The organism is Aeromonas veronii (genome assembly GCF_040215105.1).
Taxonomy (GTDB): domain Bacteria; phylum Pseudomonadota; class Gammaproteobacteria; order Enterobacterales; family Aeromonadaceae; genus Aeromonas; species Aeromonas veronii_G.
This window is the reverse complement of sequence record NZ_CP157875.1, coordinates 4,477,501-4,522,500: the sequence shown is the minus strand read 5'-3', so window position 1 is coordinate 4,522,500 and position 45,000 is coordinate 4,477,501. Positions and strand designations below refer to the sequence as shown.

Sequence of the window (45,000 nt, the reverse complement as noted above, 5' to 3'; positions counted from 1 at the left end):
GTGCTAACGTCCGTCGTGAAGAGGGAAACAACCCAGACCGCCGGCTAAGGTCCCAAAGTTCTGGTTAAGTGGGAAACGATGTGGGAAGGCTCAGACAGCTAGGATGTTGGCTTAGAAGCAGCCATCATTTAAAGAAAGCGTAATAGCTCACTAGTCGAGTCGGCCTGCGCGGAAGATGTAACGGGGCTCAAACCAGGCACCGAAGCCGCGGATTCACGCTAAGCGTGAGTGGTAGGGGAGCGTTCTGTAAGTCTGCGAAGGTGTATCGAGAGGTATGCTGGAGATATCAGAAGTGCGAATGCTGACGTAAGTAACGATAAAGGGGGTGAAAAGCCTCCTCGCCGGAAGACCAAGGGTTCCTGTCCAACGTTAATCGGGGCAGGGTGAGTCGACCCCTAAGGTGAGGCCGAAAGGCGTAATCGATGGGAAGCAGGTTAATATTCCTGCACGACTTGTAATTGCGATGGGGGGACGGAGAAGGCTAGGTGGGCCAGGCGACGGTTGTCCTGGTGAAAGTGCGTAGGTGGTGTTTCTAGGCAAATCCGGAGACACAACACTGAGACACGAGACGAACGCACTACGGTGCGGAAGCCATTGATGCCCTGCTTCCAGGAAAAGCCTCTAAGCTTCAGATTACAAGTCATCGTACCCCAAACCGACACAGGTGGTCGGGTAGAGAATACCAAGGCGCTTGAGAGAACTCGGGTGAAGGAACTAGGCAAAATAGAACCGTAACTTCGGGAGAAGGTTCGCTCTTGATGGTGAAGTCCCTTGCGGATGGAGCTGTCGGGAGTCGCAGTGACCAGATGGCTGGGACTGTTTATCAAAAACACAGCACTCTGCAAACACGAAAGTGGACGTATAGGGTGTGACACCTGCCCGGTGCCGGAAGGTTAATTGATGGGGTTAGCGCAAGCGAAGCTCTTGATCGAAGCCCCGGTAAACGGCGGCCGTAACTATAACGGTCCTAAGGTAGCGAAATTCCTTGTCGGGTAAGTTCCGACCTGCACGAATGGTGTAACCATGGCCATGCTGTCTCCACCCGAGACTCAGTGAAATCGAATTCGCCGTGAAGATGCGGTGTACCCGCGGCTAGACGGAAAGACCCCGTGAACCTTTACTACAGCTTGGCACTGAACATTGAACCTACATGTGTAGGATAGGTGGGAGGCTTTGAAGCGATGACGCCAGTTGTCGTGGAGCCGTCCTTGAAATACCACCCTTGTATGTTTGATGTTCTAACGCAGGGCCCTGAATCGGGCTCGCGGACAGTGCCTGGTGGGTAGTTTGACTGGGGCGGTCTCCTCCCAAAGAGTAACGGAGGAGCACGAAGGTTGGCTAATCCTGGTCGGACATCAGGAGGTTAGTGCAATGGCATAAGCCAGCTTAACTGCGAGACGGACAGGTCGAGCAGGTACGAAAGTAGGTCATAGTGATCCGGTGGTTCTGAATGGAAGGGCCATCGCTCAACGGATAAAAGGTACTCCGGGGATAACAGGCTGATACCGCCCAAGAGTTCATATCGACGGCGGTGTTTGGCACCTCGATGTCGGCTCATCACATCCTGGGGCTGAAGTCGGTCCCAAGGGTATGGCTGTTCGCCATTTAAAGTGGTACGCGAGCTGGGTTCAGAACGTCGTGAGACAGTTCGGTCCCTATCTGCCGTGGGCGTTGGATGATTGAAGGGAGTTGCTCCTAGTACGAGAGGACCGGAGTGAACGAACCTCTGGTGTTCGGGTTGTCACGCCAGTGGCACTGCCCGGTAGCTAAGTTCGGAATCGATAACCGCTGAAAGCATCTAAGCGGGAAGCGAGCCCTGAGATGAGTCATCCCTGACCCCTTGAGGGTCCTAAAGGGCCGTTGGAGACCACAACGTTGATAGGTGGGGTGTGTAAGCGCGGCGACGTGTTGAGCTAACCCATACTAATTACCCGTGAGGCTTAACCATACAACACCCAAGAAGTGTTTCTGGCCTTGTAGCAAGTGCATGAACTACTCAAATTCAGTGATAGCGACAGAGCACAGTAGCTAAGTCGTTATTCACGTCAGCTTTCTAGATTAAGAATTTGCCTGGCGGCCATAGCGCCGTGGAACCACCTGATCCCATGCCGAACTCAGAAGTGAAACGCGGTAGCGCCGATGGTAGTGTGGCATTCGCCATGCGAGAGTAGGACACTGCCAGGCACCCAATTAAACAGTTGTGCACACATTGCGCGATTGGCTGCGAGGATGACACCTCAGATAAGCGGCAAAAGATTTAGCGAAAGCTAACCGAATGCGGAGCGGTAGTTCAGTCGGTTAGAATACCGGCCTGTCACGCCGGGGGTCGCGGGTTCGAGTCCCGTCCGCTCCGCCACTAACAAGAAGCCCAGTCTAATGACTGGGCTTTTTTTCGTTTCAGCTATCTGAATCTGCCTTGTAAGCCTAACCCTTCATTCCCCGTACCCACCCTATCCTATCCGATGATGTCGTAGGTCGCCGTTGCCGCTATAATGGCCGCCCTCAAGCAAGGTGGTGGTATGAAAGCAGAATATCTACAGCGATTCGGGGGCATTGCCCGTCTTTATGGCCAGCGCGCGCTTGGCTCTTTCAGTCAGGCAAGTGTCTGCGTGGTGGGCATAGGCGGTGTGGGCTCCTGGGCGGCGGAGGCACTGGCCCGTGCCGGTATCAACCGGATCACCCTGATCGATATGGATGACATCTGCATCACCAATACCAACCGCCAGATCCACGCCATGCAGGGGACTGTTGGTCGTCTCAAGACCGAGGTGATGGCGGAGCGTATCCGTGCCATCAACCCGGATTGCGAAGTGACCGAGGTGGATGACTTCGTGACTGCCGACAACCTGGCCGAACATATCAAGAAAGAGTTCGACTATGTGGTGGACGCCATCGACTCGGTCAAGGCCAAGGTAGCGCTGATCGCCTTCTGTAAGCGCAACAAGATACCCGTGATCGTGGCGGGTGGTGCTGGCGGGCAGATGGACCCGACCCGGATCACCGTCGCCGATCTCGCCAAGACCATTCAGGATCCGCTGGCGGCCAAGGTGCGCTCTGACTTGCGCCGTCTGCATAACTTCAGCAAGAATCCGGCCCGCAAGTTCGGGGTGGAGTGCGTCTTCTCCACCGAGCAGTTGAGCTACCCGGATGGCAATGGCGGTACTTGTCAGGCCAAGGCAGCCAGCGATGGCAACATGAAGATGGATTGTGCCTCCGGCTTTGGCGCCGTGACGCCGGTGACGGCCACTTTCGGCCTGGTGGCTGCATCCCGGGTGTTGAAGAAGATCGCCGAACGGGGCGCCCGAGCCGAGAAATCCGTCGAGTAGGTTTGCAGACAACGCAGAAATAAAGAGAGCGCCCAAGGGCGCTCTCTTTATTTCTAGTGGTGCTCTTTATTGTGGTATTTGGTATCAGCCAGCTATCAGCTATCAGCTATCAGCTATCAGCCAGTGCCACTATGCCCTGCACTATGGCTCTGAGGCCGTTGCCCCGCGACGGGCTCAGGTGTTTCTCCAGCCCCAGTTCGGCAAAGTAGCTATCCATATCGAACGTCTGAATAGTCTCAGCACTTTGGTGATTGAGCGCCGCCAGCACGATGACGATCAGCCCGCGCACGATGCGGGCATCGGAGTCACAGGCGAAGTGCCAGCAGCCATCCTCGCACTGTTCTCCTTTCAGCCAGGCCTGGCTCTCGCACCCCTTCAGGCGGTTCTCTTCGATCTGCCACTCCATGGGCAGGGCAGGTAGCAGCTTGCCGAGCTGGATGATGAGCCGGTACTGGTTCTCCCAGCCCTTGGCTGCCGCAAACTGCTGACGGATGCTATTTGCGTCGGGCTCAACGCCTATCCGGGTATAGGTTGCGAGACTGTTCATTGGATGATCTGCCTTAGAAGAAGTCACAGAGTTTGTGCAGGGCGGCCAACAGGGTATCCACGTCGTTCTGATCGTTGTAGCAGGCCAGCGATACGCGCAGGGTACCGCCGACCCCGAGGCTCTCCATCAGCGGCATGGCGCAGTGATGGCCGACCCGCAGCGCTATGCCCTGCATGTCGAGCAGAGTGGCGGCATCCTGAGGATGGATCTCGTCCAGCAGGAAGGAGACGGCGCCGGCGCGCTGCCTGGGCGCGCCGACAAGGCGCAGGCCCGGAACCTGTTGCAGTCCCATCACCAGATAGTCGGTGAGGACCGCTTCGTGGCGGATCAGTGCGGCTCTGTCCAGATCCGCGATGAAGTCGATGGCGCTGGCGAGGCCGATGGCACCGGCGATATGAGGGGTGCCCGCCTCGAACTTGAAGGGCAGGATATTGAAGCTGGTGCCTGCAAAACTGACCCTGTCGATCATCTCGCCGCCGGCCTGCCAGGGGGGCATGCGCTCCAGCAGGTCGGTACGACCCCAGAGCACGCCGATCCCGGTGGGACCATAGAGTTTGTGGCCGGAGAAGGCGTAGAAGTCACAGCCAATCTCCTGTACATCCACGTCGAGGTGGGCCACCGCCTGGGCACCGTCGATCAGGGTCAGGGCACCCACCGCCCTGGCGGCTGTGACTATCTCCTTGACCGGGTTGACGGTGCCGAGGGCATTGGAGACATGAGCCACGCTCACCAGTCGGGTGCGCGGCCCCAGCAGGCTCTGGTAGGCATCCATGTCGAGATCGCCCCGCTCATCGAGGGGGATGACCCGGATGAGGGCATCGGTGCGCTGGGCGACGAGCTGCCAGGGGACGATATTGGCATGGTGCTCCAGGGTGCTGAGGATGATTTCATCCCCCGGTTGCAGCTCGCTCAGGCCCCAGCTCTGGGCTACCAGATTGATCGCCTCCGTGGTGCCCCGGGTCCAGATCACTTCCTGCGGGCGAGGAGCGTTGATAAAGCGGGCGACCGTCTCGCGGGCAGCTTCGAAGGCGCGGGTGGCACGGCCGCTCAGGGCGTGGGCGGCACGGTGCACGTTGGCGTTGTCGGTGCTGTAGTAGCGCGCGATCGCGTCCAGCACCCGCTGCGGTTTCTGGGTAGTGGCAGCGTTGTCCAGATAGATCAGGGGATGGTCGTTGACCTTCTGCGCCAAGGCCGGAAACTGGCTGCGCAGCCCGGCGTGTTGTTGCTGGTTCATGCTCCCCTCGTCATCTGCTGGAAAAGTCGGTCATGATCCTGAAAATGGTGGCCAAACACAAGGCGAAGTGATGGGGTCTGCGCGTGGTTTCGGCTGCCCGCGGGATCTCTGTTACAATGCCGCCCCTCATCATAAGCCAAGAGATCCGGCCCATGAAGCTCAACCCCAATCAGAACGAAGCGGTCAAGTTTGTCTCCGGCCCTTGCCTGGTGCTGGCGGGCGCCGGATCGGGCAAGACCCGCGTCATCACCAACAAGATTGCCTACCTGGTGCAGCAGTGTGGTTATAACGCCCGCAACATTGCGGCGGTCACCTTCACCAACAAGGCGGCGCGGGAGATGAAGGAGCGGGTGGGCCAGACCCTGGGCCGCAAGGAGGCGCGAGGGCTCATGGTCTCCACCTTCCACACCCTGGGACTGGATATCATCCGCCGCGAGCACAAGAGCCTGAATCTCAAGGCGAACTTCTCCCTGTTCGACGACACCGATCAGCTGGCGCTGCTGAAAGAGCTGACCGAGGCCGAGCTCGACAACGACAAGGACAAACTCTCCGCCCTCATCACCCAGATCTCCAACTGGAAGAACGATCTCATCCTGCCTGCCCGCGCCATGCGTATCGCCCGCGGGCCGGAAGAGGTGCTGATGGCACAGCTCTACGAGCGCTATCACCGTCAGATGGTGGCCTACAACGCGTTGGATTTCGACGATCTCATCGTGATGCCGACCCTGTTGCTCAAGAACAACGAAGAGGTGCGCACCCGCTGGCAGAACAAGATCCGCTACCTGCTGGTCGATGAGTATCAGGATACCAACACCAGCCAGTACGAGCTGGTGAAGCAGATTGTCGGTGAGCGGGCCCGCTTCACCGTGGTGGGGGACGACGACCAGTCCATCTACTCCTGGCGTGGCGCCAAGCCGCAGAACCTGGTGCTGCTGAACGAGGACTTCCCGAGCCTCAAGCTGATCAAGCTGGAGCAGAACTACCGTTCCAAGGGGCGTATCCTGAAGTGCGCCAACATCCTGATCGCCAACAACCCCCATGTGTTCGACAAGGCACTCTTCTCCGAACTCGACTACGGGGTGCCGGTCAAGGTGCTGTTCGCCAAGAACGAGGAGCACGAGGCGGAGCGCATCGCCGCCGAGCTGATGGGCCACAAGTTCATGAACCGCACCCGCTTCAAGGACTACGCCATCCTCTATCGGGGCAACCACCAGTCGCGCATCTTCGAGAAGGCGCTGATGACCAACCGCATCCCCTATCGCATCTCCGGGGGGACCTCGTTTTTCTCCCGCACCGAGATCAAGGACATCATGGCCTACCTCAAGCTGTTGGTGAATCCGGACGAGGACACGGCGTTCTTGCGGGTGGTCAACCTGCCGCGTCGGGAGATAGGCCCTACCACCCTCGAGAAACTCGGCCAGTACGCGAACCAGCGTGGCAAGAGTCTGTTTGCCGCCAGCTTTGAGTTGGGGCTGGAGCAACATTTGTCAGGCCGCGGTCTGGTCGCCTTGCAGGCCTTCACCAACTGGCTGGTGCGACTCGGGGACGAGGCCCAGCGCGGCAATGCGGTGGAGGCGGTGCGGGACATGATCAAGGAGATCCACTATGAGGAGTGGCTCTACGAGACCTCACCCAGCCCCAAGGCGGCGGAGATGCGGATGCAGAACGTCTCCACCCTCTATCGCTGGATCACCGAGATGCTGGAGGGGAACGAGCTGGACGAGCCCATGACTCTGCCCCAGGTGGTGACCCGACTCACCCTGCGGGACATGATGGAGCGCAACGAGGGGGAGGATGACGCGGATCAGGTGCAGTTGATGACGCTGCATGCCTCCAAGGGGTTGGAGTTTCCTTATGTCTATATGGTGGGGATGGAGGAGGGTCTGCTGCCACACCAGACCAGCATAGATGAAGATAACGTGGAGGAGGAGCGGCGCCTCGCCTACGTGGGCATCACCCGCGCCCAGACCGAGCTCACCTTCACCCTTTGCAAGGAGCGGCGTCAGTACGGGGAGTCGGTGCGGCCCGAGCCGAGCCGCTTCCTGCTGGAATTACCCCAGGACGACCTGGAGTGGGAAAACCAGAAGAAGGTGACCGCCGAGGAGCGCCAGCAGAAGGGGCAGGTCGGGGTTGCCAACCTGCGGGCCCTGTTTAAAAAGGATTGAGTGCCAAAAGGGCTGAACGCGATGGTTGAAACCTGCGTCAAGCCATGCCCGCCTGACCCAGCAGGGGGGTGATGTCGGCCCCCGGCAGAGGGGGCGAGATGTGGCGGCCCTGTCCCATGGCGCAGCCGAGATCGATCAGTTTCTGCAACTGCTGGGGACTCTCGATGCCCTCGACCACCAGGGTGAAGCCAAGATCCTGGCAGATGTCCCGCATGGCCCGGATCAGCGCCAGATCCTTGGGGGAATTGAGCATGCGATGGGTGAAGCTGTCATCCACCTTGATGTAGTCCACCGGGAAGTGGAACAGGGCATTGAGGGAGGAGAAGCCGGTGCCGAAGTCATCCAGGCTGATCTGGATCCCCTTGGCCCTGAGTTCATGCAGGGCGGTGAGGGAGTCGGCACTCTGGCGCGACAGCTCTCGTTCGTTGAACTCGAAGATGAAGTAGCCCGGCATGACCCCCTCTTCCTCCATGATGTTGACCAGCTGCAGGATATGCTCCCGGCTGGCCAGATGCTTGCCTGACAGGTTGAGGGCGACCTTGAAGCGACCGGGGCCGGACACCGGCAACCAGCGCTTGAGCTGCTGGCTGGTGCGGCTGAGGATCTGTCTGTCCAGCTCCTGGATGAGGCCGCACTGCTCCGCCAGCGGAATGAAGTCGAAGGCGTCTTTCAATTCCCCCTCCTCCGTGATCCAGCGGGCCATCACCTCCAGCGCCGTCAGGCAGCTGTCTTCGAGCCGGATCACCGGCTGGAAATAGGGCACTATCCTGCCTTCCCGCAAGGCTTTGGCGAGCCGCTCCTCCGGTGACCCCGCACTCTCCTTGCACGCCTCCGAGTAGTTGACGATGCGGCTGCGGCCGTTGCGCTTGGCCTGATACATGGCGAGATCCGCCTGATGCAACAGCTCGCTGACATCGTTGATCTGCTCGGAGACGCTGGCCACCCCCAGACTGACGGTGATGCTGAGCTCGTTGCCCTGCAGCCGGAACGGATGGGCGATGCGGCCGATCAGGCGGTTGAGTACCGGGCTGACATCCTCCTCTTCCTGGCTGTTGTCCAGGTAGATGACGAACTCATCTCCCCCGAGCCGCGCCACCATGTCGTTTTGCCGGATGCAGCTCTGCAGGCGTTTGCCGATCTCCTGCAGCAGTTGATCCCCTGCGCTGTGGCCGAGGGCATCGTTGATCTGCTTGAAGTGATCCACATCGAGGAAGATCAGGGTGAAGCCGGCCGTCCGGTAGCGGTGAAAACGGGTCATGGCGTGATGGAGATGATTCATCAGCAGGGCCCGGTTTGGCAGCATGGTCAGGGGGTCGTGCAGCGCGTTGAACTGCAGCCGACGCTCCAGATCCTGATGCTGCTTGAGCTGCTTCTGCAACCTCAGGTTGGTCTGGCGCAACTGCTGCAGCCGTCGGTTGATGGACTCCTCGGAGTTGAGTTCATCCAGCTGATGCCTGACGCGTTTCAGTTCCAGCAGCAGGGTCAGCTGATGGCGCAGAAAGTCGAGGAACAGCCGGTCGTCGGCTTCCAGGGGATGAGGGGTGTTGATGATGAGGTGCGCGAAATATTGCTGTTGCTGACGCAGGGGCAAGCTGTACCAGTACATGCCCTGCTCGCAGCGCTCGACGCCGTTGGTGCTGTGGCACAGGCCCCGGATGAAGTCAGCCGGGTGGGCAAGTTGTGCCGGGTAGAGCGTCTCCAGCCGTTGGCTGCCCTGATGAACGAGCAGCATGTCCTGGACGGCCAGCATCTGGCGCAGCACGGCTTCAAGCTGGGAGAGCAGAGCGTGTTGGGGCAGGCTGTGGGCCAGCCGCATGATGCGACTTATTTTCTCTATCTTCTGCTGCCAGTGGGGATCCCGCTGCATGAGGGGGGAGGCCTGCCCGGCTAGCTGGGTACCCGTCTGGGTTTCGTGCAGCCGCTTGGCCAGACACTCCAGCAGCAGGCGCAGGGTAGGCATCTGCTCCGGGGTCGAGCGGGCCAGCAACCACTGTACCTCGACGTGTTCCACGGGTTGCACGCACCAGCCCTGCTGTTCGTCGAGCTGGGTCAGTTGCTCCGTGAGACGGGGCTCTTCCCGTCCCAGCCACTGCTTGAACGTCTGGGGGAGCCGCTCTTCATACAGCCAGTGCACGCCGCCGTCGGCCAGGCCCAGCATGGCAAAGTGCTGCAGGGGGCAGAGTTGGTCGAGCTGCTGCACCAGGCGGCCATAATCCTGTGCAGAGGCGGCGCCGGGGGCGGGGAAATCCATGATGGAAGAGACGGTCGCCAGCAAGGGCGTGGCATCGTGCGGTACGGCTGGCTGAACGGACATGCAACACTCCCGATTGAACGTACCTTCAAGGGTAGCCGGAAGTAGACAGATTGAAAGGGCTACAATAGGAGCCCTTTCAATTACTTAGAGCTTATCGATCATGTAGTGGATGGCATTCTCGAGCTCTTCATCGCTACAGGCGGCGCAGGTACCCCGAGGTGGCATCATGCCGGTCTTGCCGGTGAAGCCCTCGATGGCGTGCTTGCGCAGGGTGTCAAACCCCTGGGCGATGCGAGGCTCCCAGGCGGCCTTGTCACCCCGCTTGGGGGCACCGGCAGCGCCGGTATCATGGCAGGCGAAGCAGGCACCCTTGAACACGGTTTCCCCGTCACGGGGGCCAGAGGAGGCAGCGGCCGCGGGGGCGGCTGCCGTGGCTATCCCTTCCAGATCCTTGGCGGTATAGACCTGACCGACAGGGGCGATGCGCTCGGCGATGGCCTCTGGCGACATCTCATCGGCGGCAAACGTGGCGCCGGACAGGCTGATGGCCGTGACACCGACAGCCCATAAATAGCTCAGTTTTCTCAACACGCTCATCCACTCCCAGCTGGTTCTTATTATCCCTAGAAAACGACGGGATTATAACCGAATAGTTACAGCCATTTAAACGCTTGTGTGTGAAGTGTTAAGCAATCTGTGAAGAAAGTTTCGACAGCGAACGAGGGGATCGACGGAGCGCAGGCAAAAAGAAACCCGGCGCTTGCCGGGTCTCTGGGGGTAAGGTCTTCACATCAATCCCAGTTCAGGATCACCTTGCCGGACTGACCCGAGCGCATGGCATCGAAGCCTTTCTGGAAATCATCGATGTGGAAGTTGTGGGTGATGATGGGGGAGAGATCCAGGCCGGACTGGATGAGGCTGGCCATTTTGTACCAGGTCTCGAACATCTCGCGGCCATAGATGCCCTTGATGAAGAGCCCCTTGAAGATCACCTTGCCCCAGTCGATGGCCATAGTGGCGGGGGGGATGCCGAGCATGGCGATTTTGCCGCCGTGGTTCATCTTGTCGATCATGTCCTGGAAGGCGCTGGGCACGCCGGACATCTCCAGCCCCACGTCGAAGCCTTCGGTCATGCCGAGCTCGGCCATGACATCGGAGAGCTGCTCCTTGGCCACGTTGACGGCGCGGGTCGCGCCCATCTTGCGGGCCAGCTCCAGCCGGTATTCGTTGACGTCGGTGATCACCACGTGGCGGGCACCCACGTGACGGCAGACGGCCGCGGCCATGATGCCGATGGGACCGGCGCCGGTGATGAGCACGTCTTCCCCTACCAGATCGAAGGAGAGCGCCGTGTGCACGGCGTTGCCGAAGGGATCGAAGATGGCGGCCAGCTCATCGGGCACGTTGTCCGGCAGCTTGAAGGCGTTGAAGGCCGGGATCACCAGGTACTCGGCAAAGGAGCCGGGACGATTGACGCCGACGCCTATGGTGTTGCGGCACAGGTGGGTACGACCGGCACGGCAGTTGCGGCAGTGGCTGCAGGTGATGTGACCCTCGCCGGAGACGCGATCGCCGACCGCGAAGCCACGTACTTCCTGACCGACGGCGACGACTTCGCCTACATATTCGTGACCCACCACCATGGGGACCGGGATGGTCTTCTGGGACCACTCGTCCCAGTTGTAGATGTGGATGTCGGTGCCACAGATGGCGGTCTTGCGGATCTTGATCAGCAGATCGTTGTGGCCGAGTTCCGGGGCCGGGACATCCGTCATCCAGATGCCGACTTCTTTCTTCAGTTTGGAGAGTGCTTTCATGACAGGGTTCCTCAGGGCACTTGGCCGAAGACAGAGGGTAATAAAATGGGGCCCAACCTTGGCCCCCGTTTTAATCAATCAGCCATGGGCTCAGATCACGCCCAGTTCGCGGCCGATGCGGATGAAGGCATCGATGGCCTTGTCCAGCTGCTCGCGGGTGTGGGCGGCGGACATCTGGGTGCGGATGCGCGCCTGACCCTTTGGCACCACGGGGAAGGAGAAGCCCACCACGTAGATGCCGGCGGCCAGCATGCAGCTCGCCATCTCGGCGGCCAGTTTGGCATCCCCCAGCATGACCGGGATGATGGCGTGATCGGCACCGGCCAGGGTGAAGCCGGCGGCGCTCATGCGGGTGCGGAAGTAATCGCTGTTCTCTTTCAACCGGGCGCGCAGGGCGTGGCCCTCGGCCAGCATGTCGATCACCTTGATGGTGGCGGCAACGATGGAGGGAGCCAGGGAGTTGGAGAACAGATAGGGGCGGGAGCGCTGACGCAGCCAGTCGATCACCTCTTTCTTGCCGGAGGTATAGCCGCCGGAGGCGCCACCGAGGGCCTTGCCCAGGGTGCCGGTAATGATGTCGACCCGATCCAGCACGTCGCAGTATTCGTGGGTGCCGCGACCGTTTTCGCCGATGAAGCCGACGGCGTGGGAGTCATCCACCATGACCAGGGCGTCGTACTTGTCCGCCAGATCGCAGATGGATTTCAGATCGGCGATGACGCCGTCCATGGAGAAGACGCCGTCGGTGGCGATCAGCTTGAAGCGGGCGCCATCGGCGTTGGCCTGCTTGAGCTGGGCTTCCAGCTCGGCCATGTCGTTGTTGGCATAGCGGTAGCGCTTGGCCTTGCACAGACGCACGCCGTCGATGATGGAGGCGTGGTTGAGTGCATCGGAGATGATGGCGTCTTCGGCACCGAACAGGGTCTCGAACAACCCGCCGTTGGCGTCGAAGCAAGAGGAGTAGAGGATGCTGTCCTCGGTGCCGAGGAAGTCAGACAGCTTCTGCTCCAGCACCTTGTGCTGATCCTGGGTACCGCAGATGAAGCGCACCGAGGCCATGCCGAAGCCGTGGCTGTCCAGCCCCTGATGGGCGGCGGAGATAAGCTCGGGGTGGTTGGCCAGTCCCAGGTAGTTGTTGGCGCAGAAGTTCAATACCTGCTCGCCGCCCACCGCAATCCGGGCCTGCTGGGCCGAGGTGATGACGCGCTCCTGCTTGTACAGGCCTTCCGCTTTGACCTGTTCGAGCTGCTCGGTCAGGTGACGATAGAATCCGTTAGACATCCTCGGTCCTCATTCGCTGTGTTAGCTGTGTCGTTCCGGGTCTGCCTGTGCCGGCCATCTGGCCGTTGCCGCCTTCATGATGAAACGCCAGCAGACCCTGGAGTGGGCGAGATTTTACTGCAACCTCTGCTCGTCAATTCAAATTATTGTGCTGATATTCAACAATTGTGAAACAGATCTCACCCAGCTGGTTGGGCCAGCTGGTGGTAGTGTTGTTCCAGCTGGCGGATCTGATCCGACACCTGGGGCTGCACATAGGGGCGCAGCAGGAAGAGTACGCGCAAGACCCCTTGATACAACAAGGGCTTGGTGATGCGGGTGGCGGGGGCCTGGGCTATCTGGAAGGGGATCCAGCAGGTCACCACCATCTTGATGGTCTGGCCAAGATCTGGCAGGTCATCGTCGCTGACGGTAATGATGCCGCCATCACGCAGGCTGCGAAGCAGGGCCTCCACGGCGGCCCTGAGCTGCTCCTGGGCCTTGAGATACTTCTGCTGCAGGGGGGCGTCGCGACTCAGAATGTCCGGCAGGTTTGCGTAGAAGAAGCGGAACTGCCACATCAGGTAGAAGATGGCGTCCAGGTAGCCCATCAGGTCTTCCAGCTTGATCTCGTGGCTGCGAGCCGGAGTAAAGCTCTCGCTCAGGTGGCGGGCATATTGATCGAAGATGGAGTGGATGATGTCTTCTTTATTGCGAAAGTGGTAATACAGATTGCCCGGGCTGATGCCGAGATGGGCGGCAATGTGGTTGGTGGTGATGTTGCGTTCACCCTGATCGTTGAACAGCTCGGTGGCGCTGTGAATGATCCTGTCTCTGGTCTTCATCGCTGATCCCTCTGCCGGGCCCCTGCCGGGGAAAGTCATCGAGGTCGAATCCCCTTGCGGCCCGTGATAAACTTTTCGGCAATTTCAAATTGGCTCACTATACACAGCTTTAACAGGCAGTCACACGTGGCCATCAACGTATGCGAGGCAAACTCCATGATCGTAGTAACTGGCGGTGCTGGCTTTATCGGCAGCAATCTGGTCAAGCAACTCAATGCCATGGGACGCACCGATGTGGTGGTCATCGACGATCTGACCGATGGCACCAAGTTCGTCAACCTGGTCGACCTCACCATTGCCGATTACATGGACAAGGATGAGTTCCAGGCGCGGATTGTCTCCGGCGACGAGTTCGAGGAGTGGGATGGCGGCATCGAGGTGATCTTCCACGAAGGAGCCTGCTCCGCCACCACAGAGTGGAACGGCAAGTTCATCATGGAGGTCAACTACGAGTACTCCAAGGATCTGTTCCACTACTGCATCGAGCGTGAGATCCCCTTCATTTACGCTTCCTCCGCCGCGACTTACGGCGGGCGCAACGACAACTTCATCGAAGATCCCAAGTTCGAGCAGCCCCTCAACGTCTACGGCTACTCCAAGCAGTTGTTCGATCAGTACGTGCGTCGCCTGATGCCGGAGATAGACTCCCAGGTCGTCGGCCTCAAGTACTTCAACGTCTACGGCCCGCGTGAACAGCACAAGGGTTCCATGGCTTCCGTCGCCTTCCACCTCAATACCCAGGTGAAACAGGGTGAGAACCCCAAGCTGTTCGAAGGTTGTGACGGCTTCCCGGATGGCGGTCAGATGCGCGATTTCATCTACGTGGACGACGTCTGCAAGGTGAACCTGTGGTTCTGGCAGAACCCGCAGCACTCCGGCATCTTCAACTGCGGCACCGGCCGCGCCGAACCTTTCCAGAACGTGGCGGAAGCGGTGATCAAGCATCACCAGCAAGGCGCCATCGAATATATCCCCTTCCCGGATCACCTGAAGGGTCGCTACCAGAGCTTCACCCAGGCCGACCTCACCCGCTTGCGCGGTGTCGGCTATGATGGCGAGTTCAAGACAGTGGCCGAAGGCGTGGCCGATTACATGGCCTGGCTAAACAGGGCTTGATGTAATTTTTTCAGTGACAAGGGCTACCCCTATATCGGGTAGCCCTTGTATTCTTTGTTCACGCCTTAAATTATGTGATTTCAAGTATGAAGAAAAAAGTGCTGTTCGTGATGAAAACCCTGGAGGGCGGAGGGGCCGAAAAAGTACTGGTCAACATACTCAATCATCTCGATGAAGCCAAATATGAAATAACCTTGCTGTTGTTGAAATATGAAGGGGTTTACCTGTCCTCATTGCCGAATCACATCAAGGTGAAATATTTACTGGGGCCTGAGCCGACGGGCTTCCTGCGTCGTGGAATCATCTATTCCATGAAGAAGCGCTGGTATTCCCTGATCCTGGCCAAGCCATGGCTGGCCAATATGCTGCTTCCCGACTATTACGATGTGGGTGTCTCATTTCTAGAAGGAGATGCCAGTTTGCTGCTCTCCTATCTCAACGGCCCTCAGAAAAAAATAGCCTGGGTTCATATCGACCTTGAACGGCACCACACCTTGCCGAGAGAGATTGAAAAGGTGGTGTATGAGCGGATGGATGAGGTCGTCTGCGTGTCGGAAGGTGTCAAGCAATCCGTACTGAATCTTCATCCTGCCCTCGAGAGCAATATTTCGGTTATTTATAATCCGGTTGATATCAACCACATCGAGTTCAAAGGTCAGGAGTGCATCAAGGTCGGTGATGGCTTGAATGTGCTGGCGATTGGACGACTGCTGAACTCACAGAAGGCCTTTGATCTGTTGCTGATAGCCCATCATCGGAATATTGCAGCAGGGCTGAATTATCATCTCACCATTCTTGGTGAGGGCTCGGATAGAGAGGGATTGGAAAAATACATCCAGAAGCACCAATTGGGCGATCACACCAGCTTGCTGGGTTTTCAGGACAATCCTTATCCATATATAGCTGGCTGCGATCTCTTCGTGATGTCCTCTCGCTATGAGGGCTACCCGGTTGTTCTGGTTGAAGCCATGACACTGGGCAAGGCGATTGTCTCGACGGATTGTACCGGGCCGAAAGAGGCTCTGCATGATGGTGAATTTGGCTACCTGGTCCCCGTCAATGACGTTGATGCCCTGGCCGAGGGGATAAGGACCCTGTTGGAGGATGAGGAGGTCCGCGACCGCTACGCCAGTCTATCCAGGCAGAGATCCGATATTTTTAGCTTCAGACGAAGCATGATGGATGTCGAGCGCTTGCTAGATTCCTAATCCTCCGTTGCTTGTACCTGTTCGGCCACCGTTACCAAAGAAGTGTGGTTTTGTGGCAGAGTGGATGAGCAGCCTTAGTCGTGAGCCGAATAACTATGAATATATTGATGGCACTCTCCCAGCTTGAAGTGACGGGCGCCGAGGTTTATGCCACCACGGTGGGCAACGAGTTGACCCGCCGTGGCCACAACGTCTTCTACGTTTCTGACACCCTGACCAAGCCGACCCAGGGGCCTGTTTTCAAGCTGCGCTTCAACAAGCGCAGCATCTTGCGCCGCTTCTGGCATGTGTTTTACCTCATCTATCTCATCAAGAAGCATCACATCCAGCTGGTGCATGCCCACTCCCGAGCCTCCGGCTGGAGCAGCTACGTGGCCTGCAAGCTGACCGGCACGCCGATGATCACCACGGTTCACGGCCGCCAGCCGGTGCATGCATCGCGCAAGGCATTCCATGCGCTGGGCTACCGGGCGGTAGCGGTATGCGAGGACATCGCCCATCAGATCATCGACAACCTGGGCGTGGATCCCGCCAAGGTACAGGTGCTGCGTAACGGCATTGAAACCGACAAGTTCCAGCCTGTCTCTGCCCCCAACAATCCCAAACCGGTGATCGCCATCATAGGACGGCTGAGCGGTCCCAAGGGCGAGCTCTGCTATCGCTTGCTGGATGAGGTGCTGGACTTGGATGCCTGCCTGGTGCGGGTCGTCAGTGGCACTCAGGTGCCGGAGCGCTTTGCCCGTTTCAAGGACAAGGTCGAATTCGTCGGCTATGTGGACGATGTCCCTACCTTGTTGGCAGGTTGCGATCTGGTGATCGGGGCTGGTCGGGTGGCGATGGAGGCCTTGCTCTGTGGCCGTCCTGCCTTTGCCATCGGTGAGGCCAAGGCCATCGGGCTGGTGGATGAATTCAACCTGGACGAGGCGCTGGCCAGCAACTTCGGCGACATCGGTCCGAAGGATCTGGCGATCGATTTTGCCGCACTGAGAGCTCAGATTGTCTCGGCCCTGACCTGTACCAGAGTGCCCGATCCCATTCGCCAGCGTATCCATCAGGAATATGACCTGCAGGGCGTGGTGACGGGGCTTGAGTCCATCTATCAGGATGCCGTGGTGGAGACCTTGCGCCGTGAGGTGCCGGTCATCATGTATCATCGTTTCATCGAACATGAGAGCGAGAAGGGGGTGCATGGCACCTGGCTGCCCATCACCATGTTCGAAAAGCACCTCAAACTGATGAAGTGGCTCGGCTACGAGACCCTGACCTTCAGGGACTTTGCAGACAAGGGATTTATCCACCGTCTGCAATACGGCAAGAAATATCTGATGATCACCGTCGACGACGGTTATCGGGACAACCTGACCCGCATGCTGCCACTGCTTGAAAAATATGCTTACAAAGCCGTGGTGTACATAGTGACGGGTGAAGATCACAATCGCTGGGACGTGGAGCATCCGACCCACCCGGACAGGCCGGTATCCCTGATGAATAGCGACGAAATTCGAATGTTGGGGGCATCTGAACATATCGAGATAGGGGGGCACACCCTGACCCATCCTCGTCTGAGCCAGCTTACTCCCGAACAGCAGGCGCACGAGATCCAGGCCAACAAACAGAGACTGGAGCAGTTGCTCGGTCATTCACTCATCACGTTTGCCTACCCTTACGGGGATCTGAATGACAGTGCGAAAGCGCAGGTAACGGCTGCGGGTTATCACTATGCTGTGGCCACCAACAGCGGCCCCAAAGCCATGCATCAGGATCCGCTCCAGATCCGCCGAATCGCCATCTTCCCCCGTACCGATGTGTTCGGGCTGTGGCGCAAGATCCGTGGCAACTATGTGTTCAGGAAATAAGATTTGATGTTGATTAAGCCTCGCGAACTGCTCGATAGAGCAACGACCACTGTTTACGCACTGACCATCATGTTTGCCTTCTGCGGACTTTTCCTGGTTCCATCTGGTCAAAGCATTCTATCCAATCTGCTGGTGGTATCAGGAGTGTTTGGTCTGCTGAATTATTTCGTGGGAGGCAACAGGGATGTCTTCTTTATCGATCGTCGTCTGCTATGGGCATTTATGTTTTATGCGGCGATAATCTTGCTTAACAGGGTTGTGCATGGTGATCAATATGGCATTATGCGAGGCCTGTTCTACGTGTCAATATTCTCTCTGATGATGCCCAAGAATAAAATAATACTCTCTCTGGGTTGGGTCGCGATTGTCGCTGGGGGAATTGGATTAGGTTTATTGAGTGTCTGGCAGTTCAAATCTGGGCTGATAAGAGTCGAAGGGTTTACCAACGCCATACTTTTCTCTCAGGCCGCACTGATTCTTGCCATATTAAATTGGTGTGCTTTCAGTCAGTCAAAAGAAAATGATATAATAAAATACATTGCCCTGTTTTCCATGATGTCCTCTATTGTTGCACTTTATTTCTCTCAGAGTCGGGGGGTGTGGCTGGCGTTGGGGGGCGTGATTATTATACATGTCATATACAAGGGCTTTCATAAGCCTGTTAAATATACCATTATTGCTCTCTTGCTGGCAGCCTCGATGGGTGGGATATATCAAACCAATACAATTGTGCAGGATAGAGTCGCCGATGCTGCCTCGGATATAAGAGGGATAGAAGGTGGGACTTATTACTCCTCATGGGGACTGCGAGTCGTTGCATGGGAGAGTGCGTGGCTAGGTTTCTTGAACTCACCGATCATCGGTGTCGGTACTGATGGCTTTACTGCGGTCAAAGAGCAGCAAGTTGCACAGGGCTTGGTATCCCCCTTGGTAATGGATCCGGCGTTAGTACATGCACATAGTCAATATATGCAGAATCTGGTGGTTAGGGGGCTTATCGGAATATTTGGTTTGCTGATTTTCATCTTCTACCCGATGAAGCTGCTGGTAGAGAAAACTGGCTGGGGATCTCTCTATATGATGATCCCACTGTCTATTTCTATTTGCGCATTCAGCGATGTCCCGTTTGAACATCAAAATGTACTCTATCTATATTCACTGAGTCTTATTTTTGCTTGGTGTGCGACAGAATTCACTATTAAAGAGAATCAGTCATGATCCCAGTCTTTGTCATCAGCCTTCTTAGAAGCCATGATCGCCGCCATTTTATCGATCAGCACTTGGGTGGTCGGGCTATCGACTTCGCATTTTTTGATGCCGTAGACGGAAAGTCATTGTCAGAAGATGAATTGAAAAAAGTGGATTTCCCCATGGCCAAGCAGTTTTGCGGTCACGACCTGAGTCTGGGGGAAGTTGGCTGCGCCATGAGCCATATCCGTATCTACGAGATGATGGTCGCCAGGAATATTGAGCGCTGTGTCGTGCTGGAAGACGATATCTATCTGCACAGCAACTTCAAGTCAATCCTGTCAAAAGCAATATCCGCCAGCCAGTCTGATATTATTTTCTTGCACCATGGCAAGGTGAAATCTTGGCCATGGATGAAGAAAATGCCGGAAGGATATCGCCTTGCCAGCTATATCTCACCGAGCCGCAACTCCAAGCGCGGAATCATATCGACGGCAGGATATATATTGACCTTGTCTGGCGCCAAGAAGCTGTTGAGCAAAGCCTACCCCATCCGGATGCCGTCTGATTATCTGACGGGAAGATTGCAGCTCAACGGCCTGACGGCTTCGGGGATTGAGCCCTGCTGCATGGATGTCGGCCTGTTCGATACCACTATTGATGACCGCAATTACGGCCCCCATGTGGGTGGTGAAGGGGCGTGATGGTGATAGGCTACCTTCAACTGCTGCGTGATCGGGTGCGTAGGGCCTTGGGCATCTTCTTGTTTGACAAGAAGATGCCGTCCGGTATCCAGGGGGAGATCCACCATATATTGGTGGTGCGCTGGGATGCCAAGCTGGGGGACTCCTTCATCTCCTCCTTTTTCTTCCGGGAGATAAAAAAGCTGCCGGGTAACAAGAAAGTAACGGTTATCACGACCCCAGCCCTGGCCAGCCTGTATCGGGATTGCTTTGGTGTCGATGAGGTCATCGAGATCAACAAGCGGCCCGGCTATGGTGCCATCAAGAAGATGGCCGCAGCCATTCCCCATGTCGATCTGGTGATACACCTCACCGAGGGGATGAAGATGAAGGATCTCTATCTCCTTCACCGGCTCTCTCCCACCCACGTTGCCTCGCTCGATGACAGCATCGGGCGTGTGAATATCAAGCTGTCCAAGGCGACGGCCGGTCTGCTGTTCCAGGATAAATACCGCTATCTGCTCTCTCTGCTGGGGGCTAAAGAGGTGGATCAGCAGTACATCATCCCGGTGGCGGGGAAGGGCAATGTGACCTCGCCCTGTGAGGGGCTCATCCTCATCAATCCCTTTGGCAGCACCCAGTACAAGTCCTTCTCCCACGACAAGGTGGTCAGCTTGCTGCAGACGTTGGGAAGGGAATTCGCGGATCACCGCTTCGGTGTACTGTCATCCCCGGCGACGGATACCGTGGCGAGAGCCATGGTCAACGCCTGTTCAACTAGCAATGTGATGCTGGTGGAAGGCGTATTGACGATAGATGATGCTATCTATTGCGTGCAGAAAGCGAAGGCTGTGCTGTCAGTGGATACCGCCATAGTGCATATCGCTGTCGGACTGCAAAAGCCGCTGGTAGCCATCTATCCACGCCACGGCGAAACGTTCAACCAGTGGCTGCCGACCAGCACGCCGCGGGTCCGGATCCTGTTCAGCGATTCCCCTGGTCTGAATGCCGACATGAACAATGTCGATGACAGGGCCGTCTGCGAGGCGCTGTCTAGTCTGCTGTCTGTGACTGAACCAGCAGAGCCGCGAGCCGCTGAATGACCAATTCTGGCGTAATTGAGCGGAACAGGGCCTCATCGAAGGCGTCCTTCTCCTGAGTCGGCAACTGATAATCTGCCCCCTTGGCATCGAAGATATCGATGGCCTGATAGCGGGGGTGGTTCACCGGGTTGGCGATGATCTTGTCGCCACCCGGGGCCACTATGGTCAGCAGCGGCAGGCCGATGGCTTGGGCCATGTGCCGCGGGCCGGTGTCGTTGCCGACGAACAGCTGGCAGTGGGCGAAGAGGCCGACCAGCTCCCGTACCGAGCGGGTCTGGATATGGTCAAACACGCTGGCTTGCAGCGTTTCTGGTAGCAGTGGCTTGAGGCCCCGGTTGTACTCTTCTTCCCCCGGGCCGCAGTAGATCAGGATCTGGGCGTCGTGCTCCTCGATGAGCCAGCGCGCCACCGCCGCAAAACAATCGATGGGCCAGCGCTTGTAGTGACCGAGGGAGTTGACGCCCATGGCGATGAGGGGCTTGCTCAGATCCACCCCGGCCGCCTGCAGGCTCTCGCGTCCCTGTTGCTTCTCCGCATCACTCAGCCAGAGATAGTAGTTGCGATCCTCTTGTGCTAGTCCGAGGGGTTTTAGCAGTGAGAATCTGTCGTCAACCAGGGTACTGTTGCCCTGATGTTCTGTGTCTTTGCGAAACCGCACTATGCGATTGTGGCCGAGTCGCCAGGGGAAGGAGTCAAAGCCGATGCGCAATCGGGCCCCGGACAGCAGGCAGGTCAGCAGGCCAATCATCTGGCCCTGGCTGTTCACCACCACGTCGTAGCGCTCGCGTCGAATATCAAGCAACACGTCTTTCATATAGCGCCATTCGTTGCGGCGCTTCTTCTCGATGACGATCAACCTGTCGATATTCGGGTTGCCCTCTGCCATGCCCGCGCAGTAATCCATCACCAGATAGTGCACTTCCCCAGCGGGATCATGCTGCTTGAGGTTGTTGCACAGGGCGGTGGAGATCAGCACGTCCCCTATCTGTTTGGTTTGTACTACCAGGTATTTCATGGAGAAGGCCTCGATGGAGGTCGGGTGGTTCGTGAGCCCGACAGCATATCGCACTCATTGGTCAGATGCTGCCGCGACGGTGTGAAAATCCGATCACCGGCACTGTGGTGACCAGATTTATTTAATCGGTGCGGGGAGATCCGCCACGCAGGGCGGGTTGATGCAGCGACATGTAAAAAGGCACGACCCCGGGTCGTGCCTTTTGTCGGCTATATCGTGGCGATGTCGGATCAGCGCACGATCAGGCCAAGCAGTATGCCTACCACACCGAAGTCGGCATCGCTGAAGGTGGTGTTGGCAAAGCCGAGATCCCCCAGCACCGGCAGCAGGAACACCGGCAGGAAGGTGATCAGCAGGCCGTTGGCGAAGGCACCCAGCAGAGCACCGCGACGACCGCCGGTGGCGTTGCCGAAGACCCCGGCAGCGGCGCCGACGAAGAAGTGCGGTACCACCCCTGGGATGATGACGGTGAGCCCCAGCAGGTAGAGCAGCACCATGCCTGCCAGGCCGGCGGTGAAGCTCGACAGGAAGCCGATCAGCACGGCGTTGGGGGCATAGGGGAAGACGATGGGGCAGTCCAGTGCCGGCTTGGCGTTGGGGACCAGTTTGTCGGAGATCCCTTTGAAGGCCGGCACGATTTCGGCGATGACCATGCGCACACCCTGCAGGATGACGTAGACACCGGCGGCGAAGGTGATGGACTGCATCAGGGAGAACATGAACCAGTGCTTGCCCTTGGCGACGCTGGAGACGAACTCGGGGCCGGCGAAGGCGGAGGTGATGAGGAAGATGATGCCCATGGTGAAGGAGATGGCCACCGGGGTATCGCGCAGGAACAGCAGGCTCTTGGGCACCTGCACCTCTTCACTGCTGTGGGCCTTGTTGCCGAACTTGGCGCCAATCCAGCCGGCCAGCACGTAGGAGACGGTGGAGAAGTGGCCGAGCGCCACGTCGTCCGAGCCGGTGATCTGCTTCATGTAGGGGTGAGCGAGGGCCGGGAACAGCACCATGGTCACCCCGACCACCAGGCTGCCGACCGCGATCAGCGGGATGCCGCTCATGCCACCGGCGGAGAGGATGGCGGCCACCATCATGGACATGAACAGAGTGTGGTGACCGGTCAGGAAGATGAATTTCCAGGGGGTGAGGCGGGCGATCAGGATGTTCACCAGCATGGCGAAGAACATGATCATCGCCATCTCCTTGCCGAACGACTGCTGGGCGATGGAGACGATGGCCTCGTTGTTGGGGACCACCCCCTTGATGCCGAAGGCGTGCTGGAAAATGGTGGCGAAGTCGCCGAGCGAGTTCACCACCAGGGTGGCGCCGGCCCCCAGGATGACGAAGCCCATGATGGTCTTGACCGTGCCCTTGATGCACTCGGTCACGGGTTTCTTCTGGGCAATCAAGCCGATAAGGGCGATCAGGCCGACCAGCACGGCCGGCTCCGACAGCACGTCAAACATCAGAAAATTGAAAAATTCCATGGTCAGCTCCAATCAATGGAAGAGGCGGCCCTCGGGCCGCAGTGTTGAACTCGCCGCAGGGTCACGAACTCAGAGTGCGCCCAGCTCGCGCAGGGCGGCGGAGAGCCGCTCCTTCATGGCAACCTTGTCGACCATGTTGTCCAGCGACACCAACCGGCCGTTGACCCCCATGCTGGTGAGTTGCTCGGCGATGTCGCGGGTGGCGACGAAGATCTCGGCGCTCTCGCTGCCGGCGGAGGCGAGATCCCGGTGATCCACTTCGGCGGTCACATTCAGCTCCTTCAGGATGCTCTTGATGCTCATCTCCATCATCAGGCTGGTGCCCAGGCCGTGTCCGCATACAACCAGAATTTTCATTGTCTCTACCTCTGTCAGGGCGCCGGGGCGCAGCTCAATAGCGCGCCAGGATGCGCAAGATGTCGTCTTTGGTGTCGGCCGCGATGATGGCCGCCACGTCTTCTTCGTTCATGAACAGCTCGGCCAGCTGGGCGATAGTCTCCACGTGGGAGTTGCTGTCGCTGGCGGCCAGGGTGACCAGCAGCTGGATGGGGTCATTGCCCTCCGAGTCGAAATTGACCCCCTCTTTCAGCACCGTCAGCCCCAGTCCCAGCCGGTTGACCCCGTCTTCCGGGCGGGCATGGGGCATGGCGAGGCCCGGGCCCAGCACATAGTAGGGGCCGAGTTCCTCGTGGGAGCGATACAGGGCCGCCACGTAGGAAGGCTCAATGGTGCCGTTGGCCAGCAGGGGCGCGGTGGCGAGCTCGATGGCATGGCGCCAGTCGCGGGCGCCCGCCTCGATGGAAATGACCTCTTCAGTCAGCAGTTCAGTCAGCATGGTGGTATCCGGCTGGTTGAGATGGGGCCAATCTAGCGATCTTGCCTCGGCATAACTGTGAGCCTGATCTCGAAAGTTAGCGCTACCAGATAGCGCTAACAGTGAATTGTGATAGCGCTATCATTTTATTGTTAAAAGGGAGTCATCCTAACCCCTGGCAGGTCGATACGGAGTAGAATCCGGCTTGAGCAAATAGTCAGTGCCCCGCTTTTGCCTTAAAGTGAGCAAGCCCGCATGCCGAGGAAGGAAATAGATGTCAGAAGTTAAGAAACGCCGCAGCACGGGTCGGGTGACCCTCAATGAGGTCGCCAGGCTGGCCGGTGTGGGTGCCATGACGGTATCGCGGGCGCTGCGTACTCCCGAGCTGGTGTCGGACAAGATGCGCGAGCGCATCGAGGCGGCGGTGGATGAGCTCGGCTATATCCCCAACCGGGCCGCCGGGGCACTCGCTTCCGCCACTTCCCAGACCATAGTGGTCATAGTCCCGAGCCTGGCGGAGCGCGGCTGTGGCGACATGGTCGCCGGTCTGCAGCAGACCCTGCTGGCGGAGGGTTACCAGATCATGCTGGGGGATGCCCAACACATGAAACAGCAGGAGGAGAGCCTGCTCGGCAACTTCCTGCAGCACAATCCGGCCGCCGTGGTGCTGTTTGGCGGCGATCCTGGCGAGACGGTGCGCACCCGCCTGAAGGCGGCACGCCTGCCGGTGGTGGAGGTGGGGGCCATGGCGCGTCAGCCCATCGACATGAACGTCGGCGTCTCCAATTTTGACGCGGGTTATCAGCTGACCCGCCACCTCATCGAACGGGGTTATCGCAACATCGGTTTCCTCTGCGCCCGCCAGGAGCAATGGATGCTGCAGCAACGCATGCAGGGCTGGCAGAAGGCCCTGCTGGACAACTATCTCTCGCCGGACGCCATCGTCAATACTTCGGAGTTGCCCAGTTTCAGTACGGGCGCCGCCATGCTGGGGGAGTTCCTGCTGCGCTGGCCCGAACTGGATGCGCTGATCTGCGTCAACGACGAGCTGGCTGCCGGCGTGCTATTTGAATGCCAGCGTCGCCACCTGAGCGTACCGGGCAAGCTCGCCATCGCCGGTTTCGACGATCTGGACGTGGCGCGGGCCTGTTACCCGGCCCTCACCTCGGTCAGGATCCCTTATCACCAGATGGGGCAGCAGGCAGCGGATCTCATCCTGCGCCAGCTGTCGGGGGAGGCCGTGGCAAATACGGCCCTGACCCTGGATTTTCAACTGCAAAAGCGTCAGAGCACCTGACGATACACAACCCGAGAGGTAAGCATGTTCAAGGCCCTGTTACTGGAAAACCAAGACGGCAAGACGATCCCCACCCTGACCCGGTTGGCAGAGAGCCAGCTGCCGGAGGGGGAGGTGCGCATCGCGGTGAGTTACAGCTCCATCAACTACAAGGACGGACTGGCCATCACCGGCAAGGGCAAGATAGTGCGCCAGTGGCCGCTGGTGCCGGGCATCGACTTCGCCGGGACCGTGCTGGAATCCGCCGACCCGCGCTATCAGGCCGGTGACAAGGTCGTGCTGACCGGCTGGGGCGTGGGTGAGGGGCACTGGGGCGGCATGGCCGAGCAGGCCCGCGTCAAGGCGGACTGGCTGGTGCCGCTGCCGGCCGGGTTGGATGAGCGTCAGGCCATGTGCATCGGCACCGCCGGCCTCACCGCCATGCTCTGCGTGCTGGCGCTGGAAGAGGCGGGCATCACCCCGGATTGCGGCGAGATCCTGGTGACCGGGGCGGCCGGTGGGGTGGGCTCCATTTCCATCGCCCTCTTGGCGGCGCTGGGTTATCGCGTGGCGGCCCTGACCGGGCGCCCTGAGGAGCAGGGGGAGATGCTGACGGCCCTCGGGGCGAGTCGCATCGTGCCGCGCAGCGAACTGCTGGAGCCCGCCAAGCCGCTGGAGAAACAGCTGTGGGCCGGTACCATCGACACTGTCGGCAGCCAGGTGCTGGCCAAGCTGCTGGCCCAGATGAACTACGGCGGCGCCGTGGCCGCCTGCGGGCTGGCGGGTGGCTTCGATCTGCCGACCAGCGTCATGCCTTTCATCCTGCGCAACGTGCGTCTGCAGGGGGTGGATTCGGTGATGTGTCCGCTGGCCCGCCGCCAGCAGGCTTGGGAGAGGCTGGCGCGAGACCTGCCTGCCCGCTTCTTCGAACAGGCGGTGACCGAGATCGGTCTGGAGCAGGTGGTCGCTGCCGCCGACGCCATTACCCGGGGTCAGGTGGCGGGCCGTACCCTGGTCAAGCTCTGAGCGAGGCACTGGCGAGCCCGGTGATTCTGGATAGACTTTGAAGGCCGGTGCACTATCCAAGGAGCATGAGCATGGGTGAACCAAGGTCGGATTACGAGCTCGACGATGACTGGGAGCCGGAATCCTGGGAGGACGAACTGGAGGAGCTGGACGACGAGGGGTGGCAGGATTTTGAATCCCTCGACGATCAGTGAATCCCGGTTGAGTGCGTGGGCGGGCCCTGGGGCTCGCCCTATTTTTTGTCTATTGCGCAGGATGCGGCTTGGTGGCCGTGGCGGGGCTGGTTAGAATGAATTGCTCAAATGGCGCTCAGATTGGATGAGCCGACGACAGGTCGTCACGCCAGCGAGCCCTGTCACCACTCACCCGACGCTCAAGGATGATTATGCGCTCACTCGTCATCATGCTGTTTGCCGCCCTGCTTGGGGGCTGCGTTTCCAACTCGGACGACCCGTGCGAGAAAGTCTGGACCGATGTCGGTGAAGCCGACGGCAAACTCGGCTTCGCCGCCGATCGGGTCGAATTCCACCAGACCCAATGTGGAGACAAGGTCGATGTGGCCATGTGGCAGCAAGGTCGCCAGAAGGGGCTGGCCTGGTACTGCCGTCCGGAGCACCTCTACCTGGCCGGTCGTGCGGGGGAGGAGTATCGCGACGTCTGCCCGAACGACGTGCAGGCTCGTCGCTTGTTTGAACAGGGGCGTCAGGGCTGGACCGATCAATAAGTCTGACCGGAGATTCACTGAGATGGCCCCGGGATCGGGGCCTCGGGATGAAGGGGGTCAGTCCCCCTTCTCTTTCAGGCGCAGCGGCTGACACAGGTACTGCTTGTCATTGGCGCTGCGGGCGCACTTGCCGCACACGAACTTGGGTTTGCGCACTATCTTGCGCAAGGCCTTGAGTTCGAACTGAATCTCGTGGCGGCGCCATTCACACAGCGTCTTGTGGCCCATGGCGCTTCATTCCTCGACAACAAAAAAAGGACGGATGGGGGGCTGGGTCAGCACTGCGTCACCCAGGGCTTATTGATACAGGTACTTGGTGAAGATGAGCTCGCGCACCGCCTTCTTGCCGCTCTCTTTTACCAGCAGCTCGTTGACCTTGTCCTGGCACTCCTTGCGCAGCTCTTCCCGGCTCGCCAGGGATTTGATCTGGGTACCTGTCTTGCTGCCAATCAGGCGGATGATGGCGTCGCGGATCAGCGGGTCATGTTGCTCCAGCAGTTTGAGATCCGCCTCGTTTTCGGCCATCAGCTCCACCGTCACCCGCACATAGCCCAGGGTTTTGCCCTCGCCCAGGTAGTTGGTGATGATGTCCGGATCCAGCGCGTGGTAGGCAAAGCCGGGTTTGACGGCCGCAGAGGCGGCATCGCCAGCCTCCTCGGAGGCGGAGGCGGTCAGCGCGGTAACACTCAGCAATAACATCAACAGGACCTGGATCATCTTCATCTGAATGGCTCGGCAACGATGGATGCCCCATTTTTGATGCTGTCATCGGGGCCGTCAAGCACGGATGTTCTTACATTTCGCCATTGATTTACGGATAATAAACCGGATTTTAACCTGATAACGGAAACCTCCGGATGGTGAAGCTGTGAAGTCCGAGCCGACTGTTCCCCTCATCCAGCTCGATCCCTGGCGGGTCCCCGAGCACTGTGAGCCCCCCGAGGCACTGCGCCCCTGGCTGCTGGAGGCCGACTCCATGACCCGGCGACTGCGTCGCCATCATCGTCGGCTGTCGGTACAACTGCTGGCCAATCGCAGCGTGCCGCTCGCGGCCGACGAACAGGCGCTGGTCGCCGCCGACTGTCCCCAGGGCCTGTGCCGCGAGGTGATCCTGCACGGAGATGGTGGGCCCGCCGTCCTGGGCTGGACCCTGTTTGCCGAGGCGGCCCTGCAGGGCAGTGGTTTGCAGGATCTCGGTGAACAGCCATTGGGTGAACGTATCTTTGGCTCAGAGCCAACCCAGCGAGACAATCTGCTGCTGGCTCGCTTTGAGATAGCAGCCAATCCTTGCTGCCCGGCCGCCATCGTCTGGGGTCGCCGTTCCCGTCTCTATCTGGGGCCGTGGCCCTTGCTGGTCCACGAACTCTTCCTGCCCTCGTTGTTGTCCCATTCGCCGTCATTGCCTAAGGAGCCGGAGTGAAGCTGTTAACCAAGGAGCGGGGACTGGCCTATGTGCAGTTGGCCCGCATCGACAAACCCATCGGTACCCTGCTGTTGCTCTGGCCCACCCTGTGGGCACTCTGGCTGGCGGCCGGTGGCGTGCCGAGTCTGTGGATCCTGCTGGTGTTCGTGGTGGGCGTCTTCCTGATGCGATCGGCTGGCTGCGTCATCAATGATTATGCGGATCGCAACTTTGACGGCCATGTGAAGCGCACGGCCGGTCGCCCCCTGCCCATGGGCAAGGTGGCTCCGCGGGAGGTGCTGGCCCTGTTTGCCGTGCTGGCGCTGCTCTCGTTCGGCCTGGTGCTGACCCTGAACCCGCTCACCATAGGGCTGTCGTTCGCCGGCTTGCTGCTGGCCGTCTGCTACCCCTTTATGAAGCGTTTCATCCCCATCCCCCAGCTGGTGCTGGGCATGGCATTCTCCTGGTCCATCCCCATGGCCTATGCGGCGGAGGCCAACGCGCTGCCCCCCGTGGCCTGGCTGCTGTTTCTCGCGAACCTGCTGTGGACCATCGCCTATGACACCCAGTACGCCATGGTGGACAGGGACGACGATCTCAAGCTGGGGCTGAAATCGAGCGCCATCCTGTTTGGCCGCCATGACAAGCGGATCATCGGCATGCTGCAACTGGCGACCCTGCTGGTGCTGCTGCTGGTGGGGGAGCTGATGGCGATGGGCGCCAGCTACTACTGGGGGCTGCTGGGAGCGGCGGCGCTGTTCGTCTATCAGCAGTGGCTGATCCGGGCGCGCCAGCGTGAAGCCTGCTTCCAGGCCTTCCTCAACAACAACTATGTGGGGGCCCTGGTGCTGCTCGGGGTCGTGGTTCACTACCTCTAGGCAGGCTCATGCACCAGGGGCTGAACCCATGAAAAAGGCCGCATCTGATGCGGCCTTTTTTTATGTTTCCCGATGCCTCGTCAGGGCATCAGGTGCGGTTGCCCGCCTCTATGGTGCGGCGGATCCGGGTGCTGAGCAGCGGCACTATGTTGTCGGCCAGGGCCTGGAAGCGGCCCAGATCCGGCTTGCTGCCGGTATCCAGATAGCCTTCCTGGCGCAGGGAGTGGATCAGGGTGCTGAACAGTTTCTGGTCGAAGAACTCGGGGGCGTTGATGCCATGCAGGGTGCCGAGACGCTCCGCCATCATCAGGCCGTCCGCTTCCAGCTGCTCCGCCTCGATGCGGGGCTGGGCCAGCAAGCGGGTCAGCACGATGGCGTAGCGTTGCAGCGTCTCCTGAATGCTCTCTGCCAGCAGCAGCAATCGCATCTGGTTGACCGGGTTGACCCAGTAGCCGCCCTCGCGCAGCTCGATCAGTTGCTGGCGTTGCAGCTCGGCCAGCAGGGCGTCCACCAGTGCCGGCAGCTCCTCCTCGTCATAGCGCAGGAACAACTCCGTCTTGAGCAGCGGATAGATGTCGATGCAGCGGGCGACGATCTCGCTGCGGCTTATGCCCTCGCAGCGTTCGATCAAGGCGGCCACCAGGGAAGGCAGGGCGAACAGGTGCAGTATGTTGTTGCGATAGTAGGTCAGCAGGATGGCCTGATAGCGATCCAGGCTGACTATCTGGCCGAGCTTGTCCTCGCTCACCTCGAACTTGTTGAGCTCCATCGCCTGATCCAGCAGGGTCTTGGCATCCTCGTCCGGCATGGTGCTCTGGGGGCTGTAGGGTACCTGCTTGAGCAGGTCCAGATAGGTGTTGATCTGGGCCTGCAGCTCGTCCCGGGTCAGGGCGTGGCGTTCGGCGGCCAGCAGGGCCAGGGCGCTCAGGGTCAGGCCGTTGACGGCGGCGGCGTCGTTGATGCGGGTCATCAGGAGCTCGGCCAGCTGGTTGACGGTGGGGGCCATCCATTCCGGGCGCTCTTCCTTGCCGATGCTCTCCTTCCAGTTCGGTACATGCTCACCGAGATAGCTGTTGAGGGTCAGCGGTTCGCCGAAGTTGACGAAACCGCGGCCGTAGTTGCGCAGTTTGCGCAGGATGCCGAGCACCTGCAGGAAGCTCTCCTTTTCCTTGCGGCTGCCCTTGAGCTCGTTGTGATAGGTGTTCACCTCCATCACGTGCTCGTAGCCCAGATAGACGGGGACCAGGGTCACCGGCCTGTCCAGCCCGCGCATCATGGCCTGCAGGGTCATGGCCAGCATGCCGGTCTTGGGGGGCAGCAGGCGACCGGTGCGCGAGCGCCCCCCTTCGGTGAAGAACTCCACCGAGTAGCCCTTGGCGAACAGCAGGTTCAGGTATTCACGGAATACGGTGCTGTAGAGGGGGTTGCCCTTGAAGGTGCGACGGATGAAGAAGGCGCCGCCGTGACGGAAGATGGGGCCTGCCGGCCAGAAGTTCAGATTGATGCCCGCCGCGATGTGGGGCGGCACCATGCCCTGGTGGTAGATGACGTAGGAGAGCAGCAGGTAGTCCATGTGGCTGCGGTGGCAGGGGACGTAGACGATCTCGTGTCCCTCCTGGGCCAGCTGGCGTACTCGCTCGGCGCCGTTAACCGAGAGGCCGCGGTAGAGCTTGTTCCAGAGCCAGCCGAGGAAGCTCTCGCCGAGGCGGATCAGCCGGTAGGAGAAGTCGGAGGCGATCTCGTCCATGTAGCCATGGGCGCGTTTCTGCGCCTTTTCCAGGCTGATGCCCTCACGCTCGGCTTCCTCCTCGATCGCCTGCTGGATCACGCTGGAGTCCAGCAACTGCTTGAACAGCAGGTTGCGGTTCGGCAGCTTGGGACCGGTGGCGGCGAGCTGCTGGCGGCTGAAGTGGGTACGCGCCACCCGCGCCAGCTTGTGGGCGATGGCCTCGTCGGTGCCGTGTTTGTCCGCCATGTAGCGCAGGGAGAGGGGCGGAGAGAAGCGCACCAGGTTCTCGCGGCCCTTGAGGATCACGATCAGCGCCTTCTTGAGGCGGTTCGGTGCCAGGCTGCTGATGATATTCCAGCCGGAGGCCTCTTCCCCTTCCCGGCCCGGGCCGCGGCCCCAGAACAGAGTGACGGGAACGACCTGGATATCCAGCGCCGGATCCTGCTTGTGCAGATCCAGCAGCTGGTGAAATTCTTGCAAGAAGGGCAGCGGCTTGGTGCGCTTGCCAAACAGGGGAGGCGGGCGATCCAGACAGACATAGCGCGGCAGCAGCTGACCGTTCAGTTCCAGCGGGGTGAAGGGACCGGGCAGACCGAGATCCTCGCAGCACTGCTGCAGGGTCAAGAGGTCGGTGATCGAGCTGGTTTTCAGGGCATAGACAATGGGTCTGGCCGGGTCCAGGTCCAGTTCCGAAATGGGGTTTTCCGGCAGGCTCTTGTGATTGACCAAGCCGCTGACCGGCCATTGCAGAATGGCTCTGGAAATGTTCTGTCCGATGGACATGGGTGTCTGCTCTCCAAAAAAATGCGGCGTGAGCATAACAAATCACCGCAGGCTTGTCGCCGAGAGGTAGGATGAGTGGCGCACAGGATCAAGAATGGGTCATTTGCCGCAATAAGTGCGACGAAGAGGGGACAAATATCAGCTACGCCTTGCCTTGGCCCCAGCACTGTATATACTGCCAGTGTGCTGTATAAAAAGACAGGTGCCCATGTTATGAAACCCCTTACTCCCCGCCAGGCTGAAGTGCTGGAGCTTATCAAGGCGAACATGAACGAGACCGGCATGCCGCCGACTCGTGCCGAGATTGCCCAGAAGCTTGGTTTCAAGTCGGCCAATGCGGCCGAGGAACATCTGAAGGCCCTGGCCAAGAAAGGGGTCATCGAGATCATGCCCGGCACCTCTCGCGGCATCCGCCTGCTGCTCGAAGAGGAAGAGGCGCCGGAAGAGAGTGGCCTGCCCCTCATCGGCAAGGTGGCCGCCGGCGAACCCATCCTGGCCCAGGAGCACATCGAGAGCCACTATCAGGTGGATCCGGCCCTGTTCCACCCACGGGCAGACTTCCTGCTGCGGGTACAGGGCATGAGCATGAAGAACATCGGCATCATGGACGGGGATCTGCTGGCGGTGCACAAGACCCAGGACGTGCGCAACGGCCAGGTGGTGGTAGCCCGCCTCGATGAGGATGTCACCGTCAAGCGCTTCCAGCGCAAGGGCAGCCAGGTGTGGCTGCTGCCGGAGAACGAAGAGCTCTCCCCCATCTCGGTGGATCTCGCCAGCCAGCACCTCACCATCGAGGGGCTGGCGGTCGGTGTCATCCGCAACGCCGACTGGATGTAATCTCGGCAGCCATCAGACGGCCTCCTGCGGGAGGCCGCGTCGTTTCTGTCTCCCCCGCTTCTGTCGCCCCCTTTGCCATTTTTGTTGCCCTCACACCACGCTGCCACCACCGGGTCGGCATTTCAGATATATCCTTGGGTATGTCCGTCTCGCGCTGGCGGACCAGGGGGTCGCCATCCCCCGAAGGATTGCCTGAGCTGGCCGGGATAAGGCCGCAGGGATGCAACGCCGATGCTGCTGGGGCGGCACGGGATAGAAGGGAGAGTCGCTCGGATGTGGTCAGTGTCCATGTCTCGAAGCGACCCACAGCGTCAGTACGTGGTCCTGCATCAGCTTGCCGCTGGCAAGGGGGCGGCTCGACGTAGCCTGTTGCGCAAGGAGGACAGGTATGGCTTCAAGCTCACCATGGGATCCGGGTCCGGAGACGGCCCCCGCATCTTCCATCACCCGCTTCATCAAGGGCAGCCGGATGACGTGGTTCTACGCGCTCTGGGTGTATCACAAGGGGAGTGGCTGGACCATCTGGCTGGGGTGCCCCAAAGACAAGATAGTCCGCCTGGTGCGCCTGTTTCGTCGCCATCACGACATCGGCTTGCCGGATGCCCCCTGGACAGCTCCTGTCGTCCCGTTGCATGCCGTCATCAGGCGTCCCCAGGTTCGGCAGCGGTGGCGCCCCTGAGTGATCACCGCCCGTTTGCTCCAGGCCCCACCTTGTGTGGGGCTTCTGTTTTTCTGGCAAGCCCGAGGCAAAGTGTGGAGATGGACGGCCTGGTGACCGCGCCAGCGGGATGGGGTCCTACCCCCTATTCAGACCTTGGGGTAGCCAGCGACAGGGTTTGGCAGGTTACAATGACTCTCGATTTGGTCCGATCCCCTGGCTGAACTCCCTGGCAAGGCAAATTTTATATGGTGAAACCCCGTTATCCCCTGATGTTCATGCTGCTGGTCGTCAGCATCATGGTCATTTATTACTGGAGTCGGCCCCTCCAGCCGGAGCAGGCCAATTACTATCCGGCGGGGCGGGACATCAATCCCTTCACCCTGGTGGATGAGGATGGGGAACCCTTCACCGAGGCCAATCTGCATGGCCACTGGACCTTCCTGTTTCTCGGCTACACCTATTGCCCGGACATCTGCCCGACTACCCTGGCGGATCTGCGCGCCGTCTATCCGGAACTGAAGCAGATAGCACCGCGCAGTCAGGTGGTCTTCGTCTCGGCGGATCCCAAGCGGGACGACAGCGCCCGCCTCAAGGGGTATGTCGATTTCTTCCAGCCCGAGTTCAAGGCGGTGACGGCGCAGCACGATCATCTGTTCCCCTTCGTGCGCAACCTGGGCCTCGTCTATTCCATCGTGGAGCACGACAGCAAGGACTACCTGATCGACCACTCCGCCTCCATCGTGCTGATAAGCCCGGCAGGCAAGCTGGTGGCCGTGTTCCGCCCCCAGGCACAGGAGGGCCAGGTGCCCCATGTGTCGATGGCGACCATGGTGTCCGATTTCACCCGGATCGTGCGACTGGCCGGCGAGTGATGTCTGCCGCCGGAGATTGTGCATGCTGATCCCGCCCTGGCTTCGTGACCCCGGGCGTCATCGCGCCGTCTTTGCCCTGGCGCTGCCCATGGTGTTCTCCAATGTCACCACCCCGCTGCTGGGGCTGGTGGACACCTGGGTGATCGGTCATCTCGGCCAGGCCTGGTTCCTCGGTGGCGTCTCGGTCGGTGCCACTCTCATCAACCTGCTGTTCTGGCTGCTGGGCTTCCTGCGCATGTCCACCACGGGCTTGACTGCCCAGGCTCAGGGGGCGGGCAGTGCCGAGGGGCAGCTGGATACCCTGGCGCGGGCGCTGGGGTTGGCGGTCGGCCTCGGTGCCGCGCTCCTGCTGCTGTTGCTGCCCTTTTTACCGGCGCTCATCGCGCTGAGTGGTGGCTCGCCCGAGGTGCAGTTCCATGCCGGTGAATATGTGTCGATCCGGATCTGGAGCGCCCCGGCGGCCCTGTGCAACCTGGTCATCATGGGCTGGCTGCTGGGCATGCAGGATGCCCGCAGCCCCATGCTGCTGCTCATCTTCAGCAACCTGGTCAACATGGTGCTGGATGCCGGCTTCGTGCTGGGGCTGGGCTGGCAGGTGAAAGGGGTGGCGGCGGCCTCCCTGTTGGCCGATTACGGCGCCCTGGTGCTGGGGCTCTGGCTGGTGAGCCGCCGGTTGCGCCACCTGCCGACAGAGACCTGGCGCGGGGCCTGGCAACGCTGGCGTCAGTGGCCCGCCCTGCGGCGCCTGCTCGGCCTGAACCGGGACATCTTCATCCGTTCACTCTGCCTGCAGCTCTGCTTTGCCTTCATGACCCTGCAGGGGGCGCGGCTCGGGGACGTGGCGGTGGCGGCCAACGCGGTGCTGCTCAACTTCCTGATGCTCATCTCCTACGGGCTGGATGGTTTCGCCTACGCGGTGGAGGCCATGGTGGGGCGTGCCATCGGACGGCGGGATCGGCAGGCGCTGCGAGAGGCCATCGCCCTCAACCTGGGCTGGGCCGGGCTGATCGCCCTGGGTTTCACCCTGGCGTTTGCCCTGGGGGGCGGGCTGCTCATCGCCCATATCACCGACATTCCGGCGGTGATCGCCGAGGCAAACCGTCAACTGCCCTGGCTGGTGGTCATGCCGCTGCTGGCGGTCTGGTGTTATCTGCTGGACGGGGTCTTCATCGGGGCGACCCGGGCGCGGGAGATGCGAAACAGCATGCTGGTGGCGGTGTTTGCCGGTTTCTTCCCCATCTGGTGGCTGTGCCAGGACTGGGGTGTGGCGGCCTTGTGGGCCGCCATGGCGGCGCTGATGACGGGGCGAGGGTTGACCCTTGGCTGGCTGTGCTGGCGGCTGGAGCGCGATGGCCGCTTGCTGGAGCAGGTCCGGCCGGTGCAATCAGCCTAGTCGGCAACCGGATGGATTGACCGGGGCGCCGGGCCTGAGGGACGGCGCCTGCAGGCTGCGACTCAGAGCGAGCCCTGATAATCGAACTGGCGCCAGCTCTCGTAGACGAACACGGATACCGCGTTGGCCAGGTTCATGCTGCGGCTCTGGGGCAGCATGGGGATGCGCAGGCGCTGCTCGAACGGCAGGCTCTCGATGATCTCCGCGGGCAGGCCGCGGCTCTCGGGGCCGAACAGCAGGGCGTCCCCCAGGGCGAACTGAACCGCCGAGTGGGCGGTGCGCCCTTTGGTGGTACAGGCGAAGACCCGGGTCGGTGCGACCGCCGCCAGAAACGCCTCATAGCTCGGCCAGCGCTTCACCTCGGCAAATTCGTGATAGTCGAGCCCCGCCCGTTTCACCCGCTTGTCATCCCACTCGAATCCCAGCGGCTCTATCAGGTGCAACCGGTAGCCGGTATTGGCACAGAGACGGATGATGTTGCCGGTGTTGGGCGGGATTTCCGGCTGGTAGAGCACGATGTCGAGCATGACGGGATCCTGAGGGAGGCGATAAGGGGCGCCAGCATACCCAGCACCCGCCGTGATGAAAAGGGATTGTCACGCCATGGGCAGGCGGATGGTGATGACCAGGCCGTTCGGGTGGTTGGTGCCGGCCCGAATGGTGCCGCCGTGCCGCGCGATGGCTTCGGCGGCGATGGCGAGCCCGAGCCCGGTGCCACCGGTCTTGGCGTTGCGGGCGTCATCCACCCGGAAGAAGGGCAGGAACAGCTGATCCTGCTGCTCCACCGGCACCCCGGGACCATCGTCGCGGATGGTCATCACCCACTCCCGACCTTCCCGATACCAGTCCACCTTGATGAACTCCCGCGCATATTTGAGAGCGTTGCGCAGGGGGTTCTCCAGCGCCCGCCCCAGCAGCTCGGGCCACATCCGGATGGACTCCTCCGGCAGGGGCGGCAGCCTTAGCTGCTTGCCGTTCTGGTTGGCCTCGAACATGGCGTCATCCAGGATGGGCTCCAGCAGATCCGCGAGCGGCAGCTCCACCGGAGCCTCTACGTGCTGCTGCACCCGGGAGAGATCCAGCAGATCGCCGATCAGCTTGTCGAGCCGGGCGATCTCCGCCTCGATCCTGGCCAGTTCGCTGCTGTCACCTTGTTTGCGGCGGATCAGCGCCTGGGCTAACTGGATGCGGGTGAGGGGGCTGCGCAGCTCGTGGGAGATGTCGGAGAGCAGCTGTTTCTGCTTCTGGATCATGCGCTTGAGGGTATCCACCATGTGGCTGACATGATCCGCCAGCTGGCCGATCTCGTCCTGGCGCCCCAGGTTGGGGATCCGGGTCTCCAGCTTGCCCTCCGCCAGCTGGGAGACGGACTGCTGCAACTGCAGCAGGGGGCGGGTCAGCCGCCAGGCCAGCAGCAGGCAGAGCGGCGTGCTGACCAGCATGGCGATGCCGAGGATCTGGATGGGGTGATCCAGGATCTGGATGAACAGGAAGAGATAGGAGTTTTCCACGTTGAGGCCAAAGTAGACGTGATAGTCCTGGCCGTGGTGCTGCATCAGGAAGGGGCCGGCGATGGCCCGCTGGTGCTCGCTGCCGAGCATGGGTTTGGTCGGGTCGTCCGACTCCAGCATGAAGCGGATGACGAACTTGCTGAGCCGGGTGGTGGATTGCATCTGACCCTTGGCATCGCGCAGATAGACGTTGTCCACCGGCAGCAGCCCCGCGGCGTCGATGGCCTGCATCAGCACGAAATCCTGCTCGGGGGCCGCCCCCGCCTGCAGTGCCCGCAGGTTGTTGTTCATCCGGGTCACTTCGTGTTCGGGCAGGGGGATGATGTTGCGCGGGTCCAGAGTAGGCAATATGACTACCGCAGCGACAACCAGTAGCAACATGAACCAGAACCAGAGGAAAATCTGGGTGGAGAGTCCGCCAAAGGGGCGGTGGGTGGTCATGCCTGCTCCAGCCAGAGGTAGCCTCGCCCACGCACCGTCTTGAAGCGGGGCTGGCCATCGGCCCGCTCCGGCAGCTTCTTGCGCAGGTTGCTCAGGTGCATGTCGATGGCCCGATCGAAGGGTTCGAGCTTCTTGCCAAGCACTTGTTCGGACAGCAGATTCTTGCTGACGATCTGGCCGGGGCTGCGTAGCAGACACTCCAGCAGGCCGAACTCGGTGGCGGTGAGCTCCAGCAGTTTGTCATTGCAGCGGGCCTGTTGCAGGCCGGGTTGCAGCACCAGATCCATGAATCTCAGCTCGTCCGGGGCGCCGCGCTGGGGCTGGGGGCTTTGGGTGCGGCGCAGGATGGCCCGCACCCGGGCCAGCAGCTCCCGGTCGTCGAATGGCTTGGCCAGGTAGTCGTCGGCGCCGGCCTCCAGCCCGTTGACCCTGTCCTGGCTGTCTCCCCGGGCGGTCAGCATCAGTACCGGGGTCTCATAACGCTTGCGCAGTCGGGTCAGCATGGCAAAGCCGTTGAGCCTCGGCATCATCACATCCAGCAACACCAGGTCGAACCGCTGCTCCGCCAGCCGCTGCAGCCCCTCTTCGCCGTCCTCGGCCACCGTCACCTCGAACCCTTCCAGGGTCAGGATTTCGGTCAGCAGCTGGGTCAGTTCGAGATCGTCGTCGACCAGGAGTATTTTGTTCATCTGGAGTCACTCCGTTGATTTTGAACGTCAAACAGGCGTTCGTGTCAGGGTATAATAGGGTTTTACGCGCCAGAGGAAAGCCGGTTTTGAGCCATCAACAATATTCTCGCTGGGTCACCCTGGCCAGCATGGCGGCGGTCACCGTCGCCACCCTGCTGATCGTCGGCAAGCTGGTTGCCTGGCTGATGACGGACTCGTCCAGCCTGCTGGCGTCCCTCACCGACTCCTTCATGGACGTCAGTGCCTCCCTCATCAACCTGTTCGCCATTCGCTATGCCCTGGTGCCGGCGGATGACGAGCACCGCTTCGGCCACGGCAAGGCGGAGTCCCTGGCGGGCCTCATCCAGTCGGCCTTCATCTCGGGCTCCGCCCTGCTGCTCATGATGCATGGCATCTCTTCCCTGCTCAATCAGGTGCCGGTGCAGCGGCTGGAGGCCGGTCTCTGGGTCAGTGGCGGTTCCATCCTGCTGACCTTGCTGCTGGTGAGCTTCCAGCGCTGGGTGGTGGCACGCACCAACAGCGTGGCCATCAAGGCCGACATGCTGCATTACCGCTCCGATCTGCTGCTCAACGCCGGCGTCTTGCTGGCCCTGGTGCTGGCGGGGCAGGGGTGGTACTGGGCTGACGGGTTGTTTGCCATCCTGATCGGGCTGTTTCTGGTGTGGGGCGCCGTCCAGATCGGCTACGAATCGGTGCAGGCCCTGCTCGATCGTCAGTTGCCAGAGGCGGAACAAGCGAGAATAATGGCCCTCTGCTGCGCCGTAGACGGGGTGCATGGCGTCCACGATCTGCGTACCCGCCAATCCGGGCCGACCCGCTTCGCACAACTGCATCTGGAACTGGATGATCAGCTGCCGCTGGTCAAGGCTCATCAGATAGCCGACGAGGCTGAACTGGCGGTCCGCCAGGCCTTTGAGCGGATGGATGTGATCATTCACATGGACCCCATCTCGGTGCTGACAAAAGAACAACAAGGCCCTCACCCTGAACAACAGTAGGCTGTAACATGGACGATCTGGTTGCCAACACCTGGCAAAAAATTCAGCAAGAAGCGCAATGCATGGCGGCCCAGGAGCCCATGCTGGCCAGCTTCTTTCACTCCACCATCCTCAACCACGGGGATCTGCGCTCGGCGCTGAGCTTCCAGCTGGCCAACAAGCTTGACAGCACCACCATGCCTGCCATCGCCCTGCGAGAGGTGATCGAGCTGGCCCTGCGCAGCGAGCCCGAGCTGCTGGCCATGGTCGCCGCCGACATCTGCGCCGTGCAGGACCGGGATCCCGCCGTCGACCTCTTTTCCACTCCGCTGCTTTATCTCAAGGGCTTTCACGCCCTGCAGGGTTACCGGGTCGCCAACTGGCTGTGGCGCCAGGGGCGGCGCTCCCTCGCGCTGTATTTGCAGAACCAGATCTCCGTGGTGTTCGGGGTCGACGTGCACCCGGCGGCGCGGATCGGCAAGGGGATCATGTTTGACCACGCCACCGGCATCGTCGTGGGTGAAACGGCGGTGATCGAGGACGACGTCTCCATCCTGCAGAGCGTGACCCTAGGGGGAACCGGCAAGGAGAGCGGCGATCGCCACCCCAAGATCCGGGAAGGGGTCATGATAGGGGCGGGGGCCAAGGTGCTCGGCAATATCGAGGTGGGGGTGGGTGCCAAGATCGGGGCCGGCAGCGTGGTGATCAATCCCGTGCCACCCCATACCACTGTGGCCGGCGTCCCCGCCAAGATAGTGGGCCGACCGGAGTGTGACAAACCCTCCTTCGACATGAATCAGAACATCTAGGGACGCATGGTCAAGCGCTGGTCAGGTTTTCTGATCCTGGGGATGTGGCTGCTCAACCTGCTGCACCTCTATCTGGGATTCTCCCCCTGGCCGGCCGCCATCGCCGCCTGGGCCGCCTCTCTGCTCACCTGGCCCTGGCTGGTGGGGGCCGCGCGGCGCCAGGCCCTGGCCCTGTATGGGGCGGCGCTCCCGCTGTTACTCTTATCCTGGTGGCGCGGGGCCAGTCTCAGTCCCGGGGACTGGCTGCTCCCCAACATCAACATGCTCACCATGTTCGCCGCCGTCAGTACCCTCAACCTCGCCACCTCGGGCCTGCTGACCGGCACCACCTCCTGGTCCGGGCGCAAGGGGCTGTGGAGCACCATGGCGAGCCTCAATCTGCTGGGTGCCGTCATCAACCTCTCGGTGCTCTTCATCATCGGCGATCGGCTGGAGAAAAACGGCACCCTGGAGCGGCGTCAGGTGATGGTGCTGAGCCGTATCTTCTGCGCCGCCGCCTTCTGGTCCCCCTTCTTCGTCGCCATGGCGGTGGCGCTCACCTATGCCCCCGGTTTGAAGCTGGCCAGCATATTGCCGTTCGGCATCCTGGCCGCCCTGCTGGCCATGGGGCTGACCGCCTGGCAGGTGGAGCGACTCGGGGTGGCGGACTTTGCCGGTTACCCGCTGCGGCTGCAGACGCTCGGGCTGCCGGTGACCCTGGCGCTGCTGGTGTTGCTGGTGCACCAGTTCTGGCCGAGCCTCAGCATCTTGGCGGTGATCGCTCTGGTGGCCCCCCTGCTGGCGCTGCTGTTCATGCCGAGCGCCGGGCGCGGGGCCGCCCTCAAGCGCCAGGTGGTGGAGCGCTTCCCCGCCATCGGCGGCCAGCTGGTGCTGTTCCTCGGGGCGGGCCTCTTGGCGGCGGGGATCAACAGCGCGCTCTCGGTGCTGGATCTCGGGGGTGGCCACGGCCTGCCGCTGTTCAATCACTTCGGCTGGCTGGAGGCGAGCCTGACCCTGCTGCTGATCTTCCTGGTGGCCATCGTCGGCGTTCACCCCCTCATCAGCATCTCCGGGGTGGCGCCCCTGCTGTGGCCCCTCTCGCCGGATCCCAGCCTGCTCGGCATGTGCTTCCTGCTCGGCTGGGGGCTCGCCACCGGCACCAGCCCGTTGTCCGGATCCAACCTGGCTCTGGCATCGCGCTACAACCTGAGTGCCGGTCTGCTGCTACGCTGGAACCTGCTCTACGGCCTGTTGATGTACGGGGTCGCCTGCCTGTTGATGGGGGGCTTCATCGCCCTGAATGGGTGAGGATTGCGGTGAGATGAGACGCTGCCCGATCCCGTGTTTCACCGCGTTGTTGTGCTGCTTCCCTTATCCTGACCCGCTGTTCATGCTGCCTGCGAGAAAAACAGACGCATATTTAGGCAATACGGGGATGGAGGGCGCATTTTCCGGCGCGCCGTCTTGTTTGTGCCGAGCGCATCGGGGTATGCTCATCTCACGCGCTTGAATCGCCCGCGTCGGGGCATCGCAATTGAACAAACAGGTATGCACATATGTCACTAGAAGTCCTTGAGCAACTCGAATCCAAAGTCCAATCCGCCGTCGACAACATCTCCCTGCTGAAGATGGAGCTGGACGAGCTGAAAGAGCAGAACAGCAAGCTGCAAGACGAGAACCATCAGCTGCGCAACGAGCACGTTGCATGGCAAGAGCGTCTGCGCGCCCTGCTGGGCAAGATGGATCAGATGGGCGAAGCCATCTAATCTGGCAGTTTCTGCTGACAAACACGAAAAAGGCCGCTTCATGAGCGGCCTTTTTGTTTTATGACAGACTGTCGCAGGGTGAGCGGTTACAGGGTCAGCAGCCGCTTGACCGTCTTCTCGATGCCATCGGCGGCCTCCACTATGTTCTGGGCCAGCATGTAGGCGGGGGTCGAGATTACCCTGTGGGTCTCGTCCACCACGAACTCGCTGACCGGGCAGGCGAGATGCTTGCCGCCCATGGCCTCGATGGCATCGGCGGTGCCCGCGTCATTGCCTATGGTAGCCAGGGCGCCGGCACCGTAGATGAGCGGGATCATGGCCGGCGCTATGCAGATGTAGGCTGCGGGTTTGCGGGCCCTGGCGAAGCTCTGGCAGGCCTTGAGCACGTCCGGCTGGATCCGGCAGTCCGCCCCCTGGATGGCGAGATCGCACAGATTCTTGGCGGCGCCGAAGCCACCCGGTACCAGCAGGGCGTCATAGTCCGCCGCATCCAGCTCGGCCACGTCCTTGATCTGCCCACGGCAGATGCGGGCCGCCTCGATCAGCACGTTGCGGCTCTCCCCTTCGCTCACCTCGCCGGTCAGGTGGTTGATGACATGCAACTGGGGGATGTTCGGCGCGAAGCACTGGACCTGGGCCCCTTGGCGGGCCAGCGCCAGCAGGCTGATGACGGCCTCATGGATCTCGCTCCCGTCGAAGACGCCGCAGCCACTCAAGATCACTGCCACTTTTTTCATGGTGAACTCCTTTATTGATGAAAATGTGAGCCAGGGTAGATTGTTGGTTTTTTGTATGGTTATCCCTTGCCTCTCGCTGGTCAAGTCATCCCGCTGTGCTAGGATTGTTTCGTTTTGGATCCTGCCGTACTGACCCCCTTGAAATTTTTTCCACATTGATCGAGATCATCTTAACGAAATGATGCTCTCGATGTGTGATTTCATATCATTGTTTTTATTGTGTTTTTTGTTTGTTTTTCACAGATTGATCACTGTGGGATCGGCGAGCCTGCAATTTTGAACACAGAGTTATCCACAGAAAAAGTGCTCGCGCCCGACCCGAAAGCATGCTTGTACGCCCCTTGGTGTGCCGCGGGCCCTGTGGCATCCTAGCGACTGTTTATTCTTGGCAGGACTATTTTCATGGCCTCTAGCAATCCCCTCATCCTGGTCGACGGCTCTTCTTATCTCTATCGCGCCTTCTTCGCCTCCCAGCAGGCCGATCTGCGCACATCGACCGGGCTGCCAAGCGGCGCCGTCCGGGTGATGGCGAACATGATGCGCAGCCTGCGCAAGCAATATCCCGATAGCCACGTGGCCGTGGTGTTCGACGCCAAGGGCAAGACCTTCCGCGACGACATCTACCCCGAATACAAGGCGACCCGTGCCAGCATGCCGGATGATCTGCGCAGCCAGGTCGCCCCCATCCACCAGATGATCAAGGCCATGGGCTTCCCCTTCCTGATGGTGGAAGGAGTCGAAGCGGACGACGTGATCGGCACCCTGGCCCGCCAGGCCACCGAGAAGAAGCTGCCGGTGCTCATCAGCACCGGGGACAAGGACATGGCGCAGCTGGTCTCCGACCATGTCACCCTGATCGACACCATGAAGGACGTGACCACGGATCGGGAAGGGGTGATCGAGAAGTTCGGCGTGCCGCCCGAGCTCATCATCGATTACCTGGCCCTGATGGGGGACAAGGTGGACAACATTCCCGGCATGACGGGGGTGGGGGAGAAGACGGCCCTGGCCCTGCTGCAGGGGATAGGCAGCATTGACGAGATCGCCGCCAATCTGGACAAGGTGGCGGCGCTGGGCTTTCGCGGTTCCAAGGCGTTTGCGGACAAGTTCCGCGAGCAGGAGGAGCAGGTGCGCCTCTCCTATCTGCTGGCGACCATCAAGACCGACGTCGAGCTGGAGCAGCAACTGGAGCAACTGCAACTGGGCCCAATTGACAAGGAGTCCCTGCTGGCGGTCTACCGCGAATACGAGCTGCGCAACCTGATCAAGGAGCTGGAGTCCGGTGATGAGGGGGCCGGTGCGAGTGCCGGCCAGGAAGCGGTGGATGAAGAGGCTGCTACAGTCGCTACCATCGAGACCGACTACCGCTGCATTCTGGACGAAGCCGAGTTCGATGAGTGGCTGGCACGCCTCAAGGCCGCCCCGCTGTTTGCCTTCGATACCGAAACCACCAGTCTGGATTACATGGAGGCGCGGGTGGTTGGCGTGTCGTTCGCCATCGAACCGGGCAAGGCGGCCTATGTGCCGTTCGGCCACGACTACCTGGGGGCGCCGACCCAGCTGAGTGAAGCGCTGGTGCTCGGCAAGCTCAAGTCGCTGCTGGAAGACCCTTCGCTGCTAAAGGTTGGCCAGAACCTCAAGTACGACCGCAACGTGCTGAAGAATCACGGCATCGATCTGCAGGGGGTCGCGTTTGATACCATGCTCGAGTCCTATGTGCTGAACTCCACCGCCAGCCGTCACGACATGGATTCCCTGGCCAGCAAGTACCTCGGCGTGGAGACCATCTCCTTCGAGGAGATCGCCGGCAAGGGGGCCAAGCAGCTTACCTTCAACCAGATTGAACTGGAGCAGGCGGCCCCTTACGCGGCGGAAGATGCCGATATCACCCTGCGTCTGCATCAGACCCTGTGGGGCAACCTGAGCAAATTGCCGGAGCTTGCCAAGGTATTCACCGAGATCGAACTGCCCCTGCTACCCGTGTTGGCGAGAATGGAGCTGATGGGGACCACCATAGATCCCAAGCTGCTGCACCAGCAGAGCCAGGAGATCGAGGTGCGACTGGGGGAACTGGAGCGCCAGGCTCACGAGCTGGCGGGGCAGGAGTTCAACCTCTCTTCCCCCAAGCAACTCGGCGAGATCCTGTTCGTCAAGCTGGGGCTCCCCATCATCAAGAAGACCCCCAAGGGCGCCCCTTCCACGGCGGAAGAGGTGCTGGCCGAGTTGGCGGAGACTTATGAGCTGCCGCAACTGCTGATGGAGCATCGCGGCCTCGCCAAGCTCAAGTCCACCTATACCGACAAGCTGCCGCTGATGATCAAGCTCCAGACCGGGCGGGTGCATACCTCCTATCATCAGGCGGTGGCGGCGACCGGCCGACTCTCGTCCACCGATCCCAACCTGCAGAACATCCCGGTGCGCAACGAGCAGGGGCGGCGCATTCGGCAGGCCTTCATCCCGAGCGTCGGCTACAAGCTGGTGGCGGCGGATTACTCCCAGATCGAGCTGCGCATCATGGCCCACCTCTCCGGTGACAAGGGGCTGCTGACCGCCTTCGCCGAGGGCAAGGACATCCACAAGGCGACTGCTGCC

41 protein-coding genes, 1 tRNA gene and 2 rRNA genes (2 of these 44 cut by a window edge) are annotated in these 45,000 nt (G+C 60.5%); 26 read left to right on the top strand and 18 right to left on the bottom strand.

All coding sequences use genetic code 11. The annotated features are described in order from the left end of the window. The 4 genes from ABNP46_RS20915 to tcdA all read left to right on the top strand — a co-directional run. A 23S ribosomal RNA gene (locus ABNP46_RS20915) occupies positions 1-1,948 on the top strand; it begins 941 nt to the left of the window's first position. A gap of 121 nt (positions 1,949-2,069) precedes the next feature. Continuing rightward, a 5S ribosomal RNA gene (rrf, locus tag ABNP46_RS20910) occupies positions 2,070-2,184 on the top strand. A gap of 95 nt (positions 2,185-2,279) precedes the next feature. Next, a tRNA-Asp gene (locus ABNP46_RS20905) sits at positions 2,280-2,356 on the top strand. 163 nt (positions 2,357-2,519) lie between these two features. Further along, positions 2,520-3,326: a tRNA cyclic N6-threonylcarbamoyladenosine(37) synthase TcdA gene (tcdA, locus tag ABNP46_RS20900; protein ID WP_349920405.1), complete on the top strand. Its 807-nt coding sequence runs from the start codon at positions 2,520-2,522 to the stop codon at positions 3,324-3,326. Between the two features lie 109 nt (positions 3,327-3,435). Here the strand turns inward: tcdA and ABNP46_RS20895 are convergent, their stop codons facing one another. Next, complete coding sequence (locus tag ABNP46_RS20895; RefSeq protein ID WP_349920404.1) at positions 3,436-3,873, bottom strand: SufE family protein; 438 nt, start codon at positions 3,871-3,873, stop codon at positions 3,436-3,438. Positions 3,874-3,886: 13 nt separating this feature from the next. Further along, positions 3,887-5,107, bottom strand: coding sequence for an aminotransferase class V-fold PLP-dependent enzyme (locus ABNP46_RS20890; protein WP_349920403.1), 1,221 nt, complete (start codon positions 5,105-5,107; stop codon positions 3,887-3,889). Between the two features lie 152 nt (positions 5,108-5,259). Between ABNP46_RS20890 and rep the strand changes: the two genes are divergently transcribed. Further along, the gene (rep, locus tag ABNP46_RS20885; protein WP_349920402.1) at positions 5,260-7,272 is read left to right on the top strand and encodes a DNA helicase Rep; all 2,013 of its coding nucleotides are present in this window, start codon (positions 5,260-5,262) and stop codon (positions 7,270-7,272) included. Between the two features lie 37 nt (positions 7,273-7,309). Here rep and ABNP46_RS20880 read toward each other — a convergent pair whose 3' ends face one another. The 5 genes from ABNP46_RS20880 to ABNP46_RS20860 form a co-directional block, all read right to left on the bottom strand. Further along, entirely contained in the window at positions 7,310-9,586 is a 2,277-nt protein-coding gene (locus tag ABNP46_RS20880) for a putative bifunctional diguanylate cyclase/phosphodiesterase (RefSeq protein WP_349920401.1), read from the bottom strand. Between the two features lie 84 nt (positions 9,587-9,670). Next, positions 9,671-10,123, bottom strand: a complete 453-nt coding sequence (locus ABNP46_RS20875) for a c-type cytochrome (RefSeq protein ID WP_349920400.1) — start codon at positions 10,121-10,123, stop codon at positions 9,671-9,673. Between the two features lie 194 nt (positions 10,124-10,317). Then, positions 10,318-11,343 carry an L-threonine 3-dehydrogenase gene (gene tdh, locus ABNP46_RS20870; protein WP_349920399.1) on the bottom strand — a complete coding sequence of 342 codons (1,026 nt, stop codon included), beginning with the start codon at positions 11,341-11,343 and terminating at the stop codon, positions 10,318-10,320. Between the two features lie 90 nt (positions 11,344-11,433). Continuing rightward, the gene (locus tag ABNP46_RS20865) at positions 11,434-12,624 is read right to left on the bottom strand and encodes a glycine C-acetyltransferase (RefSeq protein WP_349920398.1); all 1,191 of its coding nucleotides are present in this window, start codon (positions 12,622-12,624) and stop codon (positions 11,434-11,436) included. 179 nt (positions 12,625-12,803) lie between these two features. Next, a complete protein-coding gene (locus tag ABNP46_RS20860; protein WP_349920397.1) occupies positions 12,804-13,448 on the bottom strand; it encodes a TetR/AcrR family transcriptional regulator in 645 nt (214 codons plus the stop codon). 156 nt (positions 13,449-13,604) lie between these two features. On the opposite strand from ABNP46_RS20860, the gene rfaD reads away from it, so the two are divergent. From rfaD to ABNP46_RS20830, 6 genes are all read left to right on the top strand, one after another. Continuing rightward, on the top strand, positions 13,605-14,564 hold the full coding sequence (gene rfaD / locus ABNP46_RS20855) for an ADP-glyceromanno-heptose 6-epimerase (RefSeq protein WP_349920396.1): 960 nt from the start codon (positions 13,605-13,607) through the stop codon (positions 14,562-14,564). Between the two features lie 86 nt (positions 14,565-14,650). Continuing rightward, the gene (locus ABNP46_RS20850) at positions 14,651-15,772 is read left to right on the top strand and encodes a glycosyltransferase (RefSeq protein WP_349920395.1); all 1,122 of its coding nucleotides are present in this window, start codon (positions 14,651-14,653) and stop codon (positions 15,770-15,772) included. Between the two features lie 95 nt (positions 15,773-15,867). Then, complete coding sequence (locus ABNP46_RS20845) at positions 15,868-17,628, top strand: glycosyltransferase (RefSeq protein WP_349920394.1); 1,761 nt, start codon at positions 15,868-15,870, stop codon at positions 17,626-17,628. A 6-nt stretch (positions 17,629-17,634) separates the two neighbouring features. Next, positions 17,635-18,846: an O-antigen ligase family protein gene (locus ABNP46_RS20840; RefSeq protein ID WP_349920393.1), complete on the top strand. Its 1,212-nt coding sequence runs from the start codon at positions 17,635-17,637 to the stop codon at positions 18,844-18,846. After that, the gene (locus ABNP46_RS20835) at positions 18,843-19,520 is read left to right on the top strand and encodes a glycosyltransferase family 25 protein (RefSeq protein ID WP_349920392.1); all 678 of its coding nucleotides are present in this window, start codon (positions 18,843-18,845) and stop codon (positions 19,518-19,520) included. The genes ABNP46_RS20840 and ABNP46_RS20835 overlap by 4 nt, the downstream gene beginning before the upstream one ends. A 2-nt stretch (positions 19,521-19,522) precedes the next feature. Next, complete coding sequence (locus ABNP46_RS20830; RefSeq protein ID WP_349920391.1) at positions 19,523-20,602, top strand: glycosyltransferase family 9 protein; 1,080 nt, start codon at positions 19,523-19,525, stop codon at positions 20,600-20,602. On the opposite strand, the gene ABNP46_RS20825 is transcribed toward ABNP46_RS20830, so the two are convergent. The 4 genes from ABNP46_RS20825 to ABNP46_RS20810 all read right to left on the bottom strand — a co-directional run bounded on the left by ABNP46_RS20825 (position 20,553) and on the right by ABNP46_RS20810 (position 23,939). Then, complete coding sequence (locus ABNP46_RS20825) at positions 20,553-21,617, bottom strand: glycosyltransferase family 9 protein (protein WP_349920390.1); 1,065 nt, start codon at positions 21,615-21,617, stop codon at positions 20,553-20,555. The genes ABNP46_RS20830 and ABNP46_RS20825 overlap by 50 nt on opposite strands. A gap of 230 nt (positions 21,618-21,847) precedes the next feature. Continuing rightward, positions 21,848-23,104, bottom strand: coding sequence for a PTS ascorbate transporter subunit IIC (locus tag ABNP46_RS20820; protein ID WP_349920389.1), 1,257 nt, complete (start codon positions 23,102-23,104; stop codon positions 21,848-21,850). A gap of 69 nt (positions 23,105-23,173) precedes the next feature. Beyond that, positions 23,174-23,461, bottom strand: coding sequence for a PTS sugar transporter subunit IIB (locus tag ABNP46_RS20815; protein WP_349920388.1), 288 nt, complete (start codon positions 23,459-23,461; stop codon positions 23,174-23,176). Positions 23,462-23,495: 34 nt separating this feature from the next. Next, complete coding sequence (locus tag ABNP46_RS20810; RefSeq protein ID WP_349920387.1) at positions 23,496-23,939, bottom strand: PTS sugar transporter subunit IIA; 444 nt, start codon at positions 23,937-23,939, stop codon at positions 23,496-23,498. A gap of 253 nt (positions 23,940-24,192) precedes the next feature. Here ABNP46_RS20810 and ABNP46_RS20805 point away from each other — a divergent pair, with 253 nt between their 5' ends. The 4 genes from ABNP46_RS20805 (at position 24,193) to ABNP46_RS20790 (ending at position 26,944) form a co-directional block, all read left to right on the top strand. Further along, positions 24,193-25,215 carry a LacI family DNA-binding transcriptional regulator gene (locus tag ABNP46_RS20805; RefSeq protein ID WP_349920386.1) on the top strand — a complete coding sequence of 341 codons (1,023 nt, stop codon included), beginning with the start codon at positions 24,193-24,195 and terminating at the stop codon, positions 25,213-25,215. A gap of 24 nt (positions 25,216-25,239) precedes the next feature. Continuing rightward, entirely contained in the window at positions 25,240-26,220 is a 981-nt protein-coding gene (gene acuI, locus ABNP46_RS20800; RefSeq protein ID WP_349920385.1) for an acrylyl-CoA reductase (NADPH), read from the top strand. Positions 26,221-26,291: 71 nt separating this feature from the next. After that, positions 26,292-26,414, top strand: coding sequence for a hypothetical protein (locus ABNP46_RS20795; RefSeq protein WP_349920384.1), 123 nt, complete (start codon positions 26,292-26,294; stop codon positions 26,412-26,414). Between the two features lie 185 nt (positions 26,415-26,599). Continuing rightward, the gene (locus ABNP46_RS20790) at positions 26,600-26,944 is read left to right on the top strand and encodes a DUF2799 domain-containing protein (RefSeq protein ID WP_434476165.1); all 345 of its coding nucleotides are present in this window, start codon (positions 26,600-26,602) and stop codon (positions 26,942-26,944) included. Between the two features lie 57 nt (positions 26,945-27,001). Here ABNP46_RS20790 and ABNP46_RS20785 read toward each other — a convergent pair whose 3' ends face one another. After that, positions 27,002-27,172 carry a hypothetical protein gene (locus tag ABNP46_RS20785; protein WP_349920382.1) on the bottom strand — a complete coding sequence of 57 codons (171 nt, stop codon included), beginning with the start codon at positions 27,170-27,172 and terminating at the stop codon, positions 27,002-27,004. Between the two features lie 69 nt (positions 27,173-27,241). Then, entirely contained in the window at positions 27,242-27,667 is a 426-nt protein-coding gene (locus ABNP46_RS20780; RefSeq protein ID WP_349920381.1) for a flagellar basal body-associated protein FliL, read from the bottom strand. A gap of 145 nt (positions 27,668-27,812) precedes the next feature. Here ABNP46_RS20780 and ABNP46_RS20775 point away from each other — a divergent pair, with 145 nt between their 5' ends. Both ABNP46_RS20775 and ubiA read left to right on the top strand, forming a co-directional pair. Continuing rightward, positions 27,813-28,364, top strand: a complete 552-nt coding sequence (locus tag ABNP46_RS20775) for a chorismate--pyruvate lyase family protein (RefSeq protein ID WP_349920379.1) — start codon at positions 27,813-27,815, stop codon at positions 28,362-28,364. Then, a complete protein-coding gene (gene ubiA, locus ABNP46_RS20770) occupies positions 28,361-29,224 on the top strand; it encodes a 4-hydroxybenzoate octaprenyltransferase (protein ID WP_349920377.1) in 864 nt (287 codons plus the stop codon). The genes ABNP46_RS20775 and ubiA overlap by 4 nt, the downstream gene beginning before the upstream one ends. 88 nt (positions 29,225-29,312) lie before the next feature. On the opposite strand, the gene plsB is transcribed toward ubiA, so the two are convergent. Next, the gene (gene plsB, locus ABNP46_RS20765) at positions 29,313-31,736 is read right to left on the bottom strand and encodes a glycerol-3-phosphate 1-O-acyltransferase PlsB (protein WP_349920375.1); all 2,424 of its coding nucleotides are present in this window, start codon (positions 31,734-31,736) and stop codon (positions 29,313-29,315) included. Between the two features lie 213 nt (positions 31,737-31,949). Between plsB and lexA the strand changes: the two genes are divergently transcribed. The 4 genes from lexA (at position 31,950) to dinF (ending at position 35,499) form a co-directional block, all read left to right on the top strand. Then, positions 31,950-32,573, top strand: coding sequence for a transcriptional repressor LexA (gene lexA, locus ABNP46_RS20760; protein WP_349920373.1), 624 nt, complete (start codon positions 31,950-31,952; stop codon positions 32,571-32,573). A 388-nt stretch (positions 32,574-32,961) separates the two neighbouring features. Next, positions 32,962-33,252, top strand: a complete 291-nt coding sequence (locus tag ABNP46_RS20755) for a hypothetical protein (protein WP_349920371.1) — start codon at positions 32,962-32,964, stop codon at positions 33,250-33,252. A gap of 227 nt (positions 33,253-33,479) precedes the next feature. Next, the gene (locus tag ABNP46_RS20750; protein ID WP_349920369.1) at positions 33,480-34,106 is read left to right on the top strand and encodes an SCO family protein; all 627 of its coding nucleotides are present in this window, start codon (positions 33,480-33,482) and stop codon (positions 34,104-34,106) included. Between the two features lie 22 nt (positions 34,107-34,128). Beyond that, on the top strand, positions 34,129-35,499 hold the full coding sequence (gene dinF / locus ABNP46_RS20745) for an MATE family efflux transporter DinF (RefSeq protein WP_349920367.1): 1,371 nt from the start codon (positions 34,129-34,131) through the stop codon (positions 35,497-35,499). Between the two features lie 62 nt (positions 35,500-35,561). On the opposite strand, the gene trmL is transcribed toward dinF, so the two are convergent. From trmL to ABNP46_RS20730, 3 genes are all read right to left on the bottom strand, one after another. Then, entirely contained in the window at positions 35,562-36,026 is a 465-nt protein-coding gene (trmL, locus tag ABNP46_RS20740; RefSeq protein ID WP_349920365.1) for a tRNA (uridine(34)/cytosine(34)/5-carboxymethylaminomethyluridine(34)-2'-O)-methyltransferase TrmL, read from the bottom strand. Between the two features lie 69 nt (positions 36,027-36,095). Further along, entirely contained in the window at positions 36,096-37,451 is a 1,356-nt protein-coding gene (locus ABNP46_RS20735) for an ATP-binding protein (protein WP_349920363.1), read from the bottom strand. Further along, positions 37,448-38,140, bottom strand: coding sequence for a response regulator (locus ABNP46_RS20730; RefSeq protein WP_349920361.1), 693 nt, complete (start codon positions 38,138-38,140; stop codon positions 37,448-37,450). The genes ABNP46_RS20735 and ABNP46_RS20730 overlap by 4 nt, the downstream gene beginning before the upstream one ends. A gap of 86 nt (positions 38,141-38,226) precedes the next feature. Between ABNP46_RS20730 and fieF the strand changes: the two genes are divergently transcribed. The 4 genes from fieF (at position 38,227) to ABNP46_RS20710 (ending at position 41,671) form a co-directional block, all read left to right on the top strand. After that, positions 38,227-39,138 carry a cation efflux pump FieF gene (fieF, locus tag ABNP46_RS20725; RefSeq protein ID WP_349920359.1) on the top strand — a complete coding sequence of 304 codons (912 nt, stop codon included), beginning with the start codon at positions 38,227-38,229 and terminating at the stop codon, positions 39,136-39,138. Positions 39,139-39,146: 8 nt separating this feature from the next. Next, positions 39,147-39,926 (top strand): serine O-acetyltransferase, encoded by a 780-nt coding sequence (gene cysE, locus ABNP46_RS20720; RefSeq protein ID WP_349920357.1) that lies wholly within the window; start codon positions 39,147-39,149, stop codon positions 39,924-39,926. A gap of 6 nt (positions 39,927-39,932) precedes the next feature. Then, positions 39,933-41,213 carry a hypothetical protein gene (locus ABNP46_RS20715; protein ID WP_349920355.1) on the top strand — a complete coding sequence of 427 codons (1,281 nt, stop codon included), beginning with the start codon at positions 39,933-39,935 and terminating at the stop codon, positions 41,211-41,213. 248 nt (positions 41,214-41,461) lie between these two features. Beyond that, positions 41,462-41,671: a cell division protein ZapB gene (locus tag ABNP46_RS20710; RefSeq protein ID WP_349920353.1), complete on the top strand. Its 210-nt coding sequence runs from the start codon at positions 41,462-41,464 to the stop codon at positions 41,669-41,671. Positions 41,672-41,757: 86 nt separating this feature from the next. Here ABNP46_RS20710 and elbB read toward each other — a convergent pair whose 3' ends face one another. Continuing rightward, positions 41,758-42,408, bottom strand: coding sequence for an isoprenoid biosynthesis glyoxalase ElbB (gene elbB / locus ABNP46_RS20705; protein ID WP_349920351.1), 651 nt, complete (start codon positions 42,406-42,408; stop codon positions 41,758-41,760). A gap of 402 nt (positions 42,409-42,810) precedes the next feature. Here elbB and polA point away from each other — a divergent pair, with 402 nt between their 5' ends. Beyond that, positions 42,811-45,000, top strand: partial view of a DNA polymerase I gene (gene polA / locus ABNP46_RS20700; RefSeq protein WP_349920349.1) — the 5' portion only. Its footprint extends 573 nt past the window's final position; only the first 2,190 of its 2,763 coding nucleotides appear in the window; its start codon is at positions 42,811-42,813; the stop codon falls past the right edge of the window.

Excerpts from the sequence above, each read along its gene's own strand:
- tcdA (WP_349920405.1), top strand. The coding sequence starts at position 2,520 with ATGAAAGCAGAATATCTACAGCGATTCGGGGGCATTGCCCGTCTTTAT.
- ABNP46_RS20895 (WP_349920404.1), bottom strand. The coding sequence starts at position 3,873 with ATGAACAGTCTCGCAACCTATACCCGGATAGGCGTTGAGCCCGACGCA.
- ABNP46_RS20890 (WP_349920403.1), bottom strand. The coding sequence starts at position 5,107 with ATGAACCAGCAACAACACGCCGGGCTGCGCAGCCAGTTTCCGGCCTTG.
- rep (WP_349920402.1), top strand. The coding sequence starts at position 5,260 with ATGAAGCTCAACCCCAATCAGAACGAAGCGGTCAAGTTTGTCTCCGGC.
- ABNP46_RS20880 (WP_349920401.1), bottom strand. The coding sequence starts at position 9,586 with ATGTCCGTTCAGCCAGCCGTACCGCACGATGCCACGCCCTTGCTGGCG.
- ABNP46_RS20875 (WP_349920400.1), bottom strand. The coding sequence starts at position 10,123 with ATGAGCGTGTTGAGAAAACTGAGCTATTTATGGGCTGTCGGTGTCACG.
- tdh (WP_349920399.1), bottom strand. The coding sequence starts at position 11,343 with ATGAAAGCACTCTCCAAACTGAAGAAAGAAGTCGGCATCTGGATGACG.
- ABNP46_RS20865 (WP_349920398.1), bottom strand. The coding sequence starts at position 12,624 with ATGTCTAACGGATTCTATCGTCACCTGACCGAGCAGCTCGAACAGGTC.
- ABNP46_RS20860 (WP_349920397.1), bottom strand. The coding sequence starts at position 13,448 with ATGAAGACCAGAGACAGGATCATTCACAGCGCCACCGAGCTGTTCAAC.
- rfaD (WP_349920396.1), top strand. The coding sequence starts at position 13,605 with ATGATCGTAGTAACTGGCGGTGCTGGCTTTATCGGCAGCAATCTGGTC.
- ABNP46_RS20850 (WP_349920395.1), top strand. The coding sequence starts at position 14,651 with ATGAAGAAAAAAGTGCTGTTCGTGATGAAAACCCTGGAGGGCGGAGGG.
- ABNP46_RS20845 (WP_349920394.1), top strand. The coding sequence starts at position 15,868 with ATGAATATATTGATGGCACTCTCCCAGCTTGAAGTGACGGGCGCCGAG.
- ABNP46_RS20840 (WP_349920393.1), top strand. The coding sequence starts at position 17,635 with ATGTTGATTAAGCCTCGCGAACTGCTCGATAGAGCAACGACCACTGTT.
- ABNP46_RS20835 (WP_349920392.1), top strand. The coding sequence starts at position 18,843 with ATGATCCCAGTCTTTGTCATCAGCCTTCTTAGAAGCCATGATCGCCGC.
- ABNP46_RS20825 (WP_349920390.1), bottom strand. The coding sequence starts at position 21,617 with ATGAAATACCTGGTAGTACAAACCAAACAGATAGGGGACGTGCTGATC.
- ABNP46_RS20820 (WP_349920389.1), bottom strand. The coding sequence starts at position 23,104 with ATGGAATTTTTCAATTTTCTGATGTTTGACGTGCTGTCGGAGCCGGCC.
- ABNP46_RS20815 (WP_349920388.1), bottom strand. The coding sequence starts at position 23,461 with ATGAAAATTCTGGTTGTATGCGGACACGGCCTGGGCACCAGCCTGATG.
- ABNP46_RS20810 (WP_349920387.1), bottom strand. The coding sequence starts at position 23,939 with ATGCTGACTGAACTGCTGACTGAAGAGGTCATTTCCATCGAGGCGGGC.
- ABNP46_RS20805 (WP_349920386.1), top strand. The coding sequence starts at position 24,193 with ATGTCAGAAGTTAAGAAACGCCGCAGCACGGGTCGGGTGACCCTCAAT.
- acuI (WP_349920385.1), top strand. The coding sequence starts at position 25,240 with ATGTTCAAGGCCCTGTTACTGGAAAACCAAGACGGCAAGACGATCCCC.
- ABNP46_RS20795 (WP_349920384.1), top strand. The coding sequence starts at position 26,292 with ATGGGTGAACCAAGGTCGGATTACGAGCTCGACGATGACTGGGAGCCG.
- ABNP46_RS20790 (WP_434476165.1), top strand. The coding sequence starts at position 26,600 with ATGATTATGCGCTCACTCGTCATCATGCTGTTTGCCGCCCTGCTTGGG.
- ABNP46_RS20785 (WP_349920382.1), bottom strand. The coding sequence starts at position 27,172 with ATGGGCCACAAGACGCTGTGTGAATGGCGCCGCCACGAGATTCAGTTC.
- ABNP46_RS20780 (WP_349920381.1), bottom strand. The coding sequence starts at position 27,667 with ATGAAGATGATCCAGGTCCTGTTGATGTTATTGCTGAGTGTTACCGCG.
- plsB (WP_349920375.1), bottom strand. The coding sequence starts at position 31,736 with ATGTCCATCGGACAGAACATTTCCAGAGCCATTCTGCAATGGCCGGTC.
- lexA (WP_349920373.1), top strand. The coding sequence starts at position 31,950 with ATGAAACCCCTTACTCCCCGCCAGGCTGAAGTGCTGGAGCTTATCAAG.
- ABNP46_RS20755 (WP_349920371.1), top strand. The coding sequence starts at position 32,962 with ATGGCTTCAAGCTCACCATGGGATCCGGGTCCGGAGACGGCCCCCGCA.
- ABNP46_RS20750 (WP_349920369.1), top strand. The coding sequence starts at position 33,480 with ATGGTGAAACCCCGTTATCCCCTGATGTTCATGCTGCTGGTCGTCAGC.
- dinF (WP_349920367.1), top strand. The coding sequence starts at position 34,129 with ATGCTGATCCCGCCCTGGCTTCGTGACCCCGGGCGTCATCGCGCCGTC.
- trmL (WP_349920365.1), bottom strand. The coding sequence starts at position 36,026 with ATGCTCGACATCGTGCTCTACCAGCCGGAAATCCCGCCCAACACCGGC.
- ABNP46_RS20735 (WP_349920363.1), bottom strand. The coding sequence starts at position 37,451 with ATGACCACCCACCGCCCCTTTGGCGGACTCTCCACCCAGATTTTCCTC.
- ABNP46_RS20730 (WP_349920361.1), bottom strand. The coding sequence starts at position 38,140 with ATGAACAAAATACTCCTGGTCGACGACGATCTCGAACTGACCCAGCTG.
- cysE (WP_349920357.1), top strand. The coding sequence starts at position 39,147 with ATGGACGATCTGGTTGCCAACACCTGGCAAAAAATTCAGCAAGAAGCG.
- ABNP46_RS20715 (WP_349920355.1), top strand. The coding sequence starts at position 39,933 with ATGGTCAAGCGCTGGTCAGGTTTTCTGATCCTGGGGATGTGGCTGCTC.
- ABNP46_RS20710 (WP_349920353.1), top strand. The coding sequence starts at position 41,462 with ATGTCACTAGAAGTCCTTGAGCAACTCGAATCCAAAGTCCAATCCGCC.
- elbB (WP_349920351.1), bottom strand. The coding sequence starts at position 42,408 with ATGAAAAAAGTGGCAGTGATCTTGAGTGGCTGCGGCGTCTTCGACGGG.